Source organism: Enterobacter sp. 6722112, assembly GCF_058661685.1.
In genome coordinates this window covers 166,310-218,129 of sequence record NZ_JBZWGR010000008.1, presented here as the reverse complement: position 1 = coordinate 218,129, position 51,820 = coordinate 166,310, and the positions used below count along the sequence as shown (strand labels likewise).

Annotated in this window: 57 protein-coding genes (1 of these 57 only partly in view); 45 read left to right on the top strand and 12 right to left on the bottom strand. The window is 51.2% G+C overall.

Going from position 1 to position 51,820, the window contains the following annotated elements; all coding sequences use genetic code 11:
- Positions 1-218, bottom strand: a 218-nt coding sequence (locus tag AC4OVU_RS25150; RefSeq protein WP_491928806.1) for a hypothetical protein, incomplete at its 3' end; no start/stop codon positions are given.
- Between AC4OVU_RS25150 and AC4OVU_RS25145 the strand changes: the two genes are divergently transcribed.
- From AC4OVU_RS25145 to AC4OVU_RS25105, 9 genes are all read left to right on the top strand, one after another.
- Positions 165-686 (top strand): ParB-like helix-turn-helix domain-containing protein, encoded by a 522-nt coding sequence (locus tag AC4OVU_RS25145; protein WP_491928805.1) that lies wholly within the window; start codon positions 165-167, stop codon positions 684-686. The two genes, AC4OVU_RS25150 and AC4OVU_RS25145, sit on opposite strands and share 54 nt — an antisense overlap.
- A gap of 434 nt (positions 687-1,120) precedes the next feature.
- Complete coding sequence (locus AC4OVU_RS25140; protein WP_001096362.1) at positions 1,121-1,363, top strand: hypothetical protein; 243 nt, start codon at positions 1,121-1,123, stop codon at positions 1,361-1,363.
- 2 nt (positions 1,364-1,365) lie between these two features.
- A complete protein-coding gene (locus AC4OVU_RS25135; RefSeq protein ID WP_001258027.1) occupies positions 1,366-1,728 on the top strand; it encodes a hypothetical protein in 363 nt (120 codons plus the stop codon).
- Positions 1,718-2,965, top strand: coding sequence for a DNA-methyltransferase (locus tag AC4OVU_RS25130; protein ID WP_001337763.1), 1,248 nt, complete (start codon positions 1,718-1,720; stop codon positions 2,963-2,965). The genes AC4OVU_RS25135 and AC4OVU_RS25130 overlap by 11 nt, the downstream gene beginning before the upstream one ends.
- Before the next feature lie 13 nt (positions 2,966-2,978).
- Positions 2,979-3,428: a hypothetical protein gene (locus tag AC4OVU_RS25125; protein ID WP_000058870.1), complete on the top strand. Its 450-nt coding sequence runs from the start codon at positions 2,979-2,981 to the stop codon at positions 3,426-3,428.
- Positions 3,410-3,721 (top strand): hypothetical protein, encoded by a 312-nt coding sequence (locus AC4OVU_RS25120; protein WP_000338945.1) that lies wholly within the window; start codon positions 3,410-3,412, stop codon positions 3,719-3,721. Before AC4OVU_RS25125 ends, AC4OVU_RS25120 begins: the two co-directional genes overlap by 19 nt.
- A 173-nt stretch (positions 3,722-3,894) precedes the next feature.
- On the top strand, positions 3,895-4,680 hold the full coding sequence (locus tag AC4OVU_RS25115) for a ParA family protein (protein WP_001151304.1): 786 nt from the start codon (positions 3,895-3,897) through the stop codon (positions 4,678-4,680).
- Positions 4,681-4,683: 3 nt separating this feature from the next.
- Positions 4,684-5,865, top strand: a complete 1,182-nt coding sequence (locus tag AC4OVU_RS25110) for a ParB/RepB/Spo0J family partition protein (protein WP_001207227.1) — start codon at positions 4,684-4,686, stop codon at positions 5,863-5,865.
- Between the two features lie 48 nt (positions 5,866-5,913).
- Positions 5,914-6,186, top strand: coding sequence for a helix-turn-helix domain-containing protein (locus tag AC4OVU_RS25105; protein WP_000703827.1), 273 nt, complete (start codon positions 5,914-5,916; stop codon positions 6,184-6,186).
- A gap of 52 nt (positions 6,187-6,238) precedes the next feature.
- On the opposite strand, the gene AC4OVU_RS25100 is transcribed toward AC4OVU_RS25105, so the two are convergent.
- A complete protein-coding gene (locus AC4OVU_RS25100) occupies positions 6,239-6,874 on the bottom strand; it encodes an N-6 DNA methylase (RefSeq protein ID WP_000074431.1) in 636 nt (211 codons plus the stop codon).
- Positions 6,875-6,965: 91 nt separating this feature from the next.
- Positions 6,966-7,109 (bottom strand): hypothetical protein, encoded by a 144-nt coding sequence (locus AC4OVU_RS25095; protein WP_000939033.1) that lies wholly within the window; start codon positions 7,107-7,109, stop codon positions 6,966-6,968.
- A gap of 318 nt (positions 7,110-7,427) precedes the next feature.
- Here AC4OVU_RS25095 and AC4OVU_RS25090 point away from each other — a divergent pair, with 318 nt between their 5' ends.
- The 10 genes from AC4OVU_RS25090 to AC4OVU_RS25045 all read left to right on the top strand — a co-directional run bounded on the left by AC4OVU_RS25090 (position 7,428) and on the right by AC4OVU_RS25045 (position 13,275).
- A complete protein-coding gene (locus AC4OVU_RS25090) occupies positions 7,428-7,805 on the top strand; it encodes a hypothetical protein (RefSeq protein ID WP_001125905.1) in 378 nt (125 codons plus the stop codon).
- Entirely contained in the window at positions 7,798-8,079 is a 282-nt protein-coding gene (locus AC4OVU_RS25085) for a hypothetical protein (protein WP_000044824.1), read from the top strand. The genes AC4OVU_RS25090 and AC4OVU_RS25085 overlap by 8 nt, the downstream gene beginning before the upstream one ends.
- Entirely contained in the window at positions 8,054-8,728 is a 675-nt protein-coding gene (locus AC4OVU_RS25080) for a thymidylate kinase (protein WP_415989904.1), read from the top strand. The genes AC4OVU_RS25085 and AC4OVU_RS25080 overlap by 26 nt, the downstream gene beginning before the upstream one ends.
- On the top strand, positions 8,721-9,227 hold the full coding sequence (locus tag AC4OVU_RS25075; RefSeq protein WP_000566600.1) for a hypothetical protein: 507 nt from the start codon (positions 8,721-8,723) through the stop codon (positions 9,225-9,227). The genes AC4OVU_RS25080 and AC4OVU_RS25075 overlap by 8 nt, the downstream gene beginning before the upstream one ends.
- Before the next feature lie 5 nt (positions 9,228-9,232).
- On the top strand, positions 9,233-9,544 hold the full coding sequence (locus AC4OVU_RS25070; RefSeq protein WP_002210541.1) for a hypothetical protein: 312 nt from the start codon (positions 9,233-9,235) through the stop codon (positions 9,542-9,544).
- A gap of 8 nt (positions 9,545-9,552) precedes the next feature.
- A complete protein-coding gene (locus AC4OVU_RS25065; protein ID WP_000647189.1) occupies positions 9,553-10,053 on the top strand; it encodes a hypothetical protein in 501 nt (166 codons plus the stop codon).
- Positions 10,054-10,056: 3 nt separating this feature from the next.
- Positions 10,057-11,484, top strand: a complete 1,428-nt coding sequence (locus tag AC4OVU_RS25060; RefSeq protein ID WP_000936896.1) for a DNA cytosine methyltransferase — start codon at positions 10,057-10,059, stop codon at positions 11,482-11,484.
- On the top strand, positions 11,484-12,140 hold the full coding sequence (locus tag AC4OVU_RS25055) for a hypothetical protein (RefSeq protein ID WP_000268551.1): 657 nt from the start codon (positions 11,484-11,486) through the stop codon (positions 12,138-12,140). Before AC4OVU_RS25060 ends, AC4OVU_RS25055 begins: the two co-directional genes overlap by 1 nt.
- 205 nt (positions 12,141-12,345) lie before the next feature.
- Positions 12,346-12,564, top strand: coding sequence for a hypothetical protein (locus AC4OVU_RS25050; protein WP_000362482.1), 219 nt, complete (start codon positions 12,346-12,348; stop codon positions 12,562-12,564).
- 93 nt (positions 12,565-12,657) lie between these two features.
- The gene (locus AC4OVU_RS25045) at positions 12,658-13,275 is read left to right on the top strand and encodes a hypothetical protein (RefSeq protein ID WP_000464631.1); all 618 of its coding nucleotides are present in this window, start codon (positions 12,658-12,660) and stop codon (positions 13,273-13,275) included.
- A gap of 303 nt (positions 13,276-13,578) precedes the next feature.
- On the opposite strand, the gene AC4OVU_RS25040 is transcribed toward AC4OVU_RS25045, so the two are convergent.
- From AC4OVU_RS25040 to AC4OVU_RS25010, 7 genes are all read right to left on the bottom strand, one after another.
- Positions 13,579-15,081 (bottom strand): IS66-like element ISShes9 family transposase, encoded by a 1,503-nt coding sequence (locus tag AC4OVU_RS25040; protein ID WP_011790088.1) that lies wholly within the window; start codon positions 15,079-15,081, stop codon positions 13,579-13,581.
- 80 nt (positions 15,082-15,161) lie between these two features.
- Positions 15,162-15,512 (bottom strand): IS66 family insertion sequence element accessory protein TnpB, encoded by a 351-nt coding sequence (gene tnpB, locus AC4OVU_RS25035; RefSeq protein ID WP_011790089.1) that lies wholly within the window; start codon positions 15,510-15,512, stop codon positions 15,162-15,164.
- Complete coding sequence (locus AC4OVU_RS25030; RefSeq protein WP_014611559.1) at positions 15,509-15,844, bottom strand: hypothetical protein; 336 nt, start codon at positions 15,842-15,844, stop codon at positions 15,509-15,511. The genes tnpB and AC4OVU_RS25030 overlap by 4 nt, the downstream gene beginning before the upstream one ends.
- A gap of 411 nt (positions 15,845-16,255) precedes the next feature.
- The gene (locus tag AC4OVU_RS25025; protein ID WP_000468105.1) at positions 16,256-16,744 is read right to left on the bottom strand and encodes a hypothetical protein; all 489 of its coding nucleotides are present in this window, start codon (positions 16,742-16,744) and stop codon (positions 16,256-16,258) included.
- Between the two features lie 14 nt (positions 16,745-16,758).
- On the bottom strand, positions 16,759-18,951 hold the full coding sequence (locus AC4OVU_RS25020; protein WP_000366821.1) for a DNA topoisomerase III: 2,193 nt from the start codon (positions 18,949-18,951) through the stop codon (positions 16,759-16,761).
- The gene (locus AC4OVU_RS25015; RefSeq protein ID WP_001191892.1) at positions 18,951-19,184 is read right to left on the bottom strand and encodes a hypothetical protein; all 234 of its coding nucleotides are present in this window, start codon (positions 19,182-19,184) and stop codon (positions 18,951-18,953) included. The genes AC4OVU_RS25020 and AC4OVU_RS25015 overlap by 1 nt, the downstream gene beginning before the upstream one ends.
- The gene (locus AC4OVU_RS25010) at positions 19,166-19,783 is read right to left on the bottom strand and encodes a hypothetical protein (protein ID WP_001249396.1); all 618 of its coding nucleotides are present in this window, start codon (positions 19,781-19,783) and stop codon (positions 19,166-19,168) included. Before AC4OVU_RS25010 ends, AC4OVU_RS25015 begins: the two co-directional genes overlap by 19 nt.
- Positions 19,784-19,950: 167 nt before the next feature.
- Between AC4OVU_RS25010 and mobH the strand changes: the two genes are divergently transcribed.
- The 23 genes from mobH to traN all read left to right on the top strand — a co-directional run bounded on the left by mobH (position 19,951) and on the right by traN (position 48,117).
- Entirely contained in the window at positions 19,951-22,929 is a 2,979-nt protein-coding gene (mobH, locus tag AC4OVU_RS25005) for a MobH family relaxase (RefSeq protein WP_001337757.1), read from the top strand.
- The gene (gene traD / locus AC4OVU_RS25000) at positions 22,926-24,791 is read left to right on the top strand and encodes a conjugative transfer system coupling protein TraD (RefSeq protein WP_000178856.1); all 1,866 of its coding nucleotides are present in this window, start codon (positions 22,926-22,928) and stop codon (positions 24,789-24,791) included. Before mobH ends, traD begins: the two co-directional genes overlap by 4 nt.
- A gap of 49 nt (positions 24,792-24,840) precedes the next feature.
- Positions 24,841-25,386, top strand: a complete 546-nt coding sequence (locus AC4OVU_RS24995; RefSeq protein ID WP_000228720.1) for a hypothetical protein — start codon at positions 24,841-24,843, stop codon at positions 25,384-25,386.
- Complete coding sequence (locus AC4OVU_RS24990; protein WP_000743450.1) at positions 25,343-25,972, top strand: IncC plasmid conjugative DNA transfer DtrJ family protein; 630 nt, start codon at positions 25,343-25,345, stop codon at positions 25,970-25,972. The genes AC4OVU_RS24995 and AC4OVU_RS24990 overlap by 44 nt, the downstream gene beginning before the upstream one ends.
- Positions 25,973-25,981: 9 nt before the next feature.
- Positions 25,982-26,428, top strand: a complete 447-nt coding sequence (locus tag AC4OVU_RS24985) for a hypothetical protein (RefSeq protein WP_000122506.1) — start codon at positions 25,982-25,984, stop codon at positions 26,426-26,428.
- A gap of 9 nt (positions 26,429-26,437) precedes the next feature.
- Positions 26,438-26,815, top strand: coding sequence for a hypothetical protein (locus AC4OVU_RS24980; RefSeq protein ID WP_000869261.1), 378 nt, complete (start codon positions 26,438-26,440; stop codon positions 26,813-26,815).
- Complete coding sequence (locus tag AC4OVU_RS24975) at positions 26,815-27,477, top strand: hypothetical protein (RefSeq protein WP_001231463.1); 663 nt, start codon at positions 26,815-26,817, stop codon at positions 27,475-27,477. The genes AC4OVU_RS24980 and AC4OVU_RS24975 overlap by 1 nt, the downstream gene beginning before the upstream one ends.
- A 335-nt stretch (positions 27,478-27,812) precedes the next feature.
- Positions 27,813-28,178 (top strand): hypothetical protein, encoded by a 366-nt coding sequence (locus AC4OVU_RS24970; RefSeq protein ID WP_001052531.1) that lies wholly within the window; start codon positions 27,813-27,815, stop codon positions 28,176-28,178.
- Between the two features lie 144 nt (positions 28,179-28,322).
- Positions 28,323-28,604: a type IV conjugative transfer system protein TraL gene (gene traL, locus AC4OVU_RS24965; RefSeq protein ID WP_000805625.1), complete on the top strand. Its 282-nt coding sequence runs from the start codon at positions 28,323-28,325 to the stop codon at positions 28,602-28,604.
- A complete protein-coding gene (locus AC4OVU_RS24960) occupies positions 28,601-29,227 on the top strand; it encodes a TraE/TraK family type IV conjugative transfer system protein (protein ID WP_001049716.1) in 627 nt (208 codons plus the stop codon). Before traL ends, AC4OVU_RS24960 begins: the two co-directional genes overlap by 4 nt.
- The gene (locus AC4OVU_RS24955) at positions 29,211-30,128 is read left to right on the top strand and encodes a TraK domain-containing protein (RefSeq protein WP_000794249.1); all 918 of its coding nucleotides are present in this window, start codon (positions 29,211-29,213) and stop codon (positions 30,126-30,128) included. Before AC4OVU_RS24960 ends, AC4OVU_RS24955 begins: the two co-directional genes overlap by 17 nt.
- The gene (locus tag AC4OVU_RS24950; protein ID WP_000595749.1) at positions 30,125-31,441 is read left to right on the top strand and encodes a TraB/VirB10 family protein; all 1,317 of its coding nucleotides are present in this window, start codon (positions 30,125-30,127) and stop codon (positions 31,439-31,441) included. The genes AC4OVU_RS24955 and AC4OVU_RS24950 overlap by 4 nt, the downstream gene beginning before the upstream one ends.
- A complete protein-coding gene (traV, locus tag AC4OVU_RS24945) occupies positions 31,438-32,016 on the top strand; it encodes a type IV conjugative transfer system lipoprotein TraV (RefSeq protein WP_000793435.1) in 579 nt (192 codons plus the stop codon). Before AC4OVU_RS24950 ends, traV begins: the two co-directional genes overlap by 4 nt.
- 12 nt (positions 32,017-32,028) lie before the next feature.
- Positions 32,029-32,412 (top strand): TraA family conjugative transfer protein, encoded by a 384-nt coding sequence (gene traA, locus AC4OVU_RS24940; RefSeq protein WP_000993344.1) that lies wholly within the window; start codon positions 32,029-32,031, stop codon positions 32,410-32,412.
- Between the two features lie 200 nt (positions 32,413-32,612).
- On the top strand, positions 32,613-38,144 hold the full coding sequence (locus tag AC4OVU_RS24935) for an Ig-like domain-containing protein (RefSeq protein WP_000606833.1): 5,532 nt from the start codon (positions 32,613-32,615) through the stop codon (positions 38,142-38,144).
- A gap of 148 nt (positions 38,145-38,292) precedes the next feature.
- Complete coding sequence (locus AC4OVU_RS24930) at positions 38,293-39,000, top strand: DsbC family protein (protein WP_001259347.1); 708 nt, start codon at positions 38,293-38,295, stop codon at positions 38,998-39,000.
- On the top strand, positions 38,997-41,444 hold the full coding sequence (gene traC, locus AC4OVU_RS24925) for a type IV secretion system protein TraC (RefSeq protein ID WP_000637386.1): 2,448 nt from the start codon (positions 38,997-38,999) through the stop codon (positions 41,442-41,444). Before AC4OVU_RS24930 ends, traC begins: the two co-directional genes overlap by 4 nt.
- 14 nt (positions 41,445-41,458) lie before the next feature.
- Positions 41,459-41,776 carry a hypothetical protein gene (locus tag AC4OVU_RS24920; protein WP_000351984.1) on the top strand — a complete coding sequence of 106 codons (318 nt, stop codon included), beginning with the start codon at positions 41,459-41,461 and terminating at the stop codon, positions 41,774-41,776.
- Positions 41,773-42,303: a S26 family signal peptidase gene (locus AC4OVU_RS24915; protein ID WP_001010738.1), complete on the top strand. Its 531-nt coding sequence runs from the start codon at positions 41,773-41,775 to the stop codon at positions 42,301-42,303. The genes AC4OVU_RS24920 and AC4OVU_RS24915 overlap by 4 nt, the downstream gene beginning before the upstream one ends.
- Positions 42,266-43,531, top strand: a complete 1,266-nt coding sequence (locus AC4OVU_RS24910) for a TrbC family F-type conjugative pilus assembly protein (RefSeq protein WP_000621288.1) — start codon at positions 42,266-42,268, stop codon at positions 43,529-43,531. The genes AC4OVU_RS24915 and AC4OVU_RS24910 overlap by 38 nt, the downstream gene beginning before the upstream one ends.
- Positions 43,528-44,199 carry an EAL domain-containing protein gene (locus tag AC4OVU_RS24905; protein WP_001337754.1) on the top strand — a complete coding sequence of 224 codons (672 nt, stop codon included), beginning with the start codon at positions 43,528-43,530 and terminating at the stop codon, positions 44,197-44,199. Before AC4OVU_RS24910 ends, AC4OVU_RS24905 begins: the two co-directional genes overlap by 4 nt.
- On the top strand, positions 44,124-45,203 hold the full coding sequence (locus AC4OVU_RS24900) for a TraU family protein (protein WP_001909285.1): 1,080 nt from the start codon (positions 44,124-44,126) through the stop codon (positions 45,201-45,203). Before AC4OVU_RS24905 ends, AC4OVU_RS24900 begins: the two co-directional genes overlap by 76 nt.
- Positions 45,204-45,318: 115 nt before the next feature.
- Positions 45,319-48,117: a conjugal transfer mating pair stabilization protein TraN gene (gene traN, locus AC4OVU_RS24895; RefSeq protein ID WP_001256487.1), complete on the top strand. Its 2,799-nt coding sequence runs from the start codon at positions 45,319-45,321 to the stop codon at positions 48,115-48,117.
- Between the two features lie 38 nt (positions 48,118-48,155).
- Here traN and AC4OVU_RS24890 read toward each other — a convergent pair whose 3' ends face one another.
- Together AC4OVU_RS24890 and AC4OVU_RS24885 are read right to left on the bottom strand one after the other, a co-directional pair.
- Entirely contained in the window at positions 48,156-49,016 is an 861-nt protein-coding gene (locus tag AC4OVU_RS24890) for a hypothetical protein (protein WP_000709517.1), read from the bottom strand.
- 122 nt (positions 49,017-49,138) lie between these two features.
- Positions 49,139-49,780, bottom strand: a complete 642-nt coding sequence (locus AC4OVU_RS24885; protein ID WP_000796664.1) for a hypothetical protein — start codon at positions 49,778-49,780, stop codon at positions 49,139-49,141.
- A gap of 293 nt (positions 49,781-50,073) precedes the next feature.
- Between AC4OVU_RS24885 and AC4OVU_RS24880 the strand changes: the two genes are divergently transcribed.
- The 3 genes from AC4OVU_RS24880 to AC4OVU_RS24870 form a co-directional block, all read left to right on the top strand.
- Positions 50,074-50,394, top strand: coding sequence for a hypothetical protein (locus tag AC4OVU_RS24880; RefSeq protein ID WP_000547566.1), 321 nt, complete (start codon positions 50,074-50,076; stop codon positions 50,392-50,394).
- Between the two features lie 303 nt (positions 50,395-50,697).
- Positions 50,698-50,883, top strand: coding sequence for a hypothetical protein (locus AC4OVU_RS24875; RefSeq protein WP_001186917.1), 186 nt, complete (start codon positions 50,698-50,700; stop codon positions 50,881-50,883).
- A 219-nt stretch (positions 50,884-51,102) separates the two neighbouring features.
- A protein-coding gene (locus AC4OVU_RS24870; RefSeq protein WP_000085162.1) for an AAA family ATPase crosses the window boundary here: on the top strand, positions 51,103-51,820 show its 5' portion. It continues 251 nt past the right edge of the window; 718 of the gene's 969 nt are visible here — the first part of the coding sequence; its start codon is at positions 51,103-51,105; its stop codon lies beyond the right edge, outside the window.

The following is a 51,820-nucleotide window of genomic DNA, read 5'->3' as shown; positions in this document are numbered from 1 at the left end:
TCCGTGAAGGTCATCGCCGTCGCCGCGCCATCCTGCTTGCTATCGAGGAAGGTGCCGACATCCAGTTCGTGCAGGTCGTAGAGCACAAGGGCGATGAAGCCGAACAGAGCCTTCTGATCGCCACCAGCAACGATGGGCTCCCTCTTTCTCCACTTGAGCGAGCCGTGATCTACGCTCGGCTTGCAAACTGGGGGTGGAGCGACCAGATGATTGCCCAACGTGTTGGCCGCTCGGCTGAGCACGTTCGTATCGCCCGTGCCCTTCTGGAGATGCCTCTGGAACTGAAACGGATGATTCAGGAAGGCTCTGTGGCTGCCACCTACGCTCAGGAGCTCTACAACGAGCACGGCACCAACGCTGTTGAGATCCTGAAAAAGGCGCAGGAAGAACAGGCCAATGGCAATGACGGCAAGAAGGCCCCGAAAAAACTGACCAAAAAGTCTGTCGAGAAAGGTCCCCGCCTGGGCAAAAAGGTGGTTGAAGCCATGCACCGAGGCGTGAGCTCTATTACCAGTCGTCTGGACAACATCAAGCCGAACGATGACGGTGAAACGTTCACCCTTACCCTGAGCCGGGAAGATGTTGATGCGTTTCAGGAGCTGAAAGCCAAGCTGGCGGAGCTGGAGCCCAAAACTGACGAGTCCAATGAAGACCAGCAAGAGCTGGATTTGGCGGGTAATCAGTAATGGGGCGCTGTACTGTTGAGGATGCCATCCAGTTACTGGAAGGGGGAACCATTGTTGCGGTCGTACCGGCGTCATCCGGACCAGATACGCTGGTGGTTTCCTCTATCAGGCTTGAATCCGGACTGACAGTACAGTTTTCCCCTCCAGCGGCAGCCAGTGTCAGTGTTCAGCTCGCGGAGCTCGATGATGAACAGTGACAAGAAATCGTCTGAACTAGCCAGGCTGAGGCGTCAGCATCAGCTAGTTTGCTCTGTCATCGCAGCCTTGCTCATCTGTGCAGGTATATATGGGACCGTTGCACGTTTGGGCTTCATCCTGATGGTGCCATTGTTTGTTATCGCCTTAGGTGTGTTAGTCGATGCGTTCCTGCCAAGGGTAAGTTGGTTCTTCTGTGTGCGGGACGTGAGAGACATATTTGGGTGGAGAAAACGATAGTGGCGAAGTTGAAGGTTTATGGCGGGATCACTTATGGGGTCGAGGGGCAGTTCAGAACTGTCGTTGCGGCCACAAGTAAGAGCAAGGCTGCTTCAATTCTGAATATCACGATTTACCAGATGAATAGCTGGTGGACGGAGACTTTTAACAAGTACGAGGTCGAGGCGGCGATGTCTGAGCCGGGGGCTATTTTTTCAAAGCCTCTCGATGGCAGAGGCCCATTTGTAAAGCAGGAAGGATAATTGTGAGAAGTGTTTTTGTATGGTTGAAGGCCGGGGCAATACTGGCTTTCCTATTCATCGGTATTGCTGGTGCTGTCAACCGGGTCTATTGGGTTAACAGCCAAGGTTTGAGTCAGGGGTCGATGTCATCCACATGGGTTAAAGAAAAGTTTGGCCTAGACCTTGGTGCAATGTGCCGTTATGACAAACCCCAGCATGTCGAGTTCAAAGTCCTTCCTGATCAGACAATCCAGTTCCGCTGCTCATGGTTTGAAGGTGGCGGATTAACCTGGTGGCCTTTCTACACCGAGCATGATGTAAAGAGCGCCGAGGCGACCTCTGTGCTCAATGACATCTTCCAGGGTACGGAGGGGCATGATGAGTAGCCAGCTAGAACTTTTTCATGTCCAAGAGGCGTATGCCAAGGCCGATAAGCCGCTATCGAATGAGGAGCTCTACGATTCAGTGGCAGAGCTCGCTGGAATCCCGAAAAGCGCTCTGAATGAACAAAGTGAAATTGGCAAGGCAAAGATCAAGCGGAGCAAGCTGAAAAGACAGATACGCTGGTATCAGCAAACCCTCAAGTCGATGAACCTTCTCCAGAAGGTGGACGGCGAGCGGGGTGTCTGGGAGCTCTCAAGCAAAACCAAGAAGGGCCTGCATGAAGCGCTTGGTGGCATTCGACTTGTCGCCTATTCAACAAATCTTGGGCTGGCGGTGTGGTCAAACAACAAGAGCTTTTTCTCTGACCTCGATGAGCCGGTGCATCTGTGTGTGACATCTCCGCCGTTTCCGCTCCGAATACAGCGTGGCTATGGAAACGTTGATGAAGCCAAATGGGTGGATTTCATAACCCAGGCGCTCGAACCGATAGTCAAGAACCTGGTGCCAGGAGGAAGCGTTGTCCTGAATGTCAGCAATGACATCTTCGAGGCCAAGAGCCCCTCCAGATCTCTCTATGTTGAAAGAATGGTGCTGGCGCTCCATGATCGGCTCGGGCTGTCTCTCATGGATAGATGGCCGTGGATCAACCTGTCAAAACCACCAAGTCCAACCCACTGGGCTTGTGTGAACCGTTACCAGTTGTGTGCCGGGTGGGAGCCTGTTTATTGGTTCACCAACGACCCTGACAGGGTGCGTTCTGACAACAGAAGGGTCCTGATCCCTCATACAGAGAAACATCAGAAGCTGATGGCTCAAGGGGGGGATAACCGAGTGGTCAGTTATGGTGACGGGGCATATCGACTGAGAGGGAACGCATTCTCTAATGTCACAGAAGGACGGATACCGAAAAACGTTATCCAGCGCGGCCACCGTTGTGCGGATACGCTGGAGCTTCGGAGAATCGCTAGAGAACTGGGGTTGCCACCGCACCCGGCAATGTTCCCAACAGACATACCTGAGATGGCTATCCGCTTTCTGACGGAAGAGGGCGACCTTGTTGTTGATCCGTTCAGTGGGTCGAATAAGAGCGGGTTGGCCGCAGAAAGGAATAACCGGCGCTGGATCGCCTGTGACATCATTCTTGAGTACATTCGTACCCAGGCGGAAATGTTCACCGGCTTTGATGGATTTTGGATTAACCCAGCCATAGCAACAGTGGGCGGGGGAGCGTTGAATTAAGAGAACAATACCTATGAGTTTAAGTTTTATTGCAAGAGTCTTGCGCCAATTGGCAATTATGTTTGTCCTCTCCGTGCTTATTGTGGCCGGATATATCTACTATGCCGGTAAACAGCATCAGCAGGCAGCAATCAACTTTTGGGGTGAGCAATACCAGCCTGATGCCATCTCGACGCAAATTGATTGGGGGTTTATCGGTAACTGGGTTATTCCTCGCGGGGGGCCAATTATTTCTCCGGGCATTGCTGGAGTGTGTCCCAATACACCACTTCCCGTTGTGCCTCTTAAAATTGGTCCTGATGGCCGGGGTTACGTTCTCTGTGGTATTGGAAGTGAGGCTGTCTCTACCAGCTTTGATGTCAATGACATCCAGGATGAAGAAATACGAAACACATTAAAAACGATGTTTGAGGAAGAATTTGAAAAAACAGTTAAGGGGGATAAATGGACGCTAAAGAACTGAACCACATGATAGCTGAGGCCTACAGCCGGGATTTGCAAAAGCCTGAGCTGGTATCGTTCAAAGAGGTGAGTCGCTGGGGGCGTAAGTACGGTTTCCCCGTCGTATGCACTCTGGCCGATGAAAGTGAAGAAAAGCAGATCCACTGGGCTGCCAGTTTGCTCATTCAAGTAGCCGGTACTTGGCCGCGAGAAGATATGCCGGAATTGCTCACACCGGAACGGGGCTCCGCGCTGTTCAACGATGCGATGCAGTTATTGGCGAATGGGCTTGGAGCAGCAAATCAATTGCGCTGACAGCACAAACCTTGTCAATAAGCGGCCTTCATGGCCGTTTTTTTGTTTAAAGTTTGTTTTAACAGAACCATAATTAGATATTGCAGTATCATTTTATGATCGCTACAATCTTTCACATGTGAAAGTTTGGGGGTGGTCTTGATCACCTGCGAGAAACCAAAATAGAGGTGGGTATGGCAAAAGTAATCAGCTTCGCCAACCAGAAAGGCGGAGTGGGTAAGAGTACCCTCTGTATCCAGCAGGCCTTTTATCTGGCGTTACAGAAGAAAAAGAAAGTGCTGGTCTTGGATATGGATGGTCAGGGGAACACGTCCTCTCGACTGGCCCCCAGACGAGAGCTTGAGGATGGTGACTACGAGCCCATCCTCACAGGAACCAAAACCGCAGAGCTGTTCGCTTACGAGCTGGACGGCATTGAGGTCATGCACTGCCCTTGCGGTGCAGACCTCATTCATACGCCGAAAAACGACCCGGATCTGTTTGAGATGGAGGCTGTGCCTCTTGACCAGGCCATGAATCCGGCTCGCCATTTGGCTGAGCTGTTTGAGAACTACGACTACGTGCTGATTGATTGTCCGCCTAGCCTCGGCAGAAAGCTGGTGGCAGCGTTGGTGATGTCTACCCATGTGGCATGTCCAGTAAAGCTCTCTGGCTTCGCTGTGGACGGCGTAGAAGGTCTCCTGAACACGATTATTGGTGTGCGCGAGGCGTACAACCAAGATTTGGAGATCCTGGGCATCGTGATCAACGACATGGACCGCTCTGTCAATCACGACAAAGCCCTCAAGTCGCTGGAGAACACAGTTCCGGATCTGTTGTTTGAGAACAAAATTATGCACCGGCCTCCGCTCGATACGGCGACGACTGATGGCATCCCTGTCTGGGAGCTTCGCTATGGACATGTCGCGGCCAAAGAAGTTGAGGCGGTGTTGGAAGAACTATTAGAGAAGGTGGGCTAAGCGATGGCATTGAACAATTTAAAAGGCCTGTCCGAACTTGCTAAAGCCGCCAAAGGCAAGAAAGGCAAAGAGGTTCTTACCGTACCTGTTGACGACGTTGTATCCAAGGTCCAGGTTCGTAAGCGCTTCCGTAACATTGAAGAGCTGGCGGCAACCTTGCTGACCGAAGGGCAGCAGTCTCCGATCATCGTGTTCCCGAAGAACGAAGAAGGCAAGTTCGTCATCCAAAAAGGGGAGCGGCGTTGGAGAGCGTGTAAACACGCTGGTATCGAGACCATTGACTTGGTGGTGAATGATAAGGTCCAGAACAACTTGGACGAGACTGCTGGTGAGCTGATCGAAAACATCCAGCGGGATGACTTGACTCCGGTAGAGATTGCCGAGGCGTTAAACCTGTTTATTGAAGAAGGTTGGAAGCAAAAGGATATTGCTGATCGGCTCGGTAAGAATATCACTTTCGTATCTACGCATCTGTCGTTGCTCAAGCTACCTGACTGTGTGCGTGAGTTATACGATAATGAAGTATGTTCTGATACAGAGACCTTGAATAACCTTCGTCTCTTGTTCGATCTGAATGAAGAAAGATGTCGCGCCGTCTGCGCGGTGGCTATGTCTGACGGGATTACTCGTAAACAAAGCCGTGAGCTGCTGAATGATGCCAAACGTATCAAAGACGAAATGGAAAAAGGCCCACTGACTGGCTCCCACCAGAATGATGAGCTTGGCGCTGGCAACACCGACGAGCAATCCCTCAACTCGGGTGGGGATGGTACGTCGGAACAAACCGGGAATGACGACCTGAACCTTGCCCAGGAGGAACTGGAAGGGGGTAAAAATTCCAATGGTCAGGACGATGATGACGAAGACCCTTTGCGTGATGAAGAGGGTGAGCACAAAGATCCTGTCAAGCAGCCAGATAACAGCGGCAAGGACAAAGATGAAGAAGGCGGTGATGCTCTTCCTCCTCTGCCGAAGGACAAGGAATGGAAGAACGTCCGGGCTGACAGTTTGATTTTTGCTGTCAACGTTAACCTGGATGGCGAGACCAAACGTGGAGTCATCATGACCGACCGTGTTGCTCTGGTTCCGTCTACTGTCTGGGTTAAAACGCTCGATGGCGAAGGCAAGGAAAAGCATGTTCATGTGCCTGTGTCAGACATTGAACTCCTGAGTGTCGAAGGCTAATAAAGGAGGCCCAGCCAGAGAGGTTGGGCCTGTCAAGAACAGGTGAATATGAAGATCTCACAGGACATGAAAAGAAAATTTGCTTTGGTGAATGCCCTGTCTAAAACGGAGAAGCCAAGTCTCCAAGACCTTCACAAGGCAACAAATATTCCTGAATCAACGATCAAGAGACAGTTGTCTGCCCTGCGTGATGAGTTCGGAATGAATATCTTGTTCGTCAGGGAGTCTACCGGCGAACGAGGTGCCACCGGCTACTACATGCTGACAGACTGGGGGATCTTAGACAGGTCTTCGTTCTTGAACCGGTACGGAAAACTGTAAGGTGCCATAGAGCAGCGCATTGAATGCAAAACCCGCCAATCGGCGGGTTTTTTTATGCTGCCACGGTAGCGGCGGTTGCTGGAGGTTTTTCGGCGTAGTAGGCGATGTTCTTGGTTCGTCTGCTAAGGGTGTCTATGCCGACGATACTCAGCGTTTTGGGAGTGGTATTGCGGGACTCGAAATAATGGAATAGCTGGATCATGCAGCACTTCACCATCAACGGATCGATGTCTTCCAGGTAGATTGAGGCTTCTCTCAATGCTTCGGGACCGTGGTTCTCGATCAGGTTTTCCATCCAGTGAATGGCGTTGATGCCAGAACCACAGCAGGGCTCATAAAAGTCTGCCGAAGACTGTGAGCCAACAATGAGTGACATCAAGCGGCCAATCTCTGGAGGAGTGGGGAAGTAATTGGTGCCCTTCTTGTGGAAGCCAGACATGCTTAGGACGTAACCCAAAACATCGCTGGTGGGGTCGCGCTTAATGGCGGCAGACAGGACGTGAGAGAGCTCGAAGGCGACCGGCTGAAGTTCTTCCGGGATCTCCTCCTTGGCTGGGTATAGGCCAGTCTGCAAGTATGCCCACTGGTCAATAAAGGCCTCAACAAACCGAGATGTGCCCATTCTGTATCGGGACTGCTCGATGAGAGATAAAGCCTTGGATGTAAGTTGCTGTGTTTCTGGTGACATAAGCGCTCCAGTTTGTTCTGACGAAACATTCAAGAGGTAGAAACGAAGAACCCCGCCGAAGCGAGGTTCTTTGCTTTCCTGCCTGATCGCCTTAATGCCGAAGCAAAGACGTCTTGATAAAGTCGGGGCAACCGGACATTTCCCGGTCGATGAAGTCCTGACGTTTCGCCAGCGGCCATTTCATGAACGCCGCGAGCGGGATGCGCTTATTCGTGTTAGTATTGCCTTGCAGCATAACAAAGCTCCTTAATTGCTTGATTGTGTTGTAAGGGCTGCAACGAAGGTCGAAGAGCGATGCGGCCCTTATTTATGATTATTACAGCATCATAAAATAATATCAAGGGACAATAAAACGATACCAAGAAACAAAACTTTCACATGTGAAAGTCTCCCCGCTGTCCACCTCGCACACTCCAAACGCCCAAATAACTTGTCTATCTGCCCAAAATGGGCGCGTAAGCGTCCGATAGAAAGTAATTGTTAGTGAGATATTGACTACACGGAATATGGCTATATCATAGAATCATAAAATGATACTGTAAAAGTGATATGTATGCCAAAGCAAGCAAATCATCTCCGTTTGAAGAAACCTTGCGCCAACTGTCCATTCCGGAAGGAGGGCGCTATCGAGCTGGTCCCTGGGCGATTAGAAGGCATCATCAACGACATCGTTGAAAACGACATGACGACGTTTCATTGCCACAAGACCGTGCATTCAAAGTCAGGTGGTGAATGGGATGAAGAGGGTAACTATGCACCTTCGGGACAAGAGTCGATGTGTGCCGGTGCTGCGGCTTACTTGATGAAAATAGGCAGGCCGACAGTGGCTATGCGAATTGCCTTTGCGTTTGGTGATGCAAAGGTGTCCGACTGGGACGAAGCTCAAGAGCTGGTTGTCGAGCCTTTGGTACAAGGGGACCGAAATGAGTAAGCGATATGCGGTAGTGCCGCATCCGAAACTGAAACGAGAGTACAAAGGTCGGCTGGTCAGAACTACTCGGGTACTAAAAAACGGCTGGGGGGTGATCCCTCTAGGGGCTGTGGCAACGGTCACGCATCAGTCTCCCAAGGGATCAGAACTGACCTTTGAACCATGCGACTGCTGCGGCCTGAAAGCCATTATCAGTCATGTAAGCATGGACTCCATTGAATTTATCGAACCGATTACTGAGGAAGAAGATGGACGAGAACAAGCTCAACATTGAAATGGTCGATGGGCACAACGAGCTGGTAGTCAGCTTTTTGTCCAGAATGGTAAGCCTGAGTGACGAGGAAAAGCAGACAGTATTGTCCTGCCTTCCGGGCACCGGCAAACAAACAATCACCCAGCTCTATGAGGCGCTGCGTTCTCAAGGGCACCAGGATCTTGCAGAGAAGGTCGAACCATACCTCCAGCAGGGGGTGTTTGGGCCGATCTTCGATAACGCCAAGTCCAAGGTGTTCGTTCGGGACGAAGCGCCTTTTTTCCTCATGGATGAAAATCCTTTGAACTGGGATGACGCTAAAGCATTCAATCGCCTACGTATGAGTACGACCTGTGTTCTTGGCCGTGGCGGCTGGACTATCGGTGAGCGCTTTGATGACCGCTTTGATACCGAGGTGGGCGGAACACAGCTTATCGTCACCCAGTCACTCAACGAAAAAGGTGAGATTGAAGGAGGACTTCCTACCTCGATGTCGCTGAATGACTTTGCTGAGTTCCCTAAACAGCCAAGGCCTCCTCAAATAGTCGATTACCAGGAAGACAAGCGATACACGCTTGAGGAAGCGGAAGCTATCCCTGAGCTCGCACCAGTGGTTCAGCGTCTGAAAGAGCGCATCGAAGAGTATGAGGAGAGAAGAGCCCATGATTGACATGACATGCCGCCTCTGTGCTGGTTCCGGTGTTTATGACTTTTCCCCTTCCAAAGAAACCTGCGGTATGTGCCAAGGGCATGGGAAATTTGCTGACGCCAAAGCAATGCTGGTGGCTGCCATCGAGCTGGCAAAGAAGCAACGCGAGCCGGTCATTGAAGTGGTAATGGGGTTGGTGCTCCAGGGTGTGGATGTTAGAGGGAAGGAGCCTGGAGAGCGGTTCAAGGCTGCTCAGGCCTTTAACGCCCCAGGGCACAACCTATTACGATACGGGTGGGATGCTTGGGAGCTCTATGCCCTCCATGAGGGTGTAAGTCCAGAACTTGCATCGCTTGGCCGAAGTGTGATGCGCGAGTGGCATAGCCATTCATGGGGCCGGTTCAGTGGAGAGGTAGGCTTTAACGCCGCCGAGATCATGATCAAACAGGCCAAAGACAACCCAGAAAAAGCAGAAGAGCGCTGGGCGTTCCTGCTTAGTGAAGAATGGATGGTGGAGTAATTGTCGTGACAGAACAAACCAATAAGAAATTGATGCTGGATGAGTCTCCAGATATGCCCCTGCAATTCAAGTGGAGAAAGTTTGGTGGTGCGATTTTTACTGCCACGCAAACAATGGAGCACGTCAAGGAAGGACGTAAGCTCGGGCCGACTCCAGCAGGGATGCTACCTCAAGAAGTGTGGCTGAACCGCCTGATCGCTATGGAAGAAACCCTGCCACGAGGGAAGTTTTTTGACAGATTCCGCCGCCGCGACAAAAACGAGCAGTATGACTTGGCCGCCGATCATCTCCGTCTTGTCGGACAGAAAAAGCGATAGGGGGATAGATGAAAGCCCAGGCATACCCACCATCAGTCATTCGTAAAGGCGCTGTGTTGTACGCAGCCCTTTATTACATCTCTGATGATGATAAAGCAAAGGTCGAGGTTACAGAGTGGATAGTTCGCTCTATTCAGAAACGACGCAACTCAACCAGCGATCAACGCTATGTCAATCTTGCCCAAAAGTTAGATGGGATTACGTGGGGGAAAAGGTCACGGAAGAATGGGGACTTTGGTTGGTTGCCATCTATACCGAGCTGGTGTTTGAAGCAGTTCCGGGAAGGTGGCGAATTGCCTTTTGGCGTTTATACGACGCGACTGGCCGCTCTCAAGTTTGCGAAAGTCAGCTTGCAGGAAGAGGTCCAATATTGCGAGGCCGAGCTGAAAAAGCCTCAGACAGAAGAGGATACTCAGGAACTCCAAGAGGAGCTGGCGGAGAACCAGAGACTTCTGAAAGCTGCTGGAGCAATGGTGAAGCGCGAGCAAAACAAGAAGAAAAGAGGTTGACCAATGTTACCGATCGTCTCCCCCTCCGTAGTAACCAAACAACTTGCGTTCAATCGAGTAGGCGATAAACGCAAGGTTAGGGTTTCGTCCAACTTTTTGGATGTTATGGGGTTCAAGCCAGGTATGGGCATCGCCGTTGAGCCAGGGGAGGGGATGGGCGGTTTTTCGGTGATCCCAGCGACCGATGAACTACAGACACACCAGGTTTATCAGCGCCGGTATCAACCAAAGAGTCGCTCCAACAACCCGCTGGAAACCGTTATTGAGTTTTCTGGACAAGGGCTCATAGATAAGTGCTTCCCTCGCTATACAGAGCGTTTCCACGTCGAAATGCGAAAAGGCCGAGTAGTCTTCACTCCTGTCGCAAACAGAGCCTTTGCCATTGCGGATCGGTTCAGAAAAACCAGCCCTTTCCGTGCCTTTGTGGCATTGACTGGCGGGGTAGACATTCATGTTATGGAAGCGCTTGGCTGGAAGGCTGAGATTGTTTTGGAGCATCGTCCAGTTGAAGCCAGAGACAGAGCATCCGGGCGGAACCTGAGTGAAGTACATGCGCTCAATACGCTGGTGAACAGCTCCCCGCGTATCCTGCTGAATGAAGACATTCATCACCTGGAGCTGGATCGCCTTGGAGCCTTGCTGGCGGAGTGCCCACCAATTGGTTTGGCCCATTACTCGTTGGGGTGTGATGACCACTCAAACGCCAAAAGTCCAAGGGACAAAGAGCGTTCTCTTGAGGATCTCTCCACCATGCTCGACATGGTTTACCCGGCACTAAAACAGATCGAGGTCGTGAACCCTGCCGTCGTGCTGGTGGAAAACGTCCCGAACTTCAAAGCATCCGGAGCCGGGGCGATGATGGGAACGACACTGCGGCGGATGGGGTACTTCCTCACTGAGATGGTCTTGAACGGTCTGGATTTCGGCGCTTACCAGGGGCGAGAACGCTATTACATGGTGGCGTCGGTCTTCCCTGGGTTCGTTCCACCGAAACCTGAGCAGAGAGCTGGTGGACGATTGTGGCCGGTGATCGAGAAGCACCTCGGGGATTGTGCTGACGTCACAGTGTTGAAGTCAATTCAGGCCAGAGAGTCAACTTCTCGCAGGATGCCTGCGTTCTTGACGAGAGAAAGCACCAGTTGCCCGACCATCCTCAAGTCTCAGGATCGTGGGGTAAAGGATGCAGTGTACATCCAAGACGGTGGCCGCATTTACAAGCCATCGGTCGATCTGGTTCAGGAGTTGATGTCGATACCTGATAGCTTTGATGTTTCGTGGATGGCAAAAGAACAAGCGACAGAAACGCTTGGGCAGAGTGTGGATTACAGATTGCATTCAGCGGTCATGGCCGCAGTTCGGGATCACCTGAATGTGAATTGCGGTCGCCATACCGTGGTGCAGCACGGTATCAGAAGTAAGGAAGGTAGATAATGGCAGTCATTTACTACGGCGAGGGAACCCATGACGCCGGTTTCGTCGGGTTCCGTGTCGCACGAACAGTTGGGGTGGCGGATGATTACCGGCAGGAATACTTCTCCTTGAGAGAGTATTCCTACGCAACAGCTCACCGGCTGGCCTACAGCTTGGACCGAAAGTGGGAAGCTGAGGCAGAAGAGGTGAAGCGTCAGAATAAGACTTGTAAGCGGCGACGCAACTCCGGGCCAAACATCATTGCTGAGGGGCTGAGGGCTTATATCAGCATTGAGAACCGGAGCCGGATGGGGGTGAAGAGAACCTACTTCGCGCCTTGTTTTCTCGTCACAAAGCCAGGCTACGGCAATGGGGATATTGCTTTCAGGATTTCCACTCATGGCTACGCAGAAGCCTACGAAAAGGCGGTGGAAAAATATTGTGAGATCCATGATTTGACGGATGAGCAGTATGTTGAGTTGCTTGACCGTATGCCGAGTACAGAGGTGTTCACTGGATACCTGCTGAATGCTCTTTTAATGCGCGGCCATCGCGCTACAAAAGCTGAAATACTGAGTAAGCTGGGGGCTGAGAAGAATGAAGAGGACATTGCCAATGGCAAAGGGAAAAGCGGCCAGAACAGAGTGCGTTGCCCAGAGTATCGGTGGGCGCAATAACAGCGCCACCAGCTTTTGGGACCGTATTTTAACAGTTGAGGAGACGGCCACACTCATTGGCGTCAGGATCTCTGAGCTCAAAGACGCGGTGCGCTATCAGAAACTCCTGAAAGGGAAGGCAGCTCCAGAAGTACATTCGGTATCAGGAACTGGGAAACTGTTTTTTGATGGGCGATCCATTAAATCGTTCATAGAGGACTAACCGGTGGATCTGGATCAAAAGCAAGAACCGTGGATCAGCGTCAACGACAAGATGCCGGTCGTCGGTGTGCCTGTTCATTGCCAGCTTAAAGGATGTTGGTCGGGCAAAATTGTTGAGTACGACTTGATCCATGTTCAGGAAGATGATTGTTCGTGGCGAACGGCGGACGACAACTCGGAAGTCAGCTATGACTTCGATGTCATCACCTGGAGACCTATTTAGGTTTGGGAGTCTTGCATTATCCGGCGGTTATTGCCGTGAAAATACGGATGTTCAAACCATGTTTTATAGCAACACCTCCTTGGGGGCGGAATTATGTTTTTTGATAACAAAGTAGAATCTCACTCGCTCGTAATGGGAGCCAGCGGGAAGGGTAAATCGGTCTTGTCCGAACAAGTGCGGAAAAATGCGAGGCTGCGCGGTGATCTGCTGGTGGATACTGAAATGTACCGTGAAGGTCGAGGGTTGAAACCATACGAGCATGAGTACGCTCGTCGCTTAGTTCTGGGGCTAAGTGGACCGTTGCCGCGTGAACTGCGTGGGAAGCCGGTGACGGTTATCTCTGATGTGTCCAGGCCAAAAAAGGTAAAGCGTCAGCCAAAGCAATTTGTTAAGACCGTGAATGGCGTAACCCTTGAACGCCAATTGGTGGCCGATGCAAGAGATCAGTTGGAAATGCAAACAGGCGTCTGGCTCAAACAACCACAGCTCATCGAGCTGATGGAAGAGTCGGGCATAGACGAAACTCTGGCCGATTTTGGTGAGGCTGAAACACAGATCCGAGAAATGCTGGCGGATGCGTTGGCGATGAAACTGGTAGGACGCTCATGGCCCAAGTGTGGAGCCCTCTATAACGCGGCAGAAAAGTCCGACGTTAACTTCTCCTCCGAGCTTGATGCTGCGGCCAAAAAAGCTGGATACATGGTTCGCTAAATGGGATTTGGTGTGGACAAGATAGATCGGCAAAGTTGGCTCGTTAAATTCAGGCGAGCGAAGTGTCAGGACACTTTAGACACGATGAGGGATGCGGCCATTCGCAACTATGAAGGGAATATTCGTGTTATCGCGGATATTGTATTGGCCCATGAGGCGAGAGAGACAGAAATTGAAAAAGGGATGTTTTGTCGAATAGTTAGATAGTCTGATGGGCTATCAGGTGGTGATTATGAAAAAGAGAATACTTCATCTGCCCGTAAAAAAGATTTACTTCGATCGTAAGCGTCCGGGCAACTACACCTATCTTTTAAAATTCCATGGTAACAGGCTGTCTATATCCGGTGCTGGTTGGCACAGTTCATTAAGGCAAGCCATGATGTAATCAAATGGCACTAAGCCATTAACCTTTGCGGTTTCCACAATGCTGTAAAGCGTGGCACTGGCATGAGCCCCATTAGCTGTCTGACTGAATAACCAATTTTTTCGACCAATCACAAACGGTTTTACCGCTCGCTCTGCACGATTATTATCAATACTCAATCTGCCATCATCAACATAACGAATAAGTTTGTGCCATTGATTAGCCAGGTAATTAGCCGCCTCTATCAGTTTGGTATTACCCACTAAATTCGGTTGGTTTTGCTCAAGCCATGCTTTTAGCTTGTCCAGTATAGACACACTGACTGCTTGTCTTGTCGTGTATTTATCATCCGCACTTTTATCTTTAACGCGTGACTCAACGCCGTACAGTTTTTGGATAAGGCTCAATACCACATCCGCTTTGCCGGTTTTATTTTTACCTTGCAGCTTTTTGGCTTCAATAAATTTACGACGCGCATGCGCCCAGCAGCCAGTTAAGGTTGCCTGTGTTTTTTCATAAGCTTGATAACCATCTACGTGCAAGTACCCTTGATATCCATCAAGATAATTAACCACGCACGCGGCCGCGCGACTATTGTGAAAATCGTAAAGCACGATATTAGGGATAGGATTATTCGGGTCTGGTGAATCTCGACCTGAGCAATACACCCACATGTAGCTGTTCACTTTATCGGATTTCACCACCTTTAATGGCGTTTCATCGGCAAACAGCGTGGGCTGCTTTAACAGCTCGGCTTTAAGTCGCTCAACTAGTGGCGCGAAGAGTGCGGCGGATTTGTCTATCCAGCTGCTCATGGTCTGGCGACTGAGCTCAATACCGTATTGCTTGAACATCGCTTCCTGGCGATAAAGCGGTAACCCGTATTGGTATTTACTGGTGATAAGCTGACTGAGCAAACTGCTCGTCGCGATACCTTTATTAATCGGCATTGCAGGCATTGGTGCTTGTTTTATTGGCGTATTCGTCGAGGATTTATCACAGTGACGGCACGCGTATTTAGGCCGAATGTGCTCAATGACTTTTATTTGCGCTGGGATAAACTCAAGCTTTTCTGACTTATCTTCACCCATTTTATGTAGCTCACCGCCACAGCAATCACAGGTTTTATCTTCAATGTCGTGGATAACTTGCTCACGGGGTAAGTCTTTTGGCAGTGGCTTACGCACCGGTTTTTTGCGGGTATAGCTAATGGATTGTTGCTCAGCCTCAACGGCTTCAACAATCTCTTCTACTTCATTGAATAACTCGCCTTGCCCTACAAAGCCTTCAGCACTTTTGCCAAATTGTTTTTGTTGGGCCAGGCGCCAGCGTTCTTCTAGCGCAGCTATTTGCGCATCTTTTTGTAAAGATAATTGCCGCTCATTTTCGAGCAGTTTTTCCAGTTCAGCAATGCGCTGTTGAAGGGCGAGTACATTTTTCATGACGCCTATTTTAAGGCGTCACCAGCGGGTTTCCAGTGCTAAATGAACATCCTTTGATGATCATCAATCGATCGCAAATATTAAAGTAATTGCTTACCTGCTATATCAATTTTACTGTGGCCAATGACATCATAACCCGACAATAACCAGTGTAATTGTTGCTCGGTTAATGTCATGGTGGGTGACATGAGTTTGGGCCATTTGAACTTATGCTTATCTAATCGCTTATACCACAGCGCAAAGCCGGTATTATCCCAATAAAGCAATTTGAGTTTGTCACGGCCTTTATTACAAAAGACAAATAGCGCACCACTGAGCACTGGGAGTTCAAGCTCTGCTTCCACTAAGGCGGCTAACCCATTAATCGATTTTCGAAAATCGACCACATCGGCACATACATAAACGGTGGGCACATCAACAAACATCTTCATGCCATTAGCCCTTTAATAATGGCAACGATATCGGTCGTTGCTAAATCTGCAGGTAGGGTGAGTTGGCCGGTGCGGGTATCAAACTGCAGTGTATTTTGATGAGTGTGCTCGCAGACGTCAGTGGTGGTTTGTTTTAGTTGAATAAAGCGTGATGATGTAGCGCGCGTTGGTAAGGTTATTTTTTGCTGGTTCTCAGCCTGTAAAGCACGTTGTTTATAATAAGTGGTAATCGAGACATTATGATGTTGGCAGAATTCAACATTAGTGCCACTAAACGAGCCGCGTTGTTGAAGTAGCATCTGCCACTGAGTAGTTGTTCTGTATGTTTTCATCACCTGCTCCAAATTTATCATTGAGCAGGTATTTTCAAATAGGCAGATTAATGATGCGAGGTGTGGTTCGCTAGACGGTTACCTTCGATCAGATCAAATCTGGAGAAAAACCAGATGAATATCGCCTCGTTACAGACTACTGGATAAAAAGACTAGAGGGGCGCGAGTATGATGAAGTCCATGTTAAGTGTGGCTACCCAAAGGCTGGAGATATGTCCAGGATAGAGATTCGCCCTTGGCGTGGCTTCTCAAGGAGTGTTATAACGCACCCGCACTTTGGAGATTGTCCGGTTGAAGTATTCGCTATCCATGTGAATTGAATGGTGTATGACAACTGTGCTTGGTAGGAAAATCAGGTATCAAAAGAAATTGGGTTATTAAAAATTAGGGGCCATCGGCCCCTTAATTGTTTTAGTCTGTGAACATTGAACAATCGAGGTGGGATAGTGCTTGTTCGTAGCTGTCTTTGTTGTTCGTCTTACGTAGTTCCACCAGCTCAACAATCACTGGACTTAAAGCCAGAGATTGAGGCTCCCAGACGCGCTTGCATTTGACCGCCATGTTGGCATTTACGTCTGTAACAACGTAGAGAAACTCAGGCGCTTCTTTCAATGTCCCCAGGCCCTTTGCCATATCCACAGCCTCAGAGTTCTTATAGCTTCGAGTAAAGCTCAGCTCGTCTTGGGGAATGTAGCTGGCAGTCGCCGCAGCCAAACCTGACACCATGCCTTTACCTGCGCTTTTTGCAATGGCCGAGCTGGTAGCTAAAGTTGGCATTACGGCCTGCCCCATTTGGCTGGCGGATGCCGCCGCCAAGCCTGAGGCGATGTTCTTCCCTGCATCTTCGGCAGTGGCTGAGCTGGTGGTGAGCATCGCAGTTAAAATGATTGTTCCAAACATACTTAATTCCTCTATCAATCCATAAAGTCCGACTTTTTGAAGGGCATAGTGCCTTTGCAATCGGGATAGGCGGTGCAGCCCCAGAACTTAGAAGCTCGCTTCTTGCCGGGCGCTTTTCCTTTCCTGAGACGCATCGGGCTACCGCAATCTGGGCAGTCTGGACAATCCTCAGCCGCGATACGCTTCTCGGGTTTCCCTCGGTTGTCTGGGAACGTCTTCTTGCAAGCCTCGTTCTGGCAGCCCCAGAAAAATCCGTTCTTCCCTTTGATCCGGTGCATCTCTCCACCGCAGTTGAAGCATTCGTGTGAAGGCGGCTTAGCGCCCTCGAAGGCTTTAGCCATCGCGCCACCTTCTTTGGTCAGAACCGGTGCGGCCACTTTGAGCTGCTCAACCATTTGGCAGATCCAGGTGGAAATCTGCTTCATGAAGACAGACATATTCCCGGAGCCGGAGGCGACTTTCTCAAGCTCCTGCTCCCAAGCCGCAGTCATGCCGGGTGATTTGATGGCTGGTGGAAGCACTGCGATAAGCGCATGAGCCTTATCAGTTGCAAGCAGTACCTTTTTCTGACGTTTGAAGTAGCCTTTATCAACAGCGCCCTGGATGATGCTTGCGCGTGTTGCTGGAGTGCCTAAACCGGCTGTGTCTTTGAGAATTTGCTTGAACTTCTCCTCAGTCACGAACCGGGCAATGTTCTCCATCGCGGCAAGCAATGTGGCTTCGGTGAAGTGCGGTGCTGGCCGCGTCATTTTGTTTGCCAGCTCGGCACCATTAAGCAAAGCGGGTTCGCCCTGGCTAACCCTGGGGAGCTTCTCTTGTTCAACCGGCGCGTCGGTGTCTTCCCCCTCGTCCTTGGGACTGCTTTCACTATCAGAAGCAAACAAAACCTTCCAGCCTTGTTTGGCAGGTGTCTTACCAGAGGCCGCAAAGAGGTGACGCCCACACTGCACCTCGATGGAGGTTTTGGTGAACTCGAACTCGCTGTAGAACTGCGCGATGTAGAAACGACGGATGGCGTCGTAAAGATTGAACTCGATCTCAGACATGGCACTGATGTCTGTTCTGGCCGGTGTTGGAATGATCGCGTGGTGCGCGGTCACTTTGGCGTCATTGAATACCCTGGCCTTGCGATGAGGATCTGCGCCAGCCACCAGCCCAGAGACGTTCTGATCGGACAAAATGAGCGCCTGGAGAATGTCCGGAATGTCTTCCTTTTGGCTCTCGGGTAGATAACGACTATCAGTACGAGGGTAGGTGGTCGCTTTGTGCGTCTCGTACAGAGCTTGAGCTGCATCCAGTACCTGCTGAGCGGTGTATCCCCATCGTTTGCTTGCGTATTGTTGCAGCGACGTTAGATCGAAGGGGAGGGGGGCTGACTCTTTACCTGGTTTGGTTTCTGCTTTGCTGATAACAGCATTGGCACCATTGACCTGGGAGGCTACCTGCTCGGCATAGGCCTTATTGACGCACCGGCCTTGCTCGTCACTGCACTCTTCTGGTGGTATCCATTGGGCGGCAAACTGTCCATTCTGTACGGACACGTTCACACCCAGAGTCCAGTATGGTGAGGGGGTGAAACCGGCGATCTCTCGGTCCCGTTGACAAACAAGAGCGACGGTTGGGGTGATAACCCTGCCAACGTGAAGAGTGTGGTTGAAGCCGACATCTCGGGCCAGCACTGTGTAGAGGCGGCTCACGTTCATGCCTACCAACCAGTCAGCGCGTTGCCGTGCCAATGCGGCGTAGTAGAGTGAGACCGTATCCTTGCCATCCTTTACGTTGTTCAGCGCTTTCTTGATGCTTGACTCATCGAGAGCCGTCAAACAAACCCGGCGAATAGGGCCAGAGTAGCGGAATCGATCCAGAAGCGAACGGGCGATAGCCTCACCTTCTCGGTCGTAGTCCGTTGAGATGTAGATGGTGCTCGCCTTTTTGACCAGTCCCTCAACAATTTTGTACTGTTTGAACGCACTCTTGCGAACGTTGTACCGCCATGACTCTGGTGCAATAGGGAGGGTCTCCAGTGACCATGACTTGTAGCGTTCGTCATAATCGTCTGGCATATACAATTCCAGCAGGTGGCCGAACGCCCACGTAATAACGCGGTTTCCTCCATCATGGAGAAATCCATCACCTCGTTGGGAGGCCTTCATTACGCCAGCCAAATCTTTGGCCTGAGAAGGCTTCTCGCAGATATAAAGGTCCATTAAGCAGCTCCTCTCATCTTTGATTCCAGATTCGCCAGCTCAGCCCAGCTTTGGGCCAGACCTTTGACTTCGGGGTAGTCTCTGGAGAGGTTTTCGAGGACTCCAGAAATGACATAGGCCGCTTCGCGGGAATTACCCCTCGAACCGGCCTCCTGGAGCATGATTGATAAAGCGTCGAAGAGCTCAGCCTTACGGCTTGGCTCTGTCTGGTTTCTTATTTCAGAGCTTTGCATGGGTTCACCACTGAATAGGGACGCACGGACTCGCGCACAATGCGGCGATCTGCGTCAGTTACAGCCTGGCTGGTGCAAAAGTGCGTCCAGGCATTCAGATAATCTTGATAGGTGTGGGTAGGTGGTATGCAGCCGGTTACAACATCCTTGGGGATGTTTGTAGTCCCCTCGGCTTCCACAAAGCGCCAATCGTGCTCGTCCATACCTTTGCCGCCATCGCAATAGCGTTCCCAGCGTGACAACTCGTACAGCGAGTAGCCTTTGCCTTTATTCATGGACTTGAAGGTATTGATGGCTTCGTTCACATCCCCGTGCTGCTTGATCCCTGCTGGAGTTTTATCTGAACCAGCGGAGTCATCTTTGACCTTGTTCATCGTTGCGCTGACATTACCGTCGCCCAGCACATGGATATAACCAGGTTGACGTAATGCAGCACCACCGCGCCCCATGTTGTCCCATGCCATCGACAGTTCCCGGCTAACTCGGGCAGGTTTGTCATTTTCGGCAGGGGCAGTCTGGGGCTGAGGCTTTTGCTCGGGGGCGTTAGAGGCACACCCGGCCAGAATTGCCACTCCCAGAATTGCTATCAGTTGTCTCATCGTGTCGTTCCTCATCAAAAATTGTCGATGAGCCCATTCTAAAAGGGGGGGGATGGAAAGCTGGTTTCTCAAACTGCCCAAATTGGACAGATAGGCGTGTGTGCGATCTAAAGGTGTTTTGAGAGCATGTAGCGACGAGAAATACGATAGGAATATGGTCAACCTACATGCTGAAAGCCCTTAACAAGTTATTTGGTGGGCGAAGTGGAGTGATCGAGACCGCGCCGAGCGCCAGAGTGTTGCCGCTTAAAGACGTGGAAGATGAAGAAATCCCTCGATACCCACCTTTTGCCAAGGGCCTGCCAGTGGCCCCACTAGACAAGATACTGGCAACCCAAGCTGAACTGATTGAGAAAGTGCGGAACTCTCTCGGTTTCACTGTGGACGACTTCAACCGGCTTGTTTTGCCGGTGATCCAGCGGTATGCCGCGTTTGTTCACCTGTTGCCAGCTTCCGAATCACACCACCACCGTGGCGCTGGTGGTCTGTTCCGACATGGGCTTGAAGTGGCCTTCTGGGCAGCTCAGGCATCTGAGTCAGTTATCTTTTCCATCGAGGGGACGCCTCGGGAACGCCGTGACAATGAGCCGCGTTGGAGACTGGCGAGCTGTTTCTCTGGGCTGCTGCATGATGTGGGTAAACCGCTCTCGGATGTGTCCATTACGGACAAAGACGGGTCAATCACATGGAACCCGTATTCGGAGTCACTTCATGACTGGGCACACCGTCACGAAATCGACCGTTACTTTATCCGGTGGCGCGACAAGCGACACAAAAGACATGAGCAATTCTCGCTGCTGGCGGTGGATCGAATTATTCCGGCTGAGACTCGGGAGTTTCTGTCCAAGTCTGGCCCGTCCATCATGGAAGCGATGCTGGAAGCTATCTCAGGAACCAGCGTCAATCAGCCTGTGACCAAGCTGATGCTTCGCGCTGACCAAGAGAGCGTCTCACGGGACCTTCGCCAGAGTCGTCTCGATGTGGACGAGTTCTCCTATGGTGTGCCCGTCGAGCGTTACGTGTTCGATGCCATCCGCCGCCTGGTTAAAACCGGAAAATGGAAGGTCAATGAGCCAGGCGCGAAAGTCTGGCACCTCAACCAAGGTGTATTCATTGCCTGGAAACAGCTTGGGGACCTTTATGACTTGATCAGCCACGACAAGATCCCCGGTATCCCACGAGACCCTGACACACTGGCCGACATTCTCATCGAACGTGGTTTTGCTGTACCAAACACGGTGCAGGAGAAGGGTGAACGTGCGTACTACCGCTACTGGGAAGTTTTGCCTGAGATGCTCCAGGAGGCGGCGGGTTCGGTGAAGATCTTGATGCTCCGACTCGAATCAAACGACCTGGTGTTTACGACTGAGCCTCCTGCGGCTGTTGCTGCGGAAGTTGTTGGTGATGTTGAGGACGCTGAGATTGAGTTCGTTGATCCTGAGGAAGCCGATGACGGTGACGACCAAGAGGAAGGTGAAGCAGCTCTGAACGATGACATGTTGGCCGCAGAGCAGGAAGCAGAGAAAGCTCTAGCTGGCCTTGGCTTTGGTGATGCGATGGAGATGCTGAAAAGCACCTCCGATGCTGTCGAGGAGAAGCCAGAGCAAAAAGATGCGGGACCAACGGAATCATCTAAGCCTGACGCTGGCAAGAAGGGTAAGCCGCAGAGCAAACCGGGCAAAGCAAAACCGAAGAGTGATACGGAGAAACAACCCCATAAACCAGAGGCAAAAGAGGATCTGTCCCCTCAGGACATTGCCAAAAACGCACCACCTTTGGCAAACGACAATCCGTTACAAGCACTCAAGGATGTTGGGGGTGGACTGGGGGACATCGACTTCCCGTTTGACGCATTCAACGCATCGGCAGAGACAACCAGCACTGACGCAACAAACTCAGAAATCCCAGATGTGGCAATGCCCGGAAAGCAAGAGGAGCAGCCAAAACAGGACTTCGTTCCACAAGAACAAAACTCCCTGCAGGGCGATGACTTTCCAATGTTCGGTGGTTCTGATGAACCGCCATCATGGGCGATTGAGCCGCTCCCTATGCTGACTGACGCACCAGAACAACCAACGCACACGCCAGAAATGCCGCATACGGACAACGTTAATCAGCATGAGAAGGACGCAAAGACCTTGCTCGTTGAGATGTTGTCTGGATACGGGGAAGCATCGGCGTTGCTTGAACAAGCGATCATGCCTGTTTTGGAAGGTAAAACGACGCTGGGCGAAGTCCTATGCCTGATGAAGGGGCAAGCCGTCATTTTGTACCCGGATGGCGCTCGGTCGCTGGGTGCGCCGTCAGAGGTTCTCTCGAAGCTGTCCCACGCCAACGCGATTGTTCCGGACCCGATTATGCCAGGTCGCAAAGTTCGTGATTTCAGCGGAGTGAAGGCAATTGTACTGGCGGAGCAGCTTTCAGATGCAGTCGTGGCGGCCATTAAGGATGCCGAGGCGTCAATGGGTGGATACCAGGATGCCTTTGAGCTCGTCTCTCCCCCTGGCTTGGATGCAAGCAAAAATAAGTCTGCACCGAAACAACAAAGCCGAAAAAAGGCGCAGCAGCAGAAGCCTGAGGTTAATGCCGGTAAAGCCTCGCCTGAACAAAAGGCGAAAGGTAAGGACTCCCAGCCACAGCCGAAGGAGAAGAAGGTCGATGTTACTTCTCCGGTTGAAGAGCAACAGCGCAAGCCGGTCCAAGAAAAACAGAACGTGGCTCGCCTTCCTAAGCGGGAGGCTCAACCGGTGGCTCCTGAGCCCAAAGTTGAGCGTGAGAAGGAATTGGGACACGTCGAGGTGCGAGAAAGGGAAGATCCAGAGGTTAGGGAGTTTGAGCCGCCTAAGGCGAAAACAAACCCGAAAGACATCAACGCGGAAGATTTCTTGCCGTCTGGTGTTACGCCTCAGAAAGCACTCCAGATGCTCAAGGACATGATCCAAAAACGCTCGGGCCGATGGCTCGTGACACCTGTCCTGGAAGAGGATGGCTGCTTAGTAACCAGTGACAAAGCCTTCGACATGATTGCCGGTGAAAACATCGGCATCAGCAAACACATCCTCTGCGGGATGCTGAGCCGGGCACAGAGACGCCCTTTGCTCAAGAAACGTCAGGGAAAATTGTATTTAGAGGTAAATGAAACATGACAATGAGTTATGACCCGCTCGCCTACGAGATGCCGTGGCGGCCCAACTATGAAAAAAATGCTGTAGCAGGCTGGCTTGCCGCCTCCGGCGCGGCTTTGGCCGTAGAGCAAGTCAGCACGATGCCGCCGGAGCCATTCTATTGGATGACGGGGATCTGTGGCGTGATGGCGATGGCTCGTTTGCCCAAGGCTATCAAACTTCACCTGCTCCAAAAGCATTTGAAGGGGCGTGATCTGGAGTTTATTTCCATTGCGGAGCTCCAAAAGTACATCAAGGACACGCCGGACGATATGTGGCTTGGTAGTGGGTTCCTGTGGGAAAACCGCCATGCCCAGCGCGTGTTTGAGATCCTGAAACGCGACTGGACTTCCATCGTAGGGAGAGAGTCCACGGTCAAAAAGGTTGTCCGGAAGATACAGGGTAAGAAAAAGGAGCTGCCAATCGGCCAGCCCTGGATTCACGGGGTAGAGCCCAAAGAAGAGAAGCTGATGCAGCCACTCAAGCACACTGAGGGGCATTCGCTGATCGTTGGGACCACCGGCTCGGGCAAGACCCGTATGTTCGACATCCTGATTTCACAGGCCATTCTGCGTGGGGAAGCCGTGATCATCATAGACCCGAAAGGGGATAAGGAGATGCGGGACAATGCCCGACGTGCCTGTGAAGCTATGGGGCAGCCGGAAAGATTCGTCTCATTTCATCCAGCATTCCCGGAAGAGTCGGTGCGTATCGACCCTCTGCGTAACTTCACCCGCGTGACTGAAATCGCAAGTCGTTTGGCAGCGTTGATCCCGTCCGAAGCAGGGGCCGACCCGTTCAAATCATTTGGATGGCAGGCACTGAACAACATCGCTCAGGGCTTGGTCATCACTCATGATCGTCCCAACCTGACAAAGCTCCGCCGATTCCTTGAAGGTGGCGCTGCTGGCTTGGTCATCAAGGCCGTTCAGGCTTACTCAGAGCGAGTTATGCCCGACTGGGAGGCAGAAGCAGCGGCTTACTTGGAAAAAGCCAAAAACGGTTCGCGTGAGAAGATCGCTTTCGCGTTGATGAAGTTCTACTACGACATCATCCAACCTGAGCACCCGAACTCTGACCTGGAAGGCTTGCTGTCGATGTTCCAGCACGACCAAACCCACTTCTCCAAGATGGTGGCGAACCTCCTGCCGATCATGAATATGCTGACGTCCGGGGAGCTAGGCCCTCTGCTGTCTCCAGACTCATCTGATCTGAGCGACGAACGCCAGATCACCGATTCCGCAAAAATCATCAACAACGCTCAAGTTGCTTATCTGGGGCTCGACTCCCTGACCGACAACATGGTTGGTAGTGCTATGGGGTCCATCTTCCTGTCAGACCTGACAGCGGTTGCCGGTGACAGATACAACTACGGCGTCAACAACAGACCCGTAAATATCTTTGTTGATGAGGCTGCCGAGGTGATCAACGACCCGTTCATCCAGCTCCTGAACAAAGGTCGCGGTGCGAAACTTCGTCTTTTCGTTGCAACTCAGACTTTTGCTGACTTCGCAGCTCGACTGGGTAGCAAAGACAAAGCGCTCCAGGTGTTGGGGAACATCAACAACACGTTTGCTCTGCGTATCGTCGATGGTGAAACCCAGGAGTATATCGCGGATAACCTGCCGAAGACCCGGCTCAAGTACGTCATGCGGACTCAAGGCCAGAACTCGGATGGCAAGGAGCCCATTATGCACGGAGGCAACCAAGGCGAGCGTTTGATGGAGGAGGAAGCTGATCTGTTCCCAGCCCAGTTATTGGGAATGCTTCCGAACCTGGAATACATAGCCAAAATTTCAGGCGGAACAATCGTAAAAGGCCGTCTGCCCATATTGACCCAGTAAGAGCAGAGCTATGTGTGACAAGAAGTATAGAGATTACGAGGTAGCCATCATGGTCGATGTGAACCCTTTCGACAGGGTTATGAATGAATTGAAAAGTCGTGGCCGCAAGAACGCTCACATCCTGAGCATCCTCCAATTCGACTGGCCTGCATCGGAGGCCATCATCGAGAAGCTGAGCTGCTACATCACAGACGGGATTAAGGCTAATCAGGAGCCTGTGATTTACCCGATCATTGAAGAAGCTCTGCATCGCTACAGCCAGCTCGTGTTTCATGAGCAGAGAGAGAAATATGAAGACCCGGCCAGAATTGGGGCATTTCTGGAAACCCTGATCACCGAAACCTGCCGGGCGTTGGAAGTGCAAATTGTCGATAGTGGCGGTGATTCATGGTCTGTCGATTCAGGAGAGTCGTTCTCACTGTGGCTTTCTTCCCATCCAGGAGAACTATCCATTAACCCGCAGCCCCATGAGGATGAGACCTCTTTGCGTGGCTTGCTGTATGAGCTCATCACCTGTGAGAGCGTGAAAACTGTTTTAAGGAGAACCGACTATGAAGAAGCCGTGGTTGCTGGTCGCATGGCTGCTGGTTATTGAGTTGCTGGCAATATTGCTGCTGATCCCTGGCGACTGGACAGACAGAGCCATCAAAAGGGAATCCGTGCTGGTGGAACAGAGTCTTGGTGTCGAAGCAAGAGACTGGATACAGAACAAAGCATCTACCTGGTTCAGGTCGAGCGTTATTGATTCAGGCTTCTATGAGGGGATGTACCAAACGCTGATCCCATCAGAAGAGGAGCGCCAGAAGTCCAAGGGGATGCAGGATATGGGCAAGGGCTGGTTTGTGTGGGTCAAAGGCCGCATGGAAGCCTTTGTCAACGTCATTTACCAGTTCTACACACGGTTGGCGCTGTTAGCCGCGTGGGCTCCCTATATGCTGATCCTGTTCGTACCTGCGGTATATGACGGGATGATGACATGGCGAATTAAGCGGACCAACTTCGATTATGCGAGTCCGGTTCTCCATCGTTATAGCGTTCGCGGAACGATGTACCTGATGGCCGGATTGTTCATCGCGTTCTTCATCCCCATAGCGCTCGATCCGGTTGTCATCCCGATGACAATGATGACGTGCTGTGTCCTGGTTGGCCTGACGTTCGGCAACCTCCAGAAACGGGTATAGGGAGGGAGGATGAGCTACTCCGTTATAAATCAAGATGGGGTGCATCTGTGCGACATCCCATTGAACGTCTACCAGGTGATACGTCGCCAATCCTTGTCTGCGTTGTGGCTTTACTGGGCGCAGAGCTTGAATTTGGTGAAGGTGCTCATTGCTTGCGTCGGAAAGATGATCTTTGTGATGCCGGTAATGTGGTTCTGGGTGCTGGTGGTGTGCCGCTTGGTTGAACCAGAACGTATCTCAGACGTGCCAGGACTTATCTCTCCGGACGTGATCGGGTGGGCCGCTGGTGCGGCCATCACCCTCATTATCTATTCCGTTTTTACACGCCCAGCTTTGTACGGATACCACAACTTTTTCAAGCAGCATATTTGCTCAAGAGTAAAGCAAGTAACGCCGGAACTCAGAACAGTCACTGGGCCACTGTTCTTTTACCGAAACGAAATTGGAACGATATAGAGAGGAACCATGAAAGTAACCAATAAACTCAAACTGCTGGCACTGGGGCTGTGTATGGCCGGTACTGCCATCGCGGCTCCTGATGTGCTCAATGACGACGCAAAGCTCAAGAACCTTGAGAAGGTGTGTCCCGACTGTAAGATGGTGGCAAAAGATGTACTCAATCTGCGGGTTGAAAACTGCCAGCTCAAAGACACTTCCAGTGCAATGATGATTGGCACCATGCAAAATGACCCTATGTTTTCGTTTATGCTGGCAGTACACACAGCGGCAGGCTCGGAGGCATACAAAACGGTAGTTGGTGCCGCTGGCAACCATGTTGACTGTGAAAACCCGTTGAACTGGATCAAGCTGACCCAGCAAGCGATTAAAGGAGGCAAAGTCTAATGCGTAAGAGAGATTTCTTTTTTGGAGAGGTGTATGAGGGGGGTGCAGGAGCCACTCTACGACTGAGTGATATGGAACCATTGGCAAGAAAAGTGTCGGCAGAGTTCTTCACTGCACAACTGAACCGTATGCTGAAAGAGCATGACGGTCAGTTGACGCTCAGCGATGGAACGTCGTACCCCAGCTTTTGGAGCTTCATCGACAAGGTTGTTCCAGAGCAGGTTGGTTTCGTGGAGATCTACGCTCGGCAGGATGTTAACGATAATGTTGAAGCGACACTGGCGTGTGACATCGTTTTGGTAAATGGTGTGATCACCGTTAAACCTCACTGGTGTGCTTACAAAGACATCAGGGCTGACGAAGTGATTTCCACCTTACTGGTGCCTTTGCATTTGAAGGCTCTCCAGGGTAAGGCTTACATTCGCTGGGATGATGGTGAAACCGAACCTCTGTTACAAAACGACGACTATCAGGCTGAACTTGAAAATGTGTTTAGTGTTTCCAAGTACCCATCAGCCATGAGCTGGGGCGATACAGCAGACCAGAAGGTTAAGCAGTACAAGATGGACCTTGAGTGCGCCACAGATGTTGGTTGTCGAGGTGTCTCATCAGAGCAAGCATGGGATGCTTATCGAGAACTCCGTTACAATAGAACAGTGTGAAACAAGCGGCCATTGGCCGCTTTGAACTTTCACATGTGAAAGTTTTTCGCCTCCCGCTCTTATCATCTCCTCGAATAAACCTCCATAAAGTGCCCAAAATGGGCCGTAACAGCACTGTTCCTAGATTGATCAATTAAGAGACGATTACTCCGTGATGACGACAAGTTATTTGGAGGGTCTATGTCCGCACAAGCTCACGTCAGAGAAAGCGAAAGCTCATCTGGTTCATTCATCTCCTGGCAGTTCCTTGTCTGGCAGGTGATGTTCGTTATAGGTGTTGTTGCAGGGATGAACCTGGAACACGCATTCAATTTTCTAGGTTAATGGGAGGAAGTGTGAACCTTAATAAACAATTTTTCTGGTTTTTGATGAACGCGGTGCTGATGTGCATCTTCATCGTTCCAGTGGCCGTCGCGTTTTGGCTGTCTGCTTTTGCGGCAGGTTTTGACTGGAGTCAGTGGGTTAAGTTGGCTGCTGATACGGCCAACAGAGCTGCAAGTGACCCGGCCAAGGCTCTGGGCACGGTTCAGACCTACTGGGGCATTCTCAGCTTCTTCCTGCTGGCGGCGTACAGTCTGATGTTCAAGTTTAAAGCCAATGCTAACAAGGAAGTGAAAACTCTGGGGGTGGCCCGACCAGCCAATGAAGTTAGCGTTGCGGCTTCGGAAAAACATTCGGAAGCGGTTCCTCAAAATCAATAACCGATCCAGTAAACGCAAAAAAGGCGGCTTAGGCCGCCTTTTTTTATTTGTCGCTGGAAGTGCCCGAAAAGGGCGCGAAGCCGTGGCAGAAAATCAGTGACCCTGAATGAGAATACAGGCCACTAGGAAAAGAAGAGGGTTGCTATGAAGCCTGTAAAGATACCGCGCCGGGTCGATGAGCCCCCGCATCTGCTGTTGTGGAGCGCAGATGAGTTGGCCCCGATGCTTTTGGGGCTAACGATAGGGGTCATCATCGGTAAGGCCCTGATCTGCTTTCTGGGGGGGTTACTTGTAACCAACCTTTATCGCCGATTCAGGGATAACCATCCGGATGGATACCTGCTCCACATGATCTACTGGGCCGGGTTCATCATGACCAAGGCCAAATCTCTCAAGAATCCGTTTGTCCGGAGGTATTTGCCTTGAACCTGAAAAAGTATCTCAAGACCTGGGAAGGGACCCAAACAGAAAATAAGTGGGGACGAATCTTCCAGGGTGGTCTTATTGCTATCGTTTTCCTGCTGGTGGTCCAAGTATTCAGCAAGGAAACCATCGTCACTATCCAGCCTTTCACGCTCACGGAAGAAGCCTGGGTGACGAAAAATAACGCCTCTCAGTCCTATAAAGAGGCTTGGGGTTTCGCTTTTGCTCAGCTCCTTGGCAATGTGACGCCAGGAACCGTTGACTTTGTGAAAGAACGGATCACCCCGCTTCTCTCCCCGAGCATCTATCAGGACGTGATTGATGCCATCGAAATTCAAGCTCAACAGATCAAGAACGACCGCGTAACCATGCGGTTTGAGCCGCGTTTTGTTGAGTACGAGCCCAAGAGCGACAAGGTGTTTGTCTACGGATATTCCTACGTCAAAGGGGCTTCTTCTAACGAAGAGCGTAGCGAACGCTCCTACGAGTTCGCCATCAAGATTTCAAACTACGCGCCCGTGCTGGACTACATCGACACCTATGTAGGAAAGCCACGCACCAAAACTGTTTTGGAGCAACTCCAGCGCAAAGAAGAAAACCGGAGAAAGCATGAAGAACAACGCTAAACTTTCGCTCCTGGCGCTGTCCTTGGCGCTTGGAACTTCAATGGCCTATGCCTCGGATGACATTCCTGTTGTCCCGGCCAGTGTTATGAAAAAGGATGTTCCTGCCCCTGTGACGTCAGGACAAAGCTCCCATGAGGTTGTGGGCAGCATGAATGAAAACCCCTTACTGACGATGAAGCCGGGGGTTAACCAGATCATCCCGATAGCCGTTGGTCATCCGAACCGAATCGTCACGCCTTTCAGCAATCCTGAGATCGTTTCAACATCTCTGACCGGGGCGACGGATAACGGCCAGTGTGGTGAGGTCTGCATCAAAGAGAATGTGGTCTATGTCGCCACGGATAAGCAGTATCCGGTGACTATGTTCATTACTGAAAAAGGCTCGGAAGCCCAAGCTCTCAGCCTGACGATGGTTCCCCGTCGTATTCCGCCCAGAGAAGTCTTTCTCAAGCTCGATGGTGGTGTAGGTATCACTGGTGCTTTTGCCAATACCAAGGCTGAGACCTGGGAACAGAGCCAGCCTTATGTCGAAACCATCCGGTCAGTATTCCGAAAGATTGCTCTTGGTGAAGTCCCTCAAGGTTACACGTTGAACCGCATCCCTGCTGGTGCTGCGGTGCCGAGCTGCGCTCATCCTGGGGTAAAGGTGGATTTTAGCAAGGGGCAATACATGATGGGCCACCACCTTAACGTGTTCATCGGTGTCGCCCTGAACGTCTCTGATCAGCCTATTGAGTTCAAAGAGGCGTTGTGTGGGAGCTGGGATGTGGCTGCGGTGACTACGTGGCCGCTTAACGTGCTTGAGCCCGGCCAGAAGACGGAGATCTATGTGGCGAAGAAGCAGAAGCGTGGTCTCGCACCAACGTCTAAGCGTCCATCGCTGCTGGGAGGTGCCCAATGATTAAGCGATTTTGGACACAGTTAGACCCCAACAAGAAGCGTTGGGTGTCTATCGCTGGCGGCGTCTTCGTTCTTTTTGCGGTCGTGACAATGTTCTCTGGTGAACCCAAGAAAGAAGAGAAGCGCGGTCGCCAAGAAACCATCAAGCACGTTCTCACAGACAAAAACACCCGTGAGATCGGGATAGATTCGTTGTCTGCCGATGTGAAGATGGTGTCTCGTGAAAACTCCGACCTGAAAAAGGAGCTGGAACGAGTCAAGAAAGAGCTGGAGGAAACCAAAACCACTGCCGGGAAATCCAGTGATGTTGGCCGTGAGATGACCCGCCTTCGTCAAGATTTGGACCGCCTGACCCAGAAGAACATGGAATTGGCTAAGAAAGTCGAAACCGGCGCTGCTGGTGGAAAAACATCCTCTTCATCAGAGGATGCCAGAGCCGATGTTAATGGTGCATCTGGTGGTGATGGTCAGTTCATGGAGAAAAAGCTCGACTACAAAGATCCAGCATCCTTTTTTCGGGACGCACCGCTTCCTGACTCGAAGGGTGGGGCTCCTGCAACTGGCAAGGGAGACGGTCGTGATGCAACTAAACCAGGCATCCAAATAGTGAGCTACTCGCAGAAAGCGCCAGAAGTTGAAGAGAAGGACAACAAGGATGATGAGTCTATCTACCTACCTTCTGGCTCCATCCTGACAGGGGTGCTCATCAACGGTATGGACGCACCAACATCTCAAGGTGCTCGTCGAGATCCGTTCCCTTCGACCCTCAGGATTCAGAAAGAGGCTATTTTGCCTAACCGCTTCCGTGCGGATGTTCGTGAGTGCTTCCTGATTGTTTCAGGCTATGGAGATCTCAGTTCAGAGCGAGCGTACCTGCGTGGCGAGACCTTCTCGTGCGTTCGGGATGATGGGGGGGTCATAGAAGCGAAGCTGGATTCCTATGCAGTGGGTGAAGACGGTAAGGCCGGTGTCCGTGGTCGCGTCGTATCGAAGCAGGGGCAAATCATCGCCAAGAGCTTGATGGCAGGCTTCCTTGGTGGCGTTTCCGAAGCCTTTGACGTCAATCCTGTGCCGGTCGTCAGCACTAACCCTGGCTCAAATACCCAGTACCAGTCTGTGTTCTCCGACCAGATGTTGCAGGGAGCAGCAGTGAAGGGGGCCAGTAAGGCGCTAGATCGCATCGCTCAGTTCTATATCGACATGGCCGAAGGCATCTTCCCCGTTATCGAGGTCGATGCTGGCCGTCAGGTAGACATCATCGTGACCAAAGGAACCAAGCTACAAATTCGTTCCACCGGGGGAACCAAGAAATGAAAAATTTGAACATTTTGACCAGAAAGGGCAGTTCCAGAGGCGAGGCTCAAAAGGAACAGGCAGTAAGATCCGCAAAGATGTTGGGGGTGGGTGCAGCGCTACTTATTTTGTCGGGCTGTTCGACGTTCAACATCGGCAAGGATGAGTATAGCTGTCCGGGAATGCCGAATGGTGTTCAGTGTATGTCAGCGCGAGACGTTTACGCCGCAACCAATGACGGAAATGTCCCGCGCCCAATGAAACCAGAGGAAGTCGAGGCCAAAGCGGAAGCGGATGGCGAAGGTTCCTCAAACGTTTCAGCGAACTCATCTAGCTCCGGAGACCCGGTGATTGACAACTATGTCGCACCGCGTCTTCCGGATCGCCCGATTCCAATTCGTACACCAGCACAGGTTATGCGGATTTGGGTAGCTCCCTGGGAGGACACCAATGGTGATCTCATCGTGACAGGGTATGTCTATACCGAAATCGAACCGCGCAGGTGGGTGATTGGGGATGGCACACCGCAAAGTGAGCCAGTTTTGAGACCGCTGCAAACGGTACAACACGAACCGAAGTCTGAAACAACCAAATAGGAGATGTTCTTGATGAACGCAAATCAGTTGGCGAATGCCTCAAGTAAAAACAACGCACTCTTCCTCTTCCTGGGGTTGATGGTGGTAGCCTTCCTGCTCGTGCCGGATCAGGCCCACGCTGGTACTGGTGGTACAGCGTTTGACGACGTATGGGTAACTCTCAAGGATTGGACCCAAGGTACTTTGGGTCGAATCGTTGCGGGTGCGATGATCCTGGTCGGTGTTGTTGGTGGTATCGCTCGCCAGAGCCTCATGGCTTTCGCTATGGGTATCGGTGGCGGTATGGGCCTGTACAACTCCCCGACCGTAGTGGAATCCATCATGTCTGCTACTCTGGAACATGCAGAGAAGGTCATCCCGGCTGTTGTGCAACTCAGCAATGGCCTGGGGGTGTAAAAGACACCTTGCCGTTAATCAACGGGTGATAGGGGCAGCCTAAAAGCTGCCCTTATTTTTTGGCAAAAAGTCCAGTCATAACAAATTCCAACTATTTCCTTATTTGCTCAAAAAGGGCACTTCCACAGCCCATGTTTATGCACTCCCTCCCGTAACCTCCAGCATTGGGTTCTTGTAACTCAAAACGAATGGAGAATGCGATGATCAATTTCAAGCCTAAAATTCCGGCGATGCTTGGGGCTCTGGCGGTTCTTACCGCTGGTGCTGCTCATGCAGAGCTGCTGGAATACACCTTTAAGGCTCCAGATGGTACGCAACGGTCTCTGACTCCGAATGCCAACTATGCCAACCCAACGGGCAATATCTCGTTTGCCTTGAGTGCCGGTATCGACCGAAAGGTAAAGATTTCGGTGATTCGGTCGGATGGAACAGTGGTTTCGACAGCGACCAGCCACCTTCTTGGGGCTACTGATCGCATCACAGTGGGTGGAAAATCCTACTATGGTGCGGAACTTCAACTACCGGCTCCTTCCGAGGGAGTCTACAAACTAAGGGCCGAAATACTGGCGTCAGACGGAAGTTCCGTTCAGACTGATGAATACCCGCTTCAAGTCGATACGACAGCGCCAAGTTTGGCAAACGTGACAGTAAAAGGGGAATGGAACCGGGCGCTTTCTGATGGAACGCTACTGCGAGGTCCTAACCGATTTTCAGGTATAGATGTGTCTGCATCTGATGCCGGTTCTTCGGTTTCCTCTATACAGGCGTATGCTGTAGATAGCAAAGGCAAGAGGAGTCCTGTTGTCTCGGTTAATTACGCCAACGGCCAAGGCCAGTTGTTGAACTGGAGCACTGTGTTCCCTAATGGGGAGGATCTATATACGCTTCATTTCGAGGCCCTGGATAAAGCAGGGAACAAAGGGTCAATAGCCTATCCTATTGCTTGGGATTCAGTAGGTGCAAAGTCTGGAGAGAATCCTGAGCCAGTAGCAGTGTATGACCCTAAGAACCCGCAGGCCTCAACTTTTAAGGTTAATGGTCAGGCCCTATCAGGTTTTGCGCCTTATCAGAACGGAATGACCATTTATTCCGATACCTACAGGGTGCTCTACCGGATACCCAAAACAAACTCCTATCCTTCTTCACCTTACGGTGCTCAAAGCGGTAACTGGTGTGATTATAAAAACTGTATTGAAGGCAATATCATTGCCGAAGACGGTACATATGATTATCGGCAGACGCAAGCTGATGTATTCCAGCAACATGGGACAAAAACTAAGTCGTTTATTATTTACGACTGGGTTATGAACTCTCTTGGTAATACATCCGTCAGTGTGAAAGCTGATCCATCGGTTAGCTTGGCTCCCATCGGTAAGTATGTTGAATATCTTAGGGATGATGGTCAGTGGGTCCGCGGTGAAACCATTAATATGAGCTCAGTTAACCATTATAAAAAACTGAGATTTCATGTTGAGCCGAGACCTTACGCTCAGGAGTTATGGGGATCTTGGTTGCCTACTACTAAAATTCCGGCAAATGCTTCTTATGCAGAAGTGGATACGGATATATCGTTCAGTGGGCGCTCATGTTCATGGCCTGGATATTGGTCTCGACCGGAAGGGAAGCCTGAACTTCCGTCTGATCGGATTGGGGCAACGTTCTGCTATGACCTTAACCCTCCTGAAATTGCTGGGTTAGAACGAAATGGGCGGATTTTTAAAGCTCATTTCCGTGAGCCTGATTCATTTGACGGTTGGGGTGTTAACCAGTGGGTTATTTCTAACAACTCAAGTGCGTCTGCGATAACCTCGACTGGCGAAGAACGTCCGTTGTCTCGTACTGAAGTTCTTCGTAGTAGCACAAATGATTGGTTTTTCACATTTTCTGCTGAGAATCTGTCAGAGGGCACATATACCGGCATATCTCTCGTAGCTAAAGATGCTTTCGGTAATGAGGTTAAGCAGGTATTCACTGGCTCCCAATATGCTATGAGCATAGATAATTCAGCGCCGACACTAACCGTATCGATCAGTGATGGAGCACCAATCCAGTCTTTGGATGATGTTGTAATCACCTTGACTGATACTGCCGACCCGAGTCCTAAGCTGACCTCTATTGCCCTCGTCGGAGGCCCAGCCGATGACAAGGTGCAGTTGTCTTGGCGTGAGGAGTCGAAAGGTCGATTCCGCCTTGAGTACCCGGTAATGTTCCCGTCTTTGAAGGAAGGGGAATCTTACACGCTGACTGTTTCCGGTGAGGACGCACAAGGCAACGCGGTTCAAAAGGCGGTTGGCTTCGAGTACAAACCGCGTCAGGTGATGCTGGCGGATGGGATGGATGGCAAGGTTATGGTCCCCGCTGTCACTCATGAATTTGTTCATGCAGATGGCAAGCGGATCATCGAGACCAAGCCGCTGACGCTCAGTGATGGTGCTGTCGTGACAGGTTCATACGACGTGTTTGCGACCCTCCGTTCTGATGCGAAAGTGCCGCTGGTGGTGAATGGGGTGCGTATCGAGCCGGGCCAGACAATGGGGATCATGAGCCAACATGATTTCGGTGCGTCAGGTGGTCGTTTGAGCATTCCGGTTAAACCGGCTGTTCCTGATGTGGTCGGCTCTTCCAGTCTTCTTGTCATGACCTCCGCGCCGAACTCACCCATCTTGGTTGTGGACATCAATACCTGGAAAGGGACGGCCAAGCTCTCGGCTGAATCATGGACAATTCGCCAGGTTATTGACCCGGTGAAAATCTATGCCCTGCCAGAGTCGGGTGTGCCTTGCCGGTTCACCACGAAAGAGGATGTGGCTATGGCCGCAGACCCAATTCGTGACCCGGTGTGTTTGCTCCAATGGGACAGAACTCCGGATGAGGCTGAACAAACTACGCAGGACAACAACGGGATGAAAGTTGCCGGGCTGGTGGGGCAGGCTGTGAGCATTGGTGAACAACCTGTCGAATACAGCCTGTACCTGTTCAGTGGTGACGGTTCCAAGGTAAAAGTTGGGTCTGGCTCTCAGAACCTGACGGTAACTACTGCCTATGGCTCTGTTGGTTACACCCCGATTGATGACATTGCTCAGGTGAATCGCGTCATTGAAGACTTTGATGTGAACTTCAAGCAGAGCAAAGGTCCTGATTGTTCAATCACTCTCAGTGCTGACCGTGCGAAAAACGAGGCCGCGAACAAAGCTGTTGGCAGTGCAAGCCGCACCTGTCTGTTCGAGTGGCAGCAGATCCCCGATGGACTGGTCCAAGACCCGTTATCGGAATCTCCTTCGTTGTCAGGTTCCCTGGCCGAGAACGGTGATCACCCTCTGGGGTGGCGGGTAAGTATTTTCACCCGTAACGGCACTCGGGTGACGTTGAACGACGAGACTTTCAATGTCGAAGCGGTTGACCCACCAGCTCCGACCGTTGAACTAGCCTCCGACTACAACTTCAAAGACAACATCTACTTGGTGCCGATGACAGGTAACTACCTGGGTGATGCCATTATCAACTCTGAACGAGCTGATCTGGATATTGCCATATCGCGCAACTCTGATGTTCTTGAGTCTGAGACCTTCACTCCGGGATGGGGTGCCACCAATAAGGTGTATCGCCGCATCAATACCGATGAGCGAGCGTTGTGGGAGGAGACCACCTACAAGGTGAACGCGGCCTACAACAAGGTGCCTGATGTGAAGACTGAGGTTGTCTACCGGGCTATCTCTGCACCTTCTGACAGTATCCGTCCTATCGTTGAAGTTAAAGGTGATACCGCGATTGACACCCAGGCATTGCCGGTTAGGGTTCTCATCCGTGATCAGTACAAACCTGATGGTGACTATGACGCTAACACGATGGGGGTGTGGAAAGTACGCCTGATCCAGCAAAAGGCCTACAACGAGACGGTTGCGCTCACTGATTATGCGGAAGCATCGAACGGTGAAGCTCAGTTCTCAGTAGACCTGTCTGGTGTGGATACTTCCTCCGTCCGTATCGCTGCTGAGGCTGTTCTGGAAAGCCCTGTTGAGGGTTACAACCGCACAGAGTTGTCTATCAGACCTGCCTTCTTGACAGTGCTTCGTGGTGGTGCCATCGGTGCTGGCGTGGAGGCTCGCAAGTTGTCTGGTGAAGCTCCGTTCACTGCTGTGTTCAAGCTATCTTTGGACGACCGTCAGGATCTCCGGGCTACCGGCCAGGTTGTGTGGGAAACCAGTAAGGACGACGGTAAAACCTGGGAGCAGTTCATCCCAGAAGATCGATACAAGTATCAGCTTGTGAAGACCTTCGACAAGGGGGAGTACCAGGTTCGGGCCAAGGTGGTGAACGTCAACTCAGGTGCGGAAAAGTACACCGAAGCGGTCAGTGTTGTCGCTTACGACAAACCTGATATTGCTGTTATCGGCCCGACCACGTTGTTTGTCGGAAGTGAAGGCAAGTACACAGCGAACCTGACGTTGAACGATGAGCCAATCTCCGGTGGCAATGCCATTGTTGAGTGGTCTACTGACGGTGGCAAAACCTACGCGCAGACAGGGGATAGCATCACGCTTTCGAGCGATGAAGAAACCCGATACCGCCTGTGGGCTCGTGTGCGCTCTGCCACTGCACCGGCTGATGACGGCTATGCCTATGAAGTTGCGAAAACGGCAGTTGACTTCCGAGCAGTGAAGGCCCCCCGTCCTTACGTGACAGGGCCGCGAGTCATTGAGACCGGTAAGAAGTATGTGTTCAAAGCCGAAACCAGCCTGCCTTACCGTGGGATGGACGTGAAGCTGAACGGGTTCTTCACGCTGCCTGATGGCTCAATTGTGCAGGGTGATACTGCTGAGTACGTGCCTTCGGACACTGACCTCAACCAGGCTACTGTAGAAACGAAGTACACCACCTGGATCGAAGGATACCGAGATCAGGGTGCAGAAGCCTCGCATAGCCTACGCTCCCGCGTGTGGCAGTATGTATGGCCGAGCTTCGGAATGCAGGTCAGGAAGAACGCTGACGTGGCTCCTGCGACGATCACCGCGTCAGTGCGGCCAATTGCCTTCAACGGCAAGCTGGAAGAACCGACCTACGAGTGGGAGTTGCCGGAAGGCGCAGTGATTCAGGATCAGCGGCAGGATATTGTCCGGTCCTTTGTGATCAATGAGCCGGGCGATTACAACATCAAGGTGACTGTCCGTGATGCTCGCGGCCATGAAACCGTGATCGAGCAACCGCTCAAGATCGGCCAGGCAGAGCCCTATGCTATCGACCTGCAATACTCTGGCTCGAACAAATACGAGCGTGAGCCTCTGGATGTGCTGTTGCGACCGTACATTTCTGGCGGCCACCCACGCGACCGTATTTCGACTCGCGTCTACTCGGTAGATGGTACGCCGTTGGAAAGCAGCGGTTACTACGGCAGAGCAACTCTGGGCGCTGGTGAGCACAGCATCAAGCTGAAAATAACCTCAGAAATGGGGCATGAAGCTGAGGGCGAGGTGAACATCAATGTGGCAGAGAACAAGTTGCCTGCATGTAGCCTGAGCTCACGAGAGACCGTTGGGTCGTGGATCGTTTATGCGAACTGCGAAGATACCGATGGCCGCATGAAGTCCTACGAATGGACCATTGCCGGTGAGTTGCAGAGCATCAGCTCTGATCGAGTGACTATCAGCAAGGGCACCTATGAAACGATGCCGACCATCTCTCTGGTTGGGGTCGATGACTCTGGTGGCAAATCCGAAGCTGTTACCATGAACTAAGGTTCATTCCTCTCAAAGCCCGGTTCAGACCGGGCTTTTTTTTGTATCGCGCTGGAATTGTCCAAATTGGGCTATTACAGAGGCGAGTCTATTTCCCTCCCCCGGATACACTGCCCAGCATCCAGTAATCCAATCTTAGGGGATAGACATGCGGACAAAATTACTCGGGGCGCTGATGGTGTTCGGGATTATTACCGGCACGGCTCATGCGTCATCGAAATTGGAAATCACCGATCCCAGAGCGGCGAAGATAGAGGACATCGTAGAGCTACCCATCAAAGGGGTTCGAGCCGTCCAAAGTGATGGGCAGATCATGTTCCTCTCTGAAAACGGGCGATTTGTTATTTCAGGACAAATCTACGACCTGTGGAGCAAGAAGCCCCTCAACACGATGTCCCAAATGAGGGATGTAGCGGAGCGTATCCACTTCAAGAGCATGGGCATGGATGTGGACACGCTGAACACCGTTTCGATGGGGCGTGGTGACAAAGAGGTGGTGGTCTTTGTCGATCCTAGATGCGCGGTTTGCCATCAGCTCATGGGTGATGCCAAATCGCTGGTGGATGATTACACCTTTAAATTTATCGTGATTCCTGCTCTGGGTGCTGAGTCCAACCGCTTGGCAAAGAACTTGTACTGCGCGAAAGACAAAACCCACGCGCTCGATGCGCTGATGAACAACACCTTGGGTTCCCTTCCTTCAAAAGAAACCTGCGACCCCGGCCAATACGATCAAACGCTGCTGACAGCTCATTTCATTGGGATTGAGGGCGTTCCGTTCGTGGTTGCTCCGGATGGTCGTGTCAGCAAAGGACGTCCGAAGAACCTGAAATCATGGTTGGAGAGTGTTGAATGATCGTAACCATCAAAAAGAAACTCGAAGAAACGTTGATCCCGGAGCACTTGCGAGCTGCCGGGATTATTCCTGTCCTGGCCTATGACGAAGACGATCATGTCTTCCTTATGGATGACCACAGTGCAGGCTTTGGTTTCATGTGTGAGCCCCTGTGTGGTGCCGATGAAAAAGTTCAGGAGCGAATGAACGGTTTCCTGAATCAGGAGTTCCCGTCGAAGACTACGCTCCAGTTTGTTCTGTTCCGCTCCCCGGACATCAATCAGGAGATGTACCGGATGATGGGGTTGCGTGATGGCTTCCGTCACGAGCTGCTGACATCTGTCATCAAGGAACGGATTAACTTCCTCCAGCACCACACGACAGAACGCATATTTGCCAAGACCAACAAAGGTATCTACGACAATGGCTTGATCCAAGACCTCAAGCTGTTCGTTACGTGCAAAGTCCCCATCAAGAACAATAACCCGACTGAAAGCGAACTCCAGCAGCTCGCACAGCTTCGCACGAAGGTCGAATCATCGCTTCAAACCGTTGGTCTGCGTCCCCGCACAATGACGGCGGTGAACTACATCCGGATCATGAGCACCATCCTGAATTGGGGGCCGGATGCTTCATGGCGACATGACTCTGTGGATTGGGAGATGGATAAGCCCATCTGCGAGCAAATCTTCGATTACGGCACTGATGTGGAAGTCAGCAAGAACGGCATCAGGCTGGGGGACTACCACGCGAAAGTCATGTCAGCGAAAAAGCTGCCTGACGTTTTCTACTTTGGTGATGCGTTGACCTATGCCGGGGATCTCAGCGGCGGCAACTCCAGCATCAAAGAAAACTACATGGTTGTGACCAATGTGTTTTTCCCTGAGGCAGAAAGCACGAAAAACACTCTGGAGCGCAAACGCCAGTTCACTGTAAACCAAGCCTACGGGCCGATGCTCAAATTCGTGCCGGTGCTGGCGGACAAAAAGGAGAGCTTCGACACTCTCTATGAGTCCATGAAAGAGGGGGCTAAGCCAGTCAAGATCACCTACTCGGTGGTTTTATTTGCTCCAACCAAAGAACGTGTTGAAGCGGCGGCGATGGCCGCACGAAACATCTGGCGTGAATCTCGGTTCGAGCTGATGGAGGATAAGTTCGTTGCTCTGCCGATGTTCCTCAACTGCCTGCCATTCTGTACAGACCGGGATGCAGTGCGAGACCTATTCCGCTACAAGACCATGACAACCGAGCAGGCGGCTGTGGTCCTGCCGGTGTTTGGGGAATGGAAGGGGACCGGGACCTATCATGCAGCGCTGATTTCCCGCAACGGCCAGCTCATGAGTCTGTCTCTTCACGACAGTAATACCAACAAAAACCTGGTGATCGCAGCCGAATCCGGCTCGGGTAAATCGTTCCTTACCAACGAACTGATTTTTTCCTACTTGTCCGAGGGTGCTCAGGTCTGGGTTATTGATGCCGGTAAGTCCTACCAGAAGCTGTCGGAAATGCTCAATGGCGACTTCGTTCACTTTGAAGAAGGAACGCACGTCTGCCTCAACCCGTTCGAGCTCATACAGAACTACGAGGACGAAGAAGACGCGATTGTCAGCCTCGTTTGTGCAATGGCGTCGGCCAAAGGCTTGCTGGATGAATGGCAAATCTCTGCGCTGAAACAGGTCCTTTCTCGCCTGTGGGAAGAGAAAGGTAAAGAGATGAAGGTTGACGACATCGCTGAGCGCTGTCTGGAAGAAGAAAACGACCAGCGCCTCAAGGATATTGGTCAGCAGCTCTACGCCTTTACGTCGAAAGGTAGCTACGGGAAATACTTCTCTCGCAAGAACAACGTCAGCTTCCAGAACCAGTTCACTGTACTGGAGCTCGATGAACTGCAAGGGCGTAAGCACTTGCGTCAGGTTGTACTGCTCCAGCTTATTTACCAGATCCAGCAAGAAGTATTCCTGGGTGAACGTAACCGCAAGAAAGTCGTCATCGTGGATGAGGCCTGGGACCTGCTCAAAGAGGGCGAGGTCTCGGTCTTCATGGAACATGCCTACCGCAAATTCCGTAAGTACGGTGGCTCCGTTGTCATTGCAACGCAGTCCATCAACGACCTCTATGAGAACGCAGTGGGCCGCGCCATCGCGGAGAACTCGGCCAGCATGTACTTGCTCGGCCAAACCGAAGAAACCGTGGAATCTGTTAAACGTAGCGGTCGTCTGACCCTTTCAGAGGGCGGGTTCCACACCCTCAAGACGGTACACACCATCCAGGGCGTGTACTCAGAAATCTTTATCAAATCGAAGAGCGGCATGGGCGTCGGACGCTTGATAGTGGGCGACTTCCAGAAGCTGCTTTATTCGACCGATCCGGTGGACGTTAACGCCATCGACCAGTTTGTGAAACAAGGCATGAGCATTCCTGAGGCAATCAAGGCCGTGATGCGAAGCCGTCAGCAGGCTGCATAACCAGGGAGACAGTAATGGACATTAAATCAATCGCAATCGCCGCCATTCTCGGTGCCGCTGGTGGCTTCGGCGGTAGCTACTACGTGATGAGCGAACAAACGGCAAGCATCCATCAGCGTTTGAATCAAACCCCGCCAGTGGTCGTGGTTGACTTCGCTAAAGTGGCGTCGGCGTATCCCGCTGGTGCCTCTCAGGAGGAAGTTGAAAGACTGATGGTCAAGACCAATGACGCAATTTTGAAGTTGAAAGACGCAGGTTATTTGGTCCTTGACGCAAGTGCTGTCGTCGGTGCTCCAAGTGACGTGTACCTCCCTGATGAGGTGCTGAAATGAATTTTCCACTCAAGAAGTATTTCGTCAAAAAGGAATCCTGGAAGCGCTTCGGGGTTAAGGCCGGTGTGACACTACTGGTTCTTTGGGCTGCTGGTGCGGCCTTTGCCAGCCGCTACCGTATTGGCATTGATCCACAACAGGAGAAGTGCCTGCCGGGTTACACCTTCTTCCTCATTGATCTGAACGACCAAACTCTGGAGAGGGGAGCTGTTTACGCCTTCCAAGCCAAGAACATGCAGCCTTTCTACAAGGACGGGACTCGCATGGTCAAAATCCTCACCGGTATGCCGGGGGATAAAGTCGAGATCAACGATAAGTGGAAGATCACCGTCAATGGTGATGTCGTCGGAGAGGGGCTCCAGCTCGCAGGGAAACTACATCTGCCAGAGAGCCACTTTTACGGCAAGACCACGCTGAAAGAGAATAACTACTGGTTTATGGGCAAAAGCCCATTCAGCTTCGACTCACGTTACTGGGGGACTGTGAAAAATGATCAGATCATTGGCCGCGCATATCCCCTGTTCTAAGAGCGTTCTGGTGGCGTTGATATTCTCTGTGGCTGGCGGGGCATACGCTCAAGAGTCTCCGCTCACAGAGCAGGATAAGGCGCTTATTGAGAAAGGAAAGCAAATTGCCCAAAAGGCCCAGAAGATGGAAATGCCATCTCTGTTGCAAAACCAACACATGGACGAGGCTCAGGCCGAAGCCAAGGCATTTTTCAAGCAGCTCCAAACTACTAACCCAACGCTCAAGGAGATGCACCGGAAACAGGCTGAAAAGGGTATCTACTCTGACCATCGGATACTGGTTTTCGCCTCGTTGTCTCTTGGCGAACAGGGGTTAGATGACGTCCTAACGGCGGTGTCAGGCCAGCCTGATTCTGTAATTGTGTTCCGTGGCATCCCGGAAGGAATGAACTTGGGGCAGGGAGTTAAAGCTATTCAGGCGCTCGCGGCCAAAAAAGACCCAGTGCCGAACATCATCATCAACCCTACGTTGTTCAAAACGTACAACATCACAGCCGTTCCCACGATTGTGATGCTGGAGGATGAGCCGCTGCCTGGCGAACAACCAAACGTCGTCGCCCAGGTCTCCGGGTTGTCCGACCCGGTATGGTTGGCTCGGGAAGTGGATAACGGAGAAAAAGGCGATCTCGGCGTTAAGGGGCCGGTGGAGAAAATCAGTGAGCCAGACCTTATTGATGTTGCCAAGAAACGCCTTGCCAATATCGACTGGGAAGAGAAGAAGAAACAGGCTATAGAGCGCTTCTGGACCAAGCAGAATTTCAATGAGCTGCCCAGAGCGCCAAAATCTCGAACACGAGAAATTGACCCTAGCGTCATGATCACCAGTGACATCAGCACTCCGGATGGCACTGTGTTCGCTCACGCGGGTGACGTGATCAACCCATTGTGCGATCCGAAGGAAGTTTGCAAGCCTGGAACGCGGCCATTTACCCAAGCGGTCGTAGTTTTCGACCCGCTGGACAAAAAGCAAATGGAGCTGCTCGCCAAGAAGCTGCCTGAAATTAAGCAGGAACCTGGCGTACAACGGATTACCTATATCGCCACAGAGTTCGACAAAGACAAAGGCTGGGATTCCTACAAGAGTGTCACCGACAACTTTGACGCGCCGGTATATCTGCTGACGCCAGATCTGATTACCCGGTTCGAGCTGGAGCACACACCGAGCGTCATTACTGCCAGAGGCAAGAAGTTTGTTGTCCGCGAACTTGCTGAGGAGGGCGGTGAATGATTTTTGCCCCGGCTTTCCAACCAATTAAAGACGTCGGCACAGGTTCGTTTGTCGCTGCTGAGGTACTGGCTCGTTGGTACGACGAAGGCCGGGTTCTTACACCATCCTCTCTGTCATCACCTCCTTATTGGGGGCTGGTGGATATGGAGATGGCACGGTTCATTCAGGACAACCTTCATTATTGCTTGGATCTGTACCCAGCTCTTTTTCTGAATGTCTCTGAACATACTTTGCAATCAGACGTCATTTTCAAAGCGTGGTGGAGGGTTGTCCGCGACATTGCTAAGAATCACTCATCACGGCTTGTCATCGAGATTACCGAGGGCATTCAGGATGCCTCTCTCGCATTGAGATGGGAGGCTCTTACCGAAATAGGGGTTGAGCTGGCGCTGGATGACTATGGAGACAAAAACTCTTCGCTGGAGCGCCTGAGTCGTTATGACTGGCACTATTGCAAGTTTGACGCGAGAAGACTGCGGTCGCTTGAAGACTACTCGGCCATCCTCCACTGCCGCCGAAAAGGCATACAGCTCATTGCTGAGCAGGTGGAGAGCTTCCCATTGGGGGAGAGCGCCAAATTACTTGGACTGTCATGGCAACAAGGTTTCTATCACGGGAAGCCTGCTGTCATGGAGAAACACTTGAATTACGTAAAGGCCTTACCATGATGCAAAAAATTCTACGGGTCATTGCCGTTAGCGCGGTCTTTTGGGTTCGTTCGGTATCGGCTGACCCTGGGTGCCAGAATGCGGAAGTAATCGGCGGAAAACTGATTACTGACATCTGCTGGAGCTGTATTTTTCCCATCAAAGTAGCAGGGGTTCCTATAAGTGGTGGAGGCGGATCATTCCCGAGTGAAGCCGTAAGCAACCCTCTGTGTATGTGCGAGGATAATCTAGGGGTCCCTCGGCCTGGAGTCACCACTTCTATGTGGGAGCCAGCACGGCTTGTTGAATTTCAGAGAGTGCCTGGCTGCTCATCTGTCTTGAATGGTGTCAGGTTCCCGTTTGATAGGACTAACCAAGGGCATCATGGCATGGGAGACATGGATGGTGGTGATGGTTCTTTTATGCACTATCACTACTATGCGTTTCCTCTGTTGGTGATGCTCGATTTATTTATTAAGCAGACCTGTAATGCTGATGGGTATATGGATCTCGACATCATGTACATGTCGGAGCTCGACCCGACCTGGAACAATGATGAGCTCGCTTTTTTTACCAATCCAGAGGCGGCGGCAGTAGCAAACCCAATTGCGGCGGCTGCGTGTACTGCTGATGCTGTCTCATCAACCGCTGGAAAACCTTTAAAACAGCTTTTCTGGTGTGCTGGTTCATGGGGCACCCTGTATCCATTTAGTGGCAACCAGAATGGTGGAAAAGGTGTTATCCGCGATAGCAGTCTTCTTAGCACAAGGGTTCTGGCTGCTTTGCATCGCCGGGGGTTAGCGTGGAAGACAATGGGTTCTGAGGCTATGTGTAGAGGTGTTATTAGCCCAACACTACCCAAAACGCAGTACAAATTCACGCTATTGCATCCGGTTCCAGAGACAAACTCATCTCACGTAATTGGCGAATCCACTCTTACGTGGGGTCTGGCGCGAACTATACCGGCAATTGGGCAAGACCCTATTTACACCATCTGGCGATGGAATGATTGCTGTAACAATTGAGCAGACCCTAACGAATTTGCACGGGCATTTTAGATTATGCCCCAAAAGGGCCACTACACGTACAGGTGGCCCTTGTCTTCTCAGATAGCATGGGAAGGTTGAAATGGAGAACACAATGCGAAGTCATAATTACTTTATGAAAGCTGTGGCCTCGCTGTTGACAGTAACCATGTCTGCGCTGCCGATACATTCCTACGCTAACGGTAGCCAAGACCAGGACATCACAGCGGTGGGTAAAGAGGCCCAGGCTTTCGGACAAAACCTCTCAAACTCATTCAAGTCGAGCTCGGGGACTGTGCAAGATGGCACAATCTCTATGCCGACGTTGAAAGACGGTCAATTCCAAATGAACGGGGGGAGTCAGATTAATGTCAATGATCTATTCCCCGGAACGAGCGGGACCAACAATAAACCTGATAGTTATTACTTCCCTGATGCCAATAAACCTGATGTGGGCGGTCTGCAAGGCATTTACGACTCTGGCGATGACATGGACAGCGTGGGGAATAATGCAAAAGGGTCGCTGTGGAGTGATGCCAATAGTGCTAATCCATCAATCTCTGGTGCGGCATACAAGGTTCTTCTCGATGCCTCTAATCGATCACGCCCTGATTTCAGTAATGACCCTGTACTAAATCTAAGCAAAAAGACCTATGAGGATATGGACCTCATCGCAGGTGGCTTTGGGGATTGTTCTGCCGAAACAACCATCAATCAGAATACTATCAACGCCCACATTCCAGAGTATGAACGGTGTCAGCGTGTTGTAGATCAAAGCGCGGACTGTGAGGTTGTCCATGACTACGATGCCTCTGTGGTGAAGCACTATGATGGTCCATATAACCTCAAATCTTGTGGAGAAGGCTGTACTGAGTTGTGGATTGGCCGAGTTGGTAACGACTACTGGAGTGGCAACTGTTCGATTTATGAGGAATACACGCGGGTCCAAGTCAGTAATCCAGACGCCATAGTGTCTGCAACTCTTGAGTACGCCAAGTGGGATGACTACATGCAAGTTTGGGTTGGTAAATCAGGTCAGGAAACTAAAGTATGGTCCGGCCCTGACGGCAATTTCCCTCCAGAAACGGCTGGCCGATGTGAATTGTCAACAAGTTGGGAGCGAAACCCTAATATTGATGTCACTCCCTATTTCAAGAATGTGAAAGATGGTGATGTTGTTACGTTTAAGATCCGCGTTTCAGTAACTGGCGCAGGTGAGGGTTTTGGCCGCATAAAGCTACGCTATGACCCATCAAAAGCCATTACCAAGGATGAGTGGGCTCCACAGAGCTGCATGGATTCAGCCAAAGGGGTTGTAGATGGTTTTGCGGAAGGCGAGATCACATGTATAGATGACCCGACTGATGCTACGGGCTGCACAGTCATCAATGGGATCAAAGTTTGCGAATCTCAACTCAAGCCGTCACCTTTGCCTGGTATTCCAAAACTATGCAAAAAGGTTCGAGTTAAAGCTGACTATGACTTTTATAAGGGGCAAATGGACTGCTGGACAGACCCTCAAGGTGAAACGCACTGTCCGGTAAACACGGGCGGGAATCTCGATAGCTGTCAGAAATATGAAGAAAACCCTCAGTGCGGCTTCATCAGTTCCAAATGTGTTGATGGTGCTCAGGGAAGTTCTGGTACGTGCTACGTCCACGAGGATACTTATGACTGTGGTACAGATGTTTCTGTTCCGACCTTGGAAAAGGAAACTGAGTACCAGTGCGGTGGGCCTATACGCTGCATGGGAGATGACTGCCTTGATTTGACCAAAACACAAAGCACTGATTTTGCTCGCGCTACTGCGTTGCTCAATGCAGCCCAATTCATGACGCAGGATATGAGCTGCACAGGCCAAGATGGGGATGACAATCCTACCGGGGATGAAAACGTTATTTGCTCTGCTTTTGCAGGGGAAGCTGGCGAATGCAAGATAGCTGTTGGGGGAGTTTCTGATTGCTGTGAAAAGCCAACCAATATATCTCTTGCCGATTATCTGAACCTAATAATGGCCGTTCCAAAGCTCGATGGCGCAGTGATGGGGCTGACTGATGGTAATGCGCTTAAAGGTGCTTATCAGGTACTTAGGGAACCTGCCCTTCAAGGGTGGACAGAAGTCACAAAACCGTTCACAAGTTATATAGAGAACGTTTCAGGTGCTGTTGATTCGTTCTTCCAGCCTGTAGAGCAGTTTGTTGATCAACTCATTGACCAGCTCAAAGAGCAAGTCAAAGAAGTGATGATGGATGTCATGAAATCAGCAGGCCAAGATGCAGCAACAGAGCAGGCGGCTGCCGCAGCATCTGAACAAGCTGCCGAAGCAATGATGGAGACTGCGACAACATGGCTTAGCACTGCCATGACGATATATACCGTCTATGTCGTTGCGATGGTGATGATCCAGATGATTTATAAGTGCGAGGAAGAAGAGTTCACTATGAACGCCAAAAGAGCGCTCAAGAATTGCACCTATGTAGGCTCTTATTGTAAATCTAAGGTGTTGGGCGCTTGTATTGAAAAAAGAGAAGCGTATTGCTGCTTCAATTCTCCGCTCTCTCGTATTATACAAGAACAGGTTCGCCCTCAATTGGGGCAGAACTTTGGAGACCCCAAAAATCCTCAGTGTGAAGGGATTCCACTAGATAAAATTGCCGAAATTGATTGGAGCAAAATTAATTTGGATGAGTGGCTTGGGATATTACAGCAGAACGGTAAATTCCCTGATCCGGCCTCAATAAATCTCGACTCGCTGACTGGAGCAGGGAATGACTTCAATATTGACGGGACGCGGAAGAATGCTCAGGAAAGGGCGTTGGAGCGGTTGGAAGGGATTGATATTGACGCGAAGCGAAAAGAGGCGACAAACAGCATAGACCCTCAAACAGGCGCGCCAACTGGTGGTGGTGGATAAAAAAAGGGGCCTTTCGGCCCCTTTCTCATGTAGATTGATTACGCTTCTGGGTAAACAAATAACTCTGCTTTTCCCTGATCAAGAAGGTAAGGGAAAGCAACTTTTTCGCCATTATCCAGCTCAACCGATTTTGGAGCAAGGTAGAGGTAGGCCCAAGCTGGTAGCTGTTTGCTAATAGCTGCGTAGATCGCTTGCTGAGGAGCATGGCTTGCTGCCCCATTACCGACATTCACAAAGTTGTATGCGGTCTCATGGCCTGATGTGAAGGCATACGCTGTACCTTGAACGCCAGAGACAAAATTAGGAGCTGACCCTAGGCGAGGCTCCACGATTTTCACCTTAACGGAACACATGTCAGCTACCTTACTTTGTCCGTTCACCCACGTCGGGCAACCCCATTCATTCTTGTAGAACTGATAGGTTAGGCGACCATCTTTGTCATACAGAAGCGTGAAATTGGCACCCAAATCAGTCAGCGCTGACTCAATGGAAACTTTCACATGTGAAAGAAATTTGGCCTGAGCGTCTGCCGGTGAAACTGCTTCGTTAGCAGGCATCCAAGCGATCAAGCTATTGCGAGCGCCATGCTGTTTGGGGCCGATAGCCCAGTTCGCAAGGTTGACCAAGCCACCTTGCCAGTCGGTCATTCCGAGCTGAGGGGACATGTAGCCAGACAGCACGTAGGCTGCCCCAAACGTTTTGGTGTCGGTCAGACGCTCCAGCTTGTCACGCGGAACAGAAGCGTCTTGGATGCCTGTTACCAGGCCACCGGCCTCCGCGATGTTGTAAGCGCGACTGTGATTGGTTTTGTACGCTGTGGGTTCGTAACTGCTGGTGGATGCACAGCCAGATAGAGCTGCTACAGCCAGAGCCACGGTGGTGATTAAAGCCTTTTTCATGTTGTTCTCCGTTCTTACCTGAGTTGAATCTGATTTACTTCGATAATATCACAGCATCAAAAAATGCAACCATAAAAGACAAAAAAAAGCCCCTCGGGCGAGGGGCAAAGGTTTGGGCTGGGTTATGCTGCTTTTGTTTTCTCGGCTTCGTCTGCGATTTCCTTGTCGCCGGTTGCAGATTCCGGAGCGGCTTCGGCCACTTCACCTTCTTTGCCTTTGCTGTGGGCGGAAATGCGAGCCCGTTTCTCGATGCCGATGATTCGACCGGCCAGCTTGATGAGGCGTTGCTGCCATTGGTAAGTGGCGTCGGTGCGCTGCTTGCTGGTCAGTACGGTGTTCAGCCAGAGAGTGTCAACGATCCCCATCAGGGTATCCAGTTTGCGGATCAGGTGTGCAAACTGAGCAACCTGAGGAGAGTTGATCTCGATGGTGTATTCATTCGGGTTGGTGTAGCCGGGCATCATGTCGATGCCGTTGTCTTCCATCAGCTTGTTGAGCTGGGCGGTAGCTTTGTCCAGGTCTTCGGAGACCTTGGAAATGTGTTCCAGGATGACGGTTTCAACCTGGTCGATTTCGTCCTGCTCACCGATGATGCGAAGGATCACGTCGATGGAGAACAGGGAGTTGGAAACTCGCTCAAAGCTGCGTTCCATGACGCGCTGAGCTTGGAGGCTGTTTACTTTCAGAACTTGCTTGAAAACAGGGCGAGAGTAGTGGTTGCTGCGGTCGTTGTTTGTGTCCAGTGCTACTTGTGCTTCTGCCATTAGAGATACTCCTAAATTTGAGGTACAGATAAACGCACTGGAAAGGATAAATGCGGTCAATCTGTAACCTGACCTCTCGAAGTGCCCAAAATGGACAGTTACAGCGTTTTCTGTTTAGCAAAGGTGAGCTATATTTGAATCATCTTAGTCGCTCTGCGGCTATAGGTGAGATAGCTGGTCTCCGAAAACAAACAGCATCTAGTCTTATGCCGTATGGCATTACTTAACCCCAAGCCGGGGGCTTCTCCCGGTTTTCGGGTGTTGCCCCTGTTTTTTTACATAGGAGCAACACCATGCACATCATCACTTTCATTGTAGTTCTGCTTGCATCTCTGGGCGCACTGTACGTAGGCGCGAAGGCATTTGCTTTTTCCTTCATCGTTCTCGCTAAAGTGTTCCAGCGTATCGGTTTGTTCCTTTGGAACAAATTCGCAGTTCCTGCAATGCGGTCTGTACAGGCCGTCATCAAAGAACGTGCTGCCAAGGCTGAACAAGCCAAAGCAGTCGTTGAACCTGAGGTAACTCAAGTTCAAGAAGTCGCTAAACAAGAACCTGACTGGGATTATCTCGAAATCCCGACTTACCTTCGTAAGGGCAAGGAACTTGTTTGGTAATAACTGTCGCTGAGTAATCTTCGACACTTTCAAACCCATCGGGGCAACCATACCCCGACGGGGATGTTGCCCCTTTTTGCTTAGGAGCAACATCATGGAAATCGCTATCATCGCTTTGTGTATCCCTACTGGTTGGGCAATCTCTCGTCCTTTCGTGAGAATCGCTGAATCGTTCGGTTACTGCTGATAGTCAACGCAAAGGGAGGGGGCAACCCCTCTCTTTCTGGTCAAGCCTCTGTGGCTTGTCCTCAAAGTCTTCTGGTGTCAGTTGGCTTTGACGACAAGCTACAGGGGGAATGTCGAATGCAACAGAATCTTCATGTTTACGACGATCACGCAGGCATCATCTATCTGGCTGATGGACGCGAGGTGAAATTTGATCCGAAACTGTATTCCAGCTCCTACCAGGCGCACAGTGAAGCAGTGAAGTGGGCCAAAGAAACCGGGGTCATTGGTCAAAACGACGATGTGGTGATGTTCGTCCATTGAGGGAGTGGCCTCCAGGAGAGGCTACTCTCCTCGCTCCTTAAAAGTCTTCTTACTCATGGTGAATACCATCAGTAAGCAGATTTTGTTCTCTTCGGAGAGCGAAAAGTGCGATAGCTGGTCGCCAAAAACAAACAGCAAATTAACGTTAATTTACTAGCCCAACCGGGCGCATCCGCCCGGTTCGGGACGTGGTGCGCCTGTCACAATAGGAGCGCACCTATGTCTCAATACTCTCAATTCTCAGTAAGCAAGGTTTTCGGTATGCCCAGCATTCCGGAGAAGGTAACGGCCATCGGCTACGCTGACGGTTCAAACCCTTTCATCCCTGCCACTGATACCAACTACGTTTTCCGCAAAGAGTTTCTGCGAGAGGTCTTGGCCTATCTCAAAGAGCCTGGCGGTGACGCATTGTTCGTAACCGGCCCTACCGGGTCTGGCAAAACCTCAGGTATCACCGAGATCGCTGGTCGTCTCAACTGGCCTGTTCAGCAAATCACTGCCCACGGGCGGATGGAGCTGACAGATCTGATTGGACATCACGCTCTGGTCGCGGAAAAGCCTGGTCAACCACCTGTCATGAAGTTCATGTATGGACCTCTGGCAGTCGCTATGCGTGAAGGTCATCTGCTCCTCATCAACGAGGTGGATTTGGCCGACCCTGCCGAGCTGGCTGGTCTCAACGATGTCCTTGAAGGGCGTCCCCTTGTGATCGCTCAGAATGGCGGGGAAATCATCAAGCCGCACCCGATGTTTCGTGTGGTCGTTACTGGTAACTCTACGGGGTCCGGTGATGCTTCTGGTTTGTACCAGGGGGTGATGATGCAGAACCTCGCAGCTATGGATCGCTATCGTTTCACCAAAGTAGGGTATGCGGATGAGGAAGCTGAACTCAGCATTCTTGGCCGTGTTACTCCGAAACTTCCGGAAAATGTGCGGA

Coding starts and splice junctions, on each gene's coding strand:
- AC4OVU_RS25130 (WP_001337763.1), top strand. CDS start 1,718: ATGATGAGTAGCCAGCTAGAACTTTTTCATGTCCAAGAGGCGTATGCC.
- traD (WP_000178856.1), top strand. CDS start 22,926: ATGACAATGAGTTATGACCCGCTCGCCTACGAGATGCCGTGGCGGCCC.
- AC4OVU_RS24880 (WP_000547566.1), top strand. CDS start 50,074: ATGCACATCATCACTTTCATTGTAGTTCTGCTTGCATCTCTGGGCGCA.
- AC4OVU_RS25090 (WP_001125905.1), top strand. CDS start 7,428: ATGCCAAAGCAAGCAAATCATCTCCGTTTGAAGAAACCTTGCGCCAAC.
- traA (WP_000993344.1), top strand. CDS start 32,029: ATGAACGCAAATCAGTTGGCGAATGCCTCAAGTAAAAACAACGCACTC.
- AC4OVU_RS24905 (WP_001337754.1), top strand. CDS start 43,528: ATGATTTTTGCCCCGGCTTTCCAACCAATTAAAGACGTCGGCACAGGT.
- AC4OVU_RS25105 (WP_000703827.1), top strand. CDS start 5,914: ATGAAGATCTCACAGGACATGAAAAGAAAATTTGCTTTGGTGAATGCC.
- AC4OVU_RS24915 (WP_001010738.1), top strand. CDS start 41,773: ATGAATTTTCCACTCAAGAAGTATTTCGTCAAAAAGGAATCCTGGAAG.
- AC4OVU_RS25060 (WP_000936896.1), top strand. CDS start 10,057: ATGTTACCGATCGTCTCCCCCTCCGTAGTAACCAAACAACTTGCGTTC.
- AC4OVU_RS24995 (WP_000228720.1), top strand. CDS start 24,841: ATGGTCGATGTGAACCCTTTCGACAGGGTTATGAATGAATTGAAAAGT.
- AC4OVU_RS25115 (WP_001151304.1), top strand. CDS start 3,895: ATGGCAAAAGTAATCAGCTTCGCCAACCAGAAAGGCGGAGTGGGTAAG.
- AC4OVU_RS24900 (WP_001909285.1), top strand. CDS start 44,124: ATGGCAACAAGGTTTCTATCACGGGAAGCCTGCTGTCATGGAGAAACA.
- traV (WP_000793435.1), top strand. CDS start 31,438: ATGAAAAATTTGAACATTTTGACCAGAAAGGGCAGTTCCAGAGGCGAG.
- AC4OVU_RS25065 (WP_000647189.1), top strand. CDS start 9,553: ATGAAAGCCCAGGCATACCCACCATCAGTCATTCGTAAAGGCGCTGTG.
- AC4OVU_RS24930 (WP_001259347.1), top strand. CDS start 38,293: ATGCGGACAAAATTACTCGGGGCGCTGATGGTGTTCGGGATTATTACC.
- AC4OVU_RS25030 (WP_014611559.1), bottom strand. CDS start 15,844: ATGAAAACATACAGAACAACTACTCAGTGGCAGATGCTACTTCAACAA.
- traL (WP_000805625.1), top strand. CDS start 28,323: ATGAAGCCTGTAAAGATACCGCGCCGGGTCGATGAGCCCCCGCATCTG.
- AC4OVU_RS24935 (WP_000606833.1), top strand. CDS start 32,613: ATGATCAATTTCAAGCCTAAAATTCCGGCGATGCTTGGGGCTCTGGCG.
- AC4OVU_RS25020 (WP_000366821.1), bottom strand. CDS start 18,951: ATGGACCTTTATATCTGCGAGAAGCCTTCTCAGGCCAAAGATTTGGCT.
- AC4OVU_RS25080 (WP_415989904.1), top strand. CDS start 8,054: ATGGACGAGAACAAGCTCAACATTGAAATGGTCGATGGGCACAACGAG.
- AC4OVU_RS24985 (WP_000122506.1), top strand. CDS start 25,982: ATGAGCTACTCCGTTATAAATCAAGATGGGGTGCATCTGTGCGACATC.
- AC4OVU_RS24950 (WP_000595749.1), top strand. CDS start 30,125: ATGATTAAGCGATTTTGGACACAGTTAGACCCCAACAAGAAGCGTTGG.
- AC4OVU_RS25075 (WP_000566600.1), top strand. CDS start 8,721: ATGATTGACATGACATGCCGCCTCTGTGCTGGTTCCGGTGTTTATGAC.
- AC4OVU_RS24955 (WP_000794249.1), top strand. CDS start 29,211: ATGAAGAACAACGCTAAACTTTCGCTCCTGGCGCTGTCCTTGGCGCTT.
- AC4OVU_RS24910 (WP_000621288.1), top strand. CDS start 42,266: ATGATCAGATCATTGGCCGCGCATATCCCCTGTTCTAAGAGCGTTCTG.
- AC4OVU_RS24980 (WP_000869261.1), top strand. CDS start 26,438: ATGAAAGTAACCAATAAACTCAAACTGCTGGCACTGGGGCTGTGTATG.
- AC4OVU_RS24875 (WP_001186917.1), top strand. CDS start 50,698: ATGCAACAGAATCTTCATGTTTACGACGATCACGCAGGCATCATCTAT.
- tnpB (WP_011790089.1), bottom strand. CDS start 15,512: ATGAAGATGTTTGTTGATGTGCCCACCGTTTATGTATGTGCCGATGTG.
- AC4OVU_RS24920 (WP_000351984.1), top strand. CDS start 41,459: ATGGACATTAAATCAATCGCAATCGCCGCCATTCTCGGTGCCGCTGGT.
- AC4OVU_RS25100 (WP_000074431.1), bottom strand. CDS start 6,874: ATGTCACCAGAAACACAGCAACTTACATCCAAGGCTTTATCTCTCATC.
- AC4OVU_RS24990 (WP_000743450.1), top strand. CDS start 25,343: ATGAAGAAGCCGTGGTTGCTGGTCGCATGGCTGCTGGTTATTGAGTTG.
- AC4OVU_RS24885 (WP_000796664.1), bottom strand. CDS start 49,780: ATGGCAGAAGCACAAGTAGCACTGGACACAAACAACGACCGCAGCAAC.
- AC4OVU_RS25120 (WP_000338945.1), top strand. CDS start 3,410: ATGGACGCTAAAGAACTGAACCACATGATAGCTGAGGCCTACAGCCGG.
- AC4OVU_RS25110 (WP_001207227.1), top strand. CDS start 4,684: ATGGCATTGAACAATTTAAAAGGCCTGTCCGAACTTGCTAAAGCCGCC.
- AC4OVU_RS25055 (WP_000268551.1), top strand. CDS start 11,484: ATGGCAGTCATTTACTACGGCGAGGGAACCCATGACGCCGGTTTCGTC.
- AC4OVU_RS25085 (WP_000044824.1), top strand. CDS start 7,798: ATGAGTAAGCGATATGCGGTAGTGCCGCATCCGAAACTGAAACGAGAG.
- AC4OVU_RS25025 (WP_000468105.1), bottom strand. CDS start 16,744: ATGTTTGGAACAATCATTTTAACTGCGATGCTCACCACCAGCTCAGCC.
- traC (WP_000637386.1), top strand. CDS start 38,997: ATGATCGTAACCATCAAAAAGAAACTCGAAGAAACGTTGATCCCGGAG.
- AC4OVU_RS24975 (WP_001231463.1), top strand. CDS start 26,815: ATGCGTAAGAGAGATTTCTTTTTTGGAGAGGTGTATGAGGGGGGTGCA.
- AC4OVU_RS25045 (WP_000464631.1), top strand. CDS start 12,658: ATGTTTTTTGATAACAAAGTAGAATCTCACTCGCTCGTAATGGGAGCC.
- AC4OVU_RS24890 (WP_000709517.1), bottom strand. CDS start 49,016: ATGAAAAAGGCTTTAATCACCACCGTGGCTCTGGCTGTAGCAGCTCTA.
- AC4OVU_RS25010 (WP_001249396.1), bottom strand. CDS start 19,783: ATGAGACAACTGATAGCAATTCTGGGAGTGGCAATTCTGGCCGGGTGT.
- AC4OVU_RS25125 (WP_000058870.1), top strand. CDS start 2,979: ATGAGTTTAAGTTTTATTGCAAGAGTCTTGCGCCAATTGGCAATTATG.
- AC4OVU_RS25015 (WP_001191892.1), bottom strand. CDS start 19,184: ATGCAAAGCTCTGAAATAAGAAACCAGACAGAGCCAAGCCGTAAGGCT.
- AC4OVU_RS25095 (WP_000939033.1), bottom strand. CDS start 7,109: ATGCTGCAAGGCAATACTAACACGAATAAGCGCATCCCGCTCGCGGCG.
- AC4OVU_RS25040 (WP_011790088.1), bottom strand. CDS start 15,081: ATGAAAAATGTACTCGCCCTTCAACAGCGCATTGCTGAACTGGAAAAA.
- traN (WP_001256487.1), top strand. CDS start 45,319: ATGCGAAGTCATAATTACTTTATGAAAGCTGTGGCCTCGCTGTTGACA.
- mobH (WP_001337757.1), top strand. CDS start 19,951: ATGCTGAAAGCCCTTAACAAGTTATTTGGTGGGCGAAGTGGAGTGATC.